Genomic DNA, 57671 nt, shown 5'->3' with positions numbered 1-57671 from the left:
CCGAGGCCGACGCGCGGCGTGCGGAGGAGGGCGTCGAGGTCACCACGGCGTGGCGGACGAGGCTCGCCGGCATGCCCCAGGCCGAGCGCGAGCGCGTGCTGCACCAGCTCGTGCTCACCCACACCTCCGCCGTGCTGGGCCATGAGGACGAGGTCAGCGCCCAGCAGCTGTTCACCAAGCTGGGCGTCGACTCGCTCACCGCGGTCGAGCTGCGCGGCCGGCTCAACGCCGAGACCGGGCTCGCGCTGCCGCCCACCATCGTCTTCGACCACCCGAGCCCGGCCGCCCTCGTCACACACCTGCTCTCCGAGCTCGGCCCGCAGGAGCAGCCCTCGACGACGAAGGCCGCCGTGCGCCCGAACACCGGGCAGGGCCAGGAGATCGCCGTGGTCGGCATGTCCTGCCGCTTCGCCGGCGGCAGCGACACGGTCGACGACTACTGGCAGAACCTCATGCAGGGCAAGGACCTGGTCAGCCTGGCTCCGGAGAACCGGTGGAACGCCGCCGACTACCTCGACCCCGACCGCACCGCGCCGGGCAAGGCCTACACCCAGCACGGCGCGTTCGTCACCGACATCGCGGGCTGGGACGCCGCGTTCTTCGGGCTCTCGCCGCAGGAGGCACGCCGCACCGATCCGAGCTTCCGGCTGCTCATGGAGCTCGTCTGGGAGGCGTTGGAGGACTCCTCGCTGACCGCGGAGGAGTTGCGCGGCAGCCGCACCGGCGTGTTCGCCGGGCTGATCGACACCATCCAGTACAGCATGCGCCAGCTGGAGGCCGACGGTGCCGAGGCCTCGGACGACCCGTACTTCGGCCTGGGCAGCTCGCTGTCCGCGGCGGCCGGCCGGATCGCGCACCAGCTCGACCTGCGCGGTCCCTGCTTGACCGTGGACACCGCATGCTCCTCCGCGCTCAGCGCCATGCACCTGGCCGTGCAGAGCCTGCGCCGCGGCGAGTGCGACATCGCGATCGTCGGCGCCTCCTCCACGATGATCAACCCGGAGGTGTTCGTCCAGTCCTGCAAGATGAGCATGCTCGCCGCCGACGGCCGCACCAAGACCTTCGACGAGTCCGCCGACGGCTACGTGATCGGCGAGGGCGGCGGCGTGGTCGTCCTGCGCCGCACCCAGGACGTCGCGCCGGGTCAGCGCACCCGTGCGCTGATCCGCGGCACGGCGACCAACCAGGACGGCCGCAGCAACGGTCTCACCGCGCCCAACCGGGCCGCGCAGATCGCGGTCATCCGTGCCGCTCACGCCGACGCGGGCGTGCGGACAGACGACATCGGCTACGTCGAGGCGCACGGCTCCGGCACGCAGCTCGGCGACGCCATCGAGTTCACCGCCCTGCAGGAGGTCTTCGGCGAGCGCTCCGCGCCGGAACCGCTGTACGTGGGCGCGGTCAAGTCCAACGTCGGCCACACCCTGGCCGCCGCCGGGATGGCCGGTCTGGTCAAGACCGTGCTGGCGCTGGAACACGGCGAGATCCCGGCCAACCTGCACATGACCACTCCCAACTCGGTCGTCACCCTGGACGGCCCCGTCCGGCCCGTGCAGACCGCGAGGTCCTTCCCCGCGGACGCCGGCGGCGTGCTGCGAGCGGGCGTCAGCTCGTTCGGCTGGTCGGGCTCGAACGTCCACTTCGTACTGGAGCGGGCGCCGCAGGGCCCGGTGCCGCGATCGGGACCGCCGTGGCAGCTGCTCACGGTGTCCGGGCACAACGAGTCCAGCCTGCGCGCGAACGCCGTGGCGCTGGCCGATCACCTGGAAGCTCACCCGGAGCTGGAACTGGCCGACGTCGCGCACACCACGCAGTCCGGACGCAGCGCGCTGCCGGTGCGAGCCGCGCTGCCGGTGCGCGACACCGCGGACGCCATCGCGTCCCTGCGGGCGGGCGTGACCGGTTCGGTGGTCGAGGACAAGCGCCGCTTCGGACTGTTCCTCCCTGCGGCCCTTGGTTCCTGGCGTGGCGCCACGGAGGAGCTGTACCGCACCGAACCGGCGTTCAGCGCCGCGATCGACGAGTGCGCCGGCCTGCTGGGCGGGCGGGTGGACCTGCTGGGCGCGCTGTACGGCGAGGCCGATGCCGACGAGCGGGCCGCTGTGTTCGCGGTCGAGTACGGCCTGGTCCGGTTGCTCGGCTCGTGGAATCTGGTTCCCGCCGTTGTGCTGGGTGCCGGGGTGGGGGAGCGTGTCGCCGCGGTCGTCGGCGGGATGCTGTCGCTGGCCGACGGTCTGGCGCTGGCTCTGGAGGGAACGGTTCCCGGTACGGCCGCGGAGCCCACGATCACCGTCGTGTCACCGCGCACCGGCGCCGCGCTGACCACGGCCGAGGTGACGGACACCGCCTACTGGGCCGGCGAGTCCGATCGGATCGCGGACGGCATGGAGGTTCTGGGCCGGCACGCCGAAGTGCTCGTCGAGGTCGGTCCGGCCGCAGCCGCGAGCGGATCGCTCACGCGGACGGTCAGCCTGCCGCTGGAGCAGGGGCGCCGGTCGTGGCTCGCCGCGCTCGGTGCGCTGTGGGAACACGGCGTGCCCGTCGACTGGGCGAGTGGTGCAGGTGCGGAACGCGTGTTCGTCCCGCTGCCCGCGTACCGCTTCCAGCGCACCCGCTACTGGCCGGAGTTCCCGGCGAAAGGCACCACCGCTTCGGCGGCGCCCGCGCTCACGGCCAACGCCGGGATGCCGTCGTACGACGGCTTGAAGGCCCACGTGCCCACCTGGCGGCGCGACAACAGCCGCCCACTGCCCGCCACCGCGGGACCGCTGGTGCTCCTCGCCGAACCGGGCGCGTTCGCCGACAGGTTCGCCGCGCTGGCAAGGGAAGCCGGGCACGACGTGGTCCACGCGCACACCCGGCCGCAGGACCAGGAGGACTATCGCGCTCTGCTGGCGGGCACCGCCGGGGAGCCGGTGCGGATCGTGCACGCCTACGGTCTCACCGACACCGGCCAGGAGAGCGGCTTCTACAGCCTGATGCGGCTCGGCAAGGCCATCGGCACGGAATGTGCCGGCAGGAGGGTCGAGCTGGTCAGCCTCGCCGCGAACGGGTTCGAGGTCCTCGACGGCGACGCGAAGGACCCGCACGCCGCGACCATCGCGGGCATCACGAGCGCCATCGCCGCGGAGTACCCCCTGGTCCGGTCGCAGTACGCCGACTTCGGAACGGACGGCGACCACGCCCGCCAGGCGCTGCGCGAACTCGACGGCCTGGCAGCGTCCACTTCGGACACCGTGGACGGTGTCGGTGTGGTCGCGTGGCGGCACGGCCGTCGCTGGGTGCGCGACTTCGAGGTGGTCGGGCTACCGGAGGTCGCCGACAGCGATGCCTGGCGTCCCGGTGGCGTCTACCTCATCACCGGCGGTCTGGGCGAGCTCGGCCTGGCACTGGCGCGGCGGCTGGCCCCGCTCGGCACCAGGCTCGCGCTGGCCGGCCGGAAGGGTCTGCCGCCGGAGGAGACCTGGGACTCCTGGATCGCGGAGAAGGGCGTCAACGACAAGATCAGCGGCGTGCTCATGGCCGTCGCGGAACTGCGTGCCCTGGGCGCCGAGGTGTTCGTCGCCCAGGCCGACGTCAGCGATCCCGCACAGGTCGTCTCGCTGGTGCGGGAGGTCCGGGCGCACTTCGGTGAGCTGCACGGCGTCGTGCACGCGGCCGGCGTCGCGGGTGGCGGCCTGCTGCAGACTAAGACCGAGGAGCAGGCGGCCGCGGTGCTCGCCCCGAAGGTGGCGGGCACGCTCGCCCTGGCCGACGCGCTGCGAGACGACCCGGTGGAACTGCTGGTGCTCTACTCGTCGGTCGCCAGCCTGACCGTTGGCGTCGGCGCGACCGACTACGCGGCGGCGAACGCGTTCCTCGACTCCTTCGCGGTCGTGGAGGCCAACACGGGCGGGGTCGCCAAGCGCGTCGTCTCGGTGGCGTGGGGACCGTGGCAGCTCGACCCCTGGACGTCGGCGGGCCTCGCCGGCTCGGCCGAGATGCAGGAGGGCTCCAAGCGGTTCCGCGAGGAGTTCGGCATCCCGACCGAGGAGGGGACGGAACTGCTGTCCCGCATCGTGGCCTCCGGAGAGACGCAGGTGGCCGTGCTGTCGCTGGAGCTCTCCGACGCCCTGGCCGCCCTGGCCCAGCTCGACTCCTTCGACGCCCTGGTGGGCGGCGCGGCGGTCGACCTGACCGACGGCAAGCGCTATCCACGTCCGGAGCTGCGCACTCCCTACGTTGCCCCGAGCACACCGGCCCAGCAGCAGGTGGCCGAGATCTGGCAGGCCTGCCTGGGGCTGGAGCAGGTGGGCGTCGACGACCGGTTCTTCGACCTCGGCGGCACCTCGCTGATCGGCCTGGTGGTGATCGGCCGCATCGGCAAGGAGCTCGGCGTCGAGCTGGCGCCGGCGATGTTGTTCGAGAAGCCGACCATCGCCGAGTTCGCGACCCTGCTCGCACGGCCGGAGGCGGCGGCGGGGCCGGACCTCGCCGACGTGGCCGAGGACGCCTCCGCCCGCGGTGAACGCCGCCGGGCGCGCGCCGGAAACCTGCGCCGGCGCCAGACCGGAACCCGAAGGTGAGGAACAGATGACCACGCAGGAACGCGACAACAGCCACGACATCGCGATCGTGGGCATGGCCGGGAACTTCCCCGGCGCTCCTGACATCGGCAGGTTCTGGGCCGACCTGTGCGCGGGGCGGGACGGGATCACGAGGATGAGCCCGGTCGAGCTGCTGGCGGCCGGCGTGCCGCCGCGGCTGGTGGACGATCCCGCCTTCGTCGCCGCGTCGGGCGTGCTGTCCGATGTGGACCGCTTCGACGCGGACTTCTTCGGCTTCAGCAGGTCCGACGCCGAGCTGGCCGACCCGCAGCACCGCCTGTTCCTCGAGTGCTCGTGGCACGCGCTCGAGGACGCGGGTGTCGACCCTGGCCGCTTCGACGGCCTGGTCGGGGTGTTCGCGGGCGGTGCGCCGAGCACCTACCTGCTGTCCAACCTGCTGCAGAACGACGACGCCGTGCTCACCTACGGGCCCGACCACCTCGTCCTGCAGAACGAGAAGGACCTGCTCGCGTCGCGGGTGTCCTACGCGCTCGACCTCACCGGGCCCTCGGTGAGCGTCCAGAGCTGCAGCTCGACCGCGCTCGCCGCGGTCACCGCGGGCTGTGGCAGCCTGCTGTCCGGCGAGTCGGACCTGGTCGTCGCGGGAGCGGTCTCGGTGATCGTCCCGCAGCACCCCGGTTACCTCTACCGCCAGGGCGGCGAGTTCTCCCCGGACGGCGTCAGCCGCGTTCTCGACGCCGGTGCCAACGGCAAGATCCCCGGCGACGGCGTCGGCGTGGTCGTGTTGCGCAGGCTCGAGGACGCGCAGGCCGACGGGGACCGGATCTACGCGGTCATCCGCGGCTGGGCCGCGCTGCACGAGGGCAGGAAAGGCCGCCAGGGGTTCGGCGTGCCCGGCGTGCCGGGACAGACCGCCGTGATGGCCGAGGCGATGGCCGTCGCGGGAGTCGGCCCCGCCGAGATCGACCACGTCGAGGTGACCGCGATGGGCACGCCCTTCGGTGACGCCGTGGAGATCATGGCGTTGCAAGAGGTCTTCGGCGTGGACGGCGTCGAGCGGGTCACCCTCGGCTCGACCGACGGCAACCTCGGCCACATCAACCAGGCCGGCGGGATCGCCCGCCTGATCAAGGCGGCTCTCGCGCTGCACCACGAGAAGGTGCCGCCCGCCGTGAACTTCTCCGCACCCAACCCGCGGCTGGCCGCTTCCGGTGACCGGCTCGCGGTGGTGACGGAGCTGACCGAGTGGCCGCGGGGCGAACGCCCACGGCTGGCCGGCGTCAACGCGCACGGTTACGGCGGCGCGGACGTCCACGTCGTCATCGAGGAAGCCCCGGCCGAGGACGACGTGCGACCGCCGGCGCGTCCGCACCAGCTGCTGGTCTGGTCGGCCCGCACGGCCGAAGCGGCCGACGCCGCGACGGCGAAGCTGGCCGCGGACGCCGCGCGGTGGGCGAACCTGGCGGATGCCGCCTACACGCTGCAGGTCGGGCGTGGGGCGTTCGAGCACCGGCGGATGGCCGTGGTCTCGTCGAGCACCGATGCCGTGCAGGCGCTGACCTCGCAGGCCCGTGTGCTCGCCGAAACGGGTGTGAGCGCGCGGCGTGCGGGGTTCCTGCTGGCCGGCGTAGGGGAGCAGTACGACGGCATGGCCGGTGGGCTGTACGCCTCCGAACCGGTGTTCCGCGCGGCGGTCGACGAGTGCGCCGAGCTGTTCCGCGAGCACCTCGGCTTCGACCCGGTCGCCCGCCTGGTCGGTGCGAGGAAAGCGGGTGGCGGAGGTCTGGCCGCCCTGCTCGGCCGCTCACCGGACGTCGAACCTGGCGGGCCCGCGGACACGGTCGTCGTCCAGCCCGGCGTCTTCGCGGTCGACTACGCGCTGGGCAGGCTGATGACGGCCTGGGGCGTGCAGCCCTCGATTCTCGCGGGATACAGCGTCGGAGAGTTCGCCGCCGCGGCTCTCGCGGGCAGCCTGACCCTCCAGGAGGCGACCGCCCTGGTCGCCACGAGGGCCAAGCTGATCTCGGGGCTGCCGGCCGGAGCGATGGCCGCCGTGCCGCTCTCGGAGAGCGAGCTGACCGGCCTGGTGGGCGACCTCGCGGTCTTCTCCCTCGACGTCGCCGCGGTCAACGGTCCGCGCATGATCGTCGTCTCGGGTACCGCCGAGGGCGTCGTCCAGCTCACCGAGAAGCTCGCCGCCGAGGGGGTGCCCGCCAGGCCGCTGCGGACCACCCACGCGTTCCACTCCCGCTCCCTGCGGCCGGCGGCGGCGGAACTCACCGCCTGGGCCAGGCTGAACCTCAGCCCTCGCGCCCCCGAAACGCCGTACCTGTCCAACGTCACCGGGCTGCCGATCACCGAGAGGCAGCTGAAGGACCCCGGCTACTGGGCCGAGCACATGTGCCGCCCGGTGCAGTTCGCCACCATGATCGCCCACCTGGCAGCGGAACGGCCGGACACCGCGTTCGTCGAGCTCGGTGCGGGACAGTCGATGGGGTCGATGTTCCGGGGACACCCGGACTTCCCCCAGAAGTCCTGGGCGCACCTCGTGCCCACCCTTCCCGGTGAAGCAGATCCCAGGCAGGACACCGAGTCCACGGCCGACGCGCTCGGCAGGCTCTGGCTGTCCGGTGTGGACGTCGATTGGCAGTCCTACCAAGACGGTCGCGGGGCCAGGAAGACGACCCTGCCCGGATACGCCTTCCAGCGCGACCGCCACTGGCTCGAGCCCACTGCGGCCGACCCGTTTTCTTCCCCCATGAGCAGTGCAGTCGAGGAGCAGCGATGACGAACGTTGGAGTTGTCGGAGCCGGAGTGATGGGCATCGGCGTCGCACAGGACCTGGCCCAGAAAGGGCACAGCGTGGTCCTGGTCGACAACAACCCGGAGGCGCTGGACGAGGCGCTCGCCAAGATCGAGCTGGACTGCCGGCTGAGCCGGATGCTCGGCGGCCCGGCGGTGGACTCCGAGGCGGTGCTGGCGTCGATCACCGCCGGCACCTCGCTCGAACTGCTCGCCGAGACCGAGGTGGTGATCGAGAACATCACCGAGGACTGGGAGCTCAAGAGCGCGCTGTACGCGCAGCTCGACGTCGTCTGCAAGGCGGACACCGTGTTCGTGGCGAACACGTCGGCGATCCCGATCACCAAGCTCGCCGCCCTGACCTCGCGCCCGGACAAGGTGATGGGCGTGCACTTCATGAACCCGGTGCCGATGAAGGCCGCGTGCGAGTTCATCCCCGGGTACCACACGAGTGAGCAGACCAAGGACACCGTGCGCGCGCTGCTGGACTCGATGGGCAAGAAGTCCATCCCGGTCAACGACTCGCCGGGGTTCGTGTCCAACCGCGTGCTCATGCTGACGGTCAACGAAGCGGCCTTCCTGGTCCACGAGGGCGTCGCCGACGCGAAGACCGTCGACGAGGTGTTCCGCAGCTGCTTCGGTCACCCGATGGGACCGCTGGAAACGGCCGACCTCATCGGGGTCGACACCATCCTGTACAGCGTCGAGGTGCTCTACGAGCAGTTCAACGACAGCAAGTACCGCCCCTGCCCGCTGCTCAAGAAGATGACCGACGCCGGTCTGCACGGGCGCAAGAGCGGCGAGGGTTTCTACGTCTACCAGAGCATGGGCTGATCTCGCCCCCCCGGTTCCAGCGTTCCAGTCGAGAAAGGTCCAGTCATGTCGAACGACGCCCGCACTCAGATCCGCACCTTCATCACGACCAAGTTCCCGGACGTGACGTTCTCCGACGAGGAGGACATCTTCGCGCTCGGTTTCGTGAACTCCCTGTTCGCGATGGAGCTGGTCATGTTCATCGAGAAGGCGTTCGGTACCCGCATCCCGAACGAGGAGCTCCACCTGGGCAACTTCCGGTCCGTCGCGCTGATGGCCGACCTGGTGGCGCGGCAGACGTCCGCCGCCGTGGGCTGAGCGGAGCGGTGATGAAAGCGGAGACGCGGAGCGCACCGGCCGGCCTCGCCGAGGTCCGGCGGTTCGTCGATCTGGAGATCGCGCCGCACGCCAACACCTTCGAGAGGGCGGAGCGGATCCCGCGGGAAGTCCTGTCGCGCGTGGCCGAGCTGGGTCTGTGGGCACCGTTCCTGCCCTCGGAGTTCGGCGGCGAGGCCATGGACATGGTCACGCTCGGGCGCGTGCACGAGGAGGTCGGCCGGGGCTGTTCCTCCCTGCGCAGCCTCCTGACCGTGCACACGATGATCAGCGCGTCGGTGCACCGCTGGGGAGACCAGGCCCAGCAGGAGAAGTGGCTGCAGGCGCTCGCCCGTGGTGAGAAGCTCGGCGCGTTCTGCCTGACCGAACCCGACCGCAGTGGCAGCGACGCCACCGCGGAGGGCACCACGGCGGTGCGGGACCAGGACGGCTGGATCCTCAACGGCACGAAGAAGTGGATCACCGGCGGGCAGGTCGCGGACCTCTTCATGGTGTTCGCGTCGACCGGCGGTGGCATGTCCACCTTCCTGGTCGAGGCGGATCAGCCGGGCGTCCGGGTCGTTCCGCTGCCGCACGTGTCGGGCACCACGGCGAGCATGCTCGCCCAGATCGAGTTCACCGGCGTGCGCCTGGAGCCGTCCGCACTGCTCGGCCCGCAGGGCTGGGCCGCGGGAACGGTCATGACCAACGCCCTGGGCCTGGGCCGCTACAGCGTGGCGTGCGGTGCAGTCGGCATCATCCAGGCCGCGATCGAGGCGTGCGCCGCGTACACGACGGCCCGGTCCGCCGGCGGCGTTCCGCTGAGGGACCTGCCGCACGTGCGGCAGATGATGAGCGGCATGGTGACGGCCCGCGACGCGGGACGGCTGTTGTGCGAGAGGGCGGGCGCGCTCAACGACGCGGGCGACCCGGCGACGATCATGGCCACGTGGGTGGCCAAGTACCACGCCTCCAAGTCGGCCGTGCAGGCCGCGGGCGACGCCGTCCAGATCCACGGCGCCAACGGGTTCAGCCCCGACTACCCGGTCGCGCGGTTGTACCGCGACAGCAAGGTCACCGAGGTCATCGAAGGCAGCACCCAGGTGCAGGAGCTGACGATCGCGGCCGAGGCATATCGAGAGGTGGCGCAGTGACGCAGACGGACATCGCCGCTCCGGCCAAGCCGAAGCGCGGCCGCATCAAATGTGTGGTGTGGGACCTGGACAACACCCTGTGGGACGGCACCCTGCTCGAGGACGGCGCGGTGCGCGTGCGTCCCGAGGTCGTGGAGGAGATCAAACGCCTCGACGCCCTGGGCGTCCTGCATTCGGTGGCCAGCCGCAACGACCACGACGCCGCCATGGCGCGGTTGAAGGCGGAAGGCCTCGACGAGTACTTCCTGTACCCGCAGATCAACTGGAACCCCAAGTCCCAGTCGGTCGAGCGGATCGCCAAGGAGCTCAACATCGGGCTGGACGCCGTCGCGTTCGTCGACGACCAGCCGTTCGAGCTGGAAGAGGTCTCGCACGCGCTGCCGGCGGTGAAGACGGTCGACACCGCGCGGATCGCTCTGGAGCTGGCCTCGGAGGAGTTCCAGCCGAGGTTCGTCACCGACGAGTCCCGTGTGCGCCGCGACCTCTACCGCGCTGCCGTGGTGCGTGACCAGGCCGAGCTCGACTACGAGGGCACCAACGAGGCGTTCCTGTCCACATTGGACATGGTCTTCACGATCAGCCGGGCCAGGCAGGAGGACCTGCAGCGCGCGGAGGAGCTGACCGTCCGCACCAACCAGCTGAACTCGACCGGCCGGACGTACTCCTACGACGAGCTCGACGCGTTGCGCACCTCGCCCGACCACCTGCTGCTGGTCGCGTCGCTGACCGACAAGTACGGCAGCTACGGCAAGATCGGTCTCGCACTCGTGGAGCGCGGGCAGCCCGCGTGGCACCTCCGGATGATGCTGATGTCGTGCCGCGTGATGGCCCGCGGTGTCGGCACGGTGCTGCTCAACCACGTGATGCGGCTGGCGAAGGCGGACGGCGCCAGGTTGCGGGCGGACTTCGTCGAGACCGGGCGGAACCGGGTGATGTACGTGACCTACGCGTTCGCGGGCTTCAGCGAGATCGCCCGTGACGACAACCGCCTGGTGCTGGAGTCCGGCCTCGACCAGATCCAGCCGCCTCCCGCGTACCTGGAGGTGAACGTCGAATGACCACGGCGAGCATCACCCGGCATTGGCTGCCCTACGGCAGCACCGGCACCGGGACCCGGTTGTTCTGCTTCCCGCACGCGGGTGCCAGTGCGGCGGTGTACGCCGGCTGGCGTGCCGCCGGGCAGGGCGACCTGGCGATCTGCCCGGTGCAGCTCCCCGGTCGCGCGGCCCGCGGGCGGGAAACCCCGCACCGGGACGCCGAAGCACTGGCCGACGACGTGCTCAGCGGGCTGGGCAGCGAGTTCACCGGCGACTACGCCCTGTTCGGGCACAGCGTCGGAGCCCTCGTCGCCTACCTGGTCGCCCGGCGGATCGTCGGGCAGGGCGGTCCGCCACCCCGGCACCTGTTCGTGTCGGGCCGGCCGGCGCCGCAACTGCCCAACACCCGCAGGGAACTGCGCGCGCTGCCCACCGACGACCTCGTCAAGGAACTGCGGGCGCTCGGCGGCCTCCCGGACGTCCTGCTGAAGGAGCGCTCGCTGCTGGAGCTGTTCCTGCCGCTGCTGCGCGCGGACCTGACGGTGAACGAGACCTACCAGCACGCCCCCGGACCGCCGTTGCCGATCCCGCTGACGGTGCTCGGCGGGATCGAAGACCCCCGCGCCGAGCACGCCGAACTGGCCGCGTGGCAGGAGCTGTCCACGGACTCGGCGCTGTTCACCTACCCCGGTGGCCATTTCTACCTCGACGATCGAGTGCCGGAGGTCCTGGAAGTCGTCCGCAGGAGGATGGCCGCCTGAGCGGCCGGCCCTCGTCACCGGAGCAGTGAGGACGTCGCAGGCGAAGTCCACGACCCGTAGCGAAGGGACCCAGCATGACCAAGGGTGTGCAGACCAACAGCGTGAGCAGCACTGCTGTCGTCGTCGACGGCAGTTCCGGCCACCTCGTCGACGCGGTGCTCCACGGCGGCCCCGCCGACCTGCCGCAGGAGACGCGAGCACAGCGGGTGCGCCGCGAGGAGAAGAAGGTCAAGATCCCGCACTACGGCGGGCACGAGCACTTCGAACGGGACGGCGCCACGCTCGACGGGTGCACCGAGGTGGTGTTCCGCTGGATCGGACGCACTCGCGTCGCCGAGTGAGGCGGAACGCCTCGTCGCCGCCGATGCCGCAGGCCGTGAAGCCTGCGGCATCGGCGGCTCAGTCCATGGTCGCCGTGCGGGACGGGTCTAGAAACCTGTCAATTCCCTGGCGTTCCACGAGTGCGGTACCGCCGCGTCCTCCAGCGGGGGACGAGCGATGTTGGTGACGTAGTTCGACATCGCCGAGATGGCCACCGCGGTGATCACCTCCAGCACCTGCTCGCCGGTGAATCCCGCCGCCTGGAAGGCCGCCACCTCCGCTTCGTCCACCTTTCCGCGCAGTTCGATCAGTGACTGGGTGAACGAGGACAGCGCCGCCATACGCCGATTCCTCGGCAGCACGCCCCGGCGGATCGCGTCCACCGCGGCCGGCTCGACACCCTCCGCGAGAGCCTCCATCGTGTGGAACGCGACCGCCCACTCGCTGCGGTTCGCGACCGCGTTGGACAGCAACAGGACCTGCTGCTCGTCCGGGGTGAAAGTCCCGTCGCCGCGGAAGTATCCGCAGGCGGAGAAGAACGTGTTGATCAGCGCCGGCGCGTTCGCCATCAGGCCGACGTCCGCTGGTACGAACCCGCCCGCACTGCGGAGAACCTCGAACTGTTCTTCTGCCGATTCGGCGACGTCGCCTGCGTTCCGCGTGTGGTGACTGATCATGTTGGATTCTCCGAGTTCCGTGGGCAGGGGACTGCGCGCAACTTCGACTCAGGCGGTCCGGAAGTTGCCGGTTCGGCTCACGGTCCGATGAAACACCCATGAAACGAGACTGCTGTTACCGCACGCTTGTGAGAATTCGCCCGGGTTGTGCCCGGTTCACGAGCACAGGTCGATCAGAGACTGTCCGGACAAAGCCCGAAACCCAGCGGCATCGTCCAGTGCCGCTGGGCTCGAAGACATCAGTGCCACGTGCTACGAAGATTTCGCGAGTGCGAGCTGCTCCAGCTCCTTGCGGTTCGGCTTCCCGTTCCGGTTCAGCGGAAACCGCTCGAGCACGCTCACCCGGTTCGGCTGTTCGTACTTCGGCAGGACGGTGTTGATCAGCTCACGCCAGTGGGCCGGGTCGCGCTGCTGCTCGTCCTCCACGTAGAACACGAGCGTCGAGCCACGCCGGTCACACGGCAACGCCACGATCATCGCGACGCAGCCGTGCGCGGCCAGCGTGTGCTCGATGATCTCGGGGTGCAACGTGTACCCGTTGCGGTGCACGGCCGTCTTGCGGCCGGCCACGAACAGGTTCCCGTCGGTGTCGAGGTAGCCGAAGTCGTTGGTGGCGTACCACCCTCGCGCTACCGGCGCCACCGTGCCCTCCGGTCCGAGGTACCCCTCCATGAGGTCTGGGTCGAGCACCTCGATCTCACCGATCTGGCCTGCGGGGAGCTCCGCGCCGTCCTCTCCGCGGATCCGCACCGAGATACCGTCGACCGGCCGTCCCGTGCCGACCGGGTTGTCCGGCGTCGCGAACGCGACGTTGCCCATCTCGGTGCTGCCGTAGGAATCCAGCAACGGCAGGCCGTACACCTCGAACGCCTGCCGGGACAGGGCCGGGTCGAGTGGTGCGGCACCGCTGCACAGCATGCGGACGTCGCTGAAGGTGTCGGCGAACGCACCGCGCCTGTCCACGATGTTCAGGATGCTCTTGTAGGTGGCCGGTGTCGCGTCGACCACGGTCGCGCCCACCATCCCGGCGAGCCGCAGTGCGCGGTCGAGCCGGCGGTACGGGGCGATGACCAGTGAGCACCGCACGAGCCAGGCGATGAGGATCATCGAGATGCCGTATTGGTGGTTGAACGGCAACAGCGGGAGCAGGACGTCGTCGGAACGGTGCCCGACGAGATCCGCGTTCCGCCGCAGGTTCTTCAGGAACCGGGCGCCGTTCTTCACGACTCCCTTGGGCTCGCCGGTCGAGCCGGACGACCACATGATGATGCTGTCCGGCAGCTCGCACCACGCCGAGAAGTCGAGCACCGCGTCGGCCGGTTCACGGCCACAGGCACCGACCGCGAGCTCGTAGCAGTGGACGATCTCCTGATGATCCGAAATGGGGGCGTCGTCGTCGACGATGACCATCTTCACCGATGAACGAATGCAGGCCTGCGCGGTGTCATCGGCCTTCTGCTGGTGATCGACGAGCACCACCGACGCGCCCACGTGCATCAGCGCCAAAAGCGTGCTGAGGTAGGAAACGGAATTGTCGACCTTCAGCAACACGCGGTCGCCCAGGCCGAGTCCTCGGCCGCGCAGCACGTCTGCCGCGCAGAGAGCGCGCTCTTCGAGCTCGTCGAAAGTAAGGGTGACGTCCGGGGCGAACAATTTTGCCGACATTCGGATCAAACTCCTCCCAAACGACTAATGCAAAACAGGGTATTGCATGAAACCCCACCTCCCGCCCACTGCGCGGTAATCGCAGAACTGATTAGTCTTTCCTGGGACGCTGTTGCGGAAAATCGAGCGACCTCCGGCGACCTACGCCGTGCCACCGTTCGACGCACCCGCGGCAGACAGCGAGTTCTCCGCCGTGATCTTCTGCAGCACGGCCAGCGCCTTGCTCTCCCACAACGCGAGCCGCAGTTCCTGGAACGTCGTCATCGCCTGCTCCACGATGGCGGTCGCGTAGAACGTGTCCCCGCGCTCGGACACCAGCTGGGCGAGGTCGAGCTGGATCCGCGCGGCCCCGAACCGGTCGAGGTTCTCCTCGCACAGCCGGATCGCGCGCCGCAGCAGTCGCCCGGCCTCCGCGAACATGCGCATGCGGCCGTGGATCAGGCCGAGTGAGTGCAGCGCGTAGGTCTCGCCCACGGTGTCGCCGGAGCGCTGCACCATCGTGAGCACCGACGTGAGGAGCTGCTGCGCCTGCTCGTACCGCCCCTGCGCGAGCATCGCGCCGCCGAGCCGGTACAGCACCTGGGCTTCCACTCGCGGACTGGAGACCTCCCGGCACATGCCGAGGGCGTCGCCCAGCTGGCTGAACGCCAGTTCGTGCTCGCCGCGGTCGAGCGACAGCTGTGCCAGGTGCGACACGACGTGGGCCTGGCCGATGACGTCGCCCACCCGCTTGAAACCGGCCAGCGACTGCTCGAAGATCTGCCGCGAGACCTCGGGGCGGCCTTCGTTGTACTCCAGCAGCCCGAGGTTGCGGCGCGTCAACGCCAACCCGTGGGTGTCGTCGAGCTCGGTGAACAGTTCCAGCGCGGGCTCCAGGGCGGCGCGGGAGGCCTCCATGCGCCGCTGGCTGTGGTGCAGTGAACCGAGCGAGCACAGCAGGGCCGCGGTGCCACGCGTGTTGCCGGCCCTGCGCACGGCGTCCAAGGCGCGTTCGTGGGTGTGCTGCCAGTCGTCGAAGCAACTGCGGGTCTCGAACAACGTCACGAGCGTCATCGCCAGGTCCCAGCAGAGCTCGTCCAGGCCGGCGTCCGCGGCCTGCAGAACAGCGGCGCAGAGGTTCGCCCGCTCGCTCTCCAGCCAGCCCATCGGATCCTGCAGCACCTGGTCGACGTACTGCGCGTGTGGCTGCCAGCGCCTGCCTTGGCCGTGTAGCAGGGTGAAGTCGCCGCCGTAGAGGCGTTGGTGTGCTTGTTCGGCCATCGCGAGCCAGCCCCCGGCGACCCGCTCCACGGACGCCAGTTGCGTGGCAGGGGCCTCGTGCTCGGCGAGCTGTTCCTTGGCGTACAGGCGGATCAGGTCGTGGAAGCGGTACCGCGGCAGGCCTGTGACGTCGTTGCCCACCACGTCCAGCAGCTGTGCGTCGACGAGGCGCTCGACGAGGTCGAAACCGTGGTGTGGGTCGTCGGTGAGAGCCGTGGCCGTCCAGACGGGCAGGCTTTCGGTTTCGAGCAACGACATCAGCCGCATCACCCGGCGCGCGTCAGGTTCGAGGCCGTCATAGGTGAGCGACAGGCTGGCGCGCACGACCATGTCGCCGTGCGCGAGTTCGTCGAGGCGATGGCGTTCGTCAGCGAGACGACCGACCATCGAGGCGAGGGACCAGTGCGGACGAGCAGCGAGGCGCGCGCCGATGATGCGCAGCGCCAGTGGGAGCCCTCCCACGACCTCTATCAACGCTTCTACGGCGGCCGGTTCCCTTTCCAGGCGTTGTCTGCCGATGATGCGCCCCAGCAGCTCCCGCGCGTCGTCGGAGTTCATGAAGTCGACCTCGACCAAATGAGATCCGGCGAGACCGGTCAGGCGGGCCCTGCTCGTGACCATGACGCCGCACGTCGGCGAGCCCGGAAGTAGCTGGTGCACCTGCGACTCGCTGCCCGCGTCGTCCAGAACGACCAGCACGCGCCGGTTCGCGAGCATGCTGCGGTACATGTCCGCCCGTTCGTCGACGCCGTCGGGCAATGCCGAGCCCGCGGCACCCAGGGCGGAGAGGAAGCGGCCGAGAACTTCGGCCGGCGTGGCCGGTTGGGCCTGGGTACCGCGCAGGTCGCAGTAGAGCTGACCGTCCGGGTAGGTGTCGGCGGCGACGCGATGGGCCACGTGGACGGCGAGAGCGCTCTTACCGATGCCCGCCTTGCCGGAGATGTTCACCACGTGCATCGTCATGTGGTCGCCGGACAGCACGTTCTCGGCGCGCGCCACCACGTCCTGACGGCCGATGAAGTCCGAGGTCGTGGCCGGGAGCTGGTGCGGTGACACGACGTTGTGCGCGGCGACCAGAGCCGGTTCGTCCTGGTCGAGTCGCAGCACCTTGTCATCGGTGAGGATCGCCGTCTCGAGCCTGCGCAGGTGGTCGCTCGGTTCGAGGCCGAGACGTTCGATGAACAGGTCCCGGCCCGCCCGGTAGACCTCGAGAGCCTCGGACTGCCGGCCGGAGCGGTAGAGCGCGAGCATCAAGTGCCCCCGCGGGCGCTCTCTCAGCGGGTTTTCGGTCACCATGCTCTGCAATTCATCGACGAGTGCGTGGTGGCGGCCGAGCGACAATTCGATTTCGACGCAGTTCTCCAGCGCCGAAAGGCGTTTCTCGTCGAGTCGCAGTGCCTTGTTCTGCAACGTGGCACCGGCCCCGCTGAGCGCCGGCCCGCGCCACAGGGCCAATGCCGAGCGCAGAACCGTCGAAGCCTCTTCAGGGCGGCCCTGGCGCACGGCGAGGTCGGAGATGGCGACGCGGCGTTCGAACAGGAAGACGTCGATCTTGTCTGCGGCGACCCGCAGCAGGTAGCCCGGTTGACGGGTCTCGATCTGGGCGTCGACACCGGCACTCTTGAACTCCCGCCGGAGCGCGGACACGCAGATCTGGATCTGCGCTCGCGCGGTCGACGGCGGGCTGTGCTCCCACACGGCGTCGATCAACTGGTCCATGCCGACGACGCGATTGGCTTCGAGCAGCAATGCACTCAGGACGGTCCTCTGACGTCGCGGTGGCATCGATATCTGCTCTTTTGACCCGACTACCTCGATCGTTCCCAGTAGTTTGAAGATCAGTCCCTCGTCAGGGGCGAGGCTCATGGTCGGCGACCCCTCGTGCCTTCATCCACAATGCGTCGGTCGCTTTGCCTTCTTCTGGTCAGGACAGCCGATGTCGCGCAAGTATTTCCGCGAGGGTCCTCCAGGGGGTGAACCTGTTGTGAGTGACCCTCGCATCTAGCATGTGACCTGTACGAAGTTAACCGCGGCGACGAAAGCTGTCAAGATCTTCTTGTGTATCAATACGCGATCCACCACAATGCGCCGGCTCTCGGCGCGCATCTCACTTGGACATGATCATCTTCTGCATGTCACCTCATATTAACTTGTGCGCACGTATCTAAAACTCGTCACCGCGGAGACCGGCTTCGTGGTAATTGTGCGGCGTGCCGATGAGTAGTCTGAACGTCTCATCGTCGCTGGATCGCACGGCGCGAGCTGCTCGTTCGAATCGCTGAACGTTTCCGGTCGTTGCATGTGCTGCAACACATTCTCAGGATTGAGGCCGACGACGTGGTATCGGTAGCGCATTGACTGGCGAGTCAGTTATTCGGATGTCTCATCGGCTCGCTGACCACTGCTATCACTGCCAATTGATACGGGTGAGGATGCGCGATAGAACGACGATGGGCGGCACTTCTAACTTCGTTCCCAGGCGCCGCCAGGAGGTGCTGCACCACAACTCGGGCCGAAACCCGATCAGCTAATAGGAGACCGACATGTTCCGCAAAGCGACCGCAGTCGCCCTGGTTCTCTCCGCCGTTCCGGCGGTGCTGACGATGACCTTCCTCGCCGGCATCGCGCAGGCCGACGACGCCCGGCGGGGTGATGGCGTCGGGTGCACCGCCCGGTGGACTCAGATCGCCGCCGACGGAGACACGCCCTGGGCATCGGTCACATCCACCGACACCCCGTGGGGACGGTCCATCCCGGCTTCTGGCCATTCGTTCGGCGGAGACGCTTCGCAGTGCGGCGACACCCCCTGGGGCTGACCTGTCCTCCGCGTCCGGACAACCACGATGGAGACCAGAACCATGCGATTCCACCTGTTGGGCTCACTGGAAGTTCTCGACGGCGACTTACCCGTGCCTCTGGGCGGCGTCAAGCAGCGCGCGGCTCTGGGGTTCCTGCTGTTGCAGGCCAACCGAGTGGTGGCGACGAGCAAGTTGCTGCACGCGTTGTGGCCGCGGGACGTCCCGCCCACGGCGCGCAAGATGCTCCAGAACGCCGTTTCGGGGCTGCGGGGCGTTCTCGCGTCGCACGGCGGCAACCCCGACGGTGCGCCGATGCTGCTGACCCACGCGCCGGGATACCTGCTGCGCGTGGACCAGAACTCCCTCGACCTGTCGCGCTTCCAGCAGCTGGCCGAACAGGGGAGGGGTGAACTCGCCGCGGGCAACTGGCCCGCTGCCGCGAAGGTGCTCCGCGGCGCACTGGGTCTGTGGCGCGGACCGGTGCTCGCGGACCTCGCCGAGACCGGGATCAACTGGCCGGAGCTGACCGCCATCAAGGACTGGAGGCTGGCGGTGCAGGAGGACTGCTTCGAGGCGGAGCTCGCCTGCGGCAGGCACGGGGAGATCATCGGCGAGCTCGAGTCGCTGATCGAGCTGGAGCCGTACCGCGAACGGCTGGGCGGCCAGCTGATGCTCGCGCTGTACCGGTGTGGCCGCCAGGTGGACGCGCTGAGCGTCTACCGCCGCACGCGGGCGGCACTGGTGGCGGAACTCGGCCTCGAACCAGGTCGCGAGCTGCAGGAACTCGAGCGCGCGATCCTCGACCACACGCCCACACTGGACCTTCCGTCGTCGGTGCGACGCAGGCACCTGCTCGCCGTCGGCCAGGACCCCGCTCCCGTGCGTGCACCGGTCGCGATCACGCGGCCCGCCGCCGTGGAGCCCGTCGCTCCGGCGGTCGTCGTGGACGCGCCGGACCTGGCGACCGCGGAGCGGAAGCTCGTGAGCGTCGTGATGGTGTCCGCCCAGCTCGGTCTCGCGGCCGGTGACGGTGACCCGGAGGACGTCGACGCGGTGCACCAGGAGGTCGCTTCCGTCGTCTCCGCCGAGGTGTCCCGGCTGGGCGGTGTCGTCGGCGGAAGCGTCGGCTCCGTGTTCCTGGCCCTGTTCGGTGCGCCCAGGACCGCCGAGGACGACGCCGATCGCGCCGTACGTGCCTCCGTCGCCATCCGCGACCGGCTGGACGCCGTCGCCGAGGTGCAGATCGGCGTGGCGACGGGCAACGCTCTCGTCCGCCTGCCTTCGTCGGGCATCCCCACCGCCAGTGGCGTCCTGCTCGACCAGTGCCGTCAGCTGATGGCGTCGGCACCACTGGGTGCGGTGCGTGCGTGCGACTCGACCCGTGACGCCGCCGATTCCGTGATCTGGGAGGACGACAGCGCCCCGGCGGGAGGCTGGCAGGCGATCTCGTGCGTGTCACCGCGTGGTGCGACCCGCCGCCCTCAGGCCGCCGTACCGTTCGTGGAACGCGAGCGCGAGCTGATGGTGCTGCAAGGGCTTCTCGAAGAGGTCCGCACGCGTCGCCGCCCGCACTTCGTGACCGTGCTCGGCGAGGCCGGCATGGGCAAGACGCGGCTCGTCAACGAACTCGCCACCTCGAGCACGACAGCTTTTCGTGGCACCGCGACGGCTTTCGGCGACGACCACGGCTACGGGCCGCTGGCCGACGTCGTGAGCGGGTTCTCCTCCTTCCCGACCCTGCACGCCGACCTCGTGAGGCTGGTCGGCGTCGGTGAGCTCGCCGACCGGCTGCACGCGAGCCTGGCCTGGCTGGACGATCCCGGCACGGAGGTGCGGCCGGACTTCCCGGCGTGGCGGCGGTTCCTGGAGGAGGTCGCGGAATCCGAACCGCTGATCGTGCTGCTGGAGGACGTGCACTGGGCGAACGACGTGGTCCTCGACTTCGTGGAGGAGTTGAGCGAGAACGCCGGTTCCGTGCCGTTGCTGGTGATCGCGACCGCGCGACCGGAGCTGCTGCAGCGCCGGCCCTCGTGGTTCGGCGGCAAGCGCAACGCCACCACGATCAGCCTGGAACCGCTGTCCCACAACGGGACTCGTCAACTGCTGGACTCGCTGCTGCAGGCACGGGAGTTGCCGTCCGAACTGTGGCAGGTACTCGTGTCGTGCGCCAGCGGCAACCCGCTGTTCGCCACCGAGTACGCCGGCATGGTGGCAGACGCGCCCACGCCGTTGCTGCAGAACGAGATCTCGCTGCCGGTGCCGTCCTCGGTGCGCGGGGTGCTGACCACCCAGCTCGACTCGCTGCCGATCGAGGTGAAGGCGGTTCTGCAGGACGCCGCACTCTCCGGTGATCTCGTGTCACCCAGTTCGGTGGCCGCGACGGGTCAGCGCGACGCCTTCGAGGTCGCCAAGGCGCTGGAGTTGCTGGAACAGCGGGACTTCCTGCGCCGTCAGGGCCGCAACAGCGAGACCGGCGAGATCGAGTACGGGTTCCGGCACCTGCTCGTGCGCGACGTCGTCACCGAGCAGATCCCGCGTGCCGAGCGGGCGTCGAAGCACGAACGGGCGCGCGTGTGGTTCGACCAGCTGGCGCTCGACCTCACCGACCGCCGGGCTGGATGACCCGCCGGAACGCTGAACGCCGGGCCGCGTCCCACCCCAGCGCGGCCCGGCGTTCAGCTCCGTCTTCGCCGTTGACCACCTGAAGCAGGTGGTCAACGGCTTTCGTTCGTGGGGGGCCGGCTGGTTCAAGCGCTGGTTTGCTCAGCCAGCGAGTGCACGTTCCGCCGCAGAACGTCCATCAGGACGTCCGGCGTTGTGCGCTGCGGGTGCAGGACCGCCTGCATGGTGAGTCCGTCCAGCAGTGCGCTCAGCCGGAGGCACTCGATGCCGAGGTCCAGCCCCGCGGGCAATGCACCCCGGCCGATGGCCTGCTCGAGGATTTCGGTGATCAAGCTGCGCGTGTGCTCGTGGTGTTCGTCCGCGACCACGTGGAGCGCCGGCTGTGTCCGCGCGGCACCGGCGAAGGCCAGCCAGGCGCCCAGGTCCTCCCTGCGCGCCCGGTCGAGTGGAAGGAGCTCGGCCAGCAGTTCCGCGGCCAGAGCAGTGCTGCTGAGACCGCCGGCGGGCAGTCGGTCGAGGCGGGCGGCCACTCGCTGCCTGATGCGCCGGCCGAGCTCGCGCATGCTGAAGGCCACCAGTTCGGCGTGACTGTCGAAATAGTGCCGGATCGCTCCGACGGAGAGTCCGGTCTCGTCCGCGAGGTTGCGCAGGGAGGCGCCTTCGACACCCGTTCGGATCATGATCCGAACGACGGCGTCGCCGACGGCCTTCCTCCGCTCTCCTGGGATCACTACCTTCGGCATGGTTTCCTTCGTGGCCCGTTGCTGTTGGTTCTCGAAGAACTGCTCAGGTGCCGAGTGCGGAGTCCGGTTCGCGCACCGGTTCTGGCTCGATGACCTTGGGAACTCCGCGCAGGTACCTCGAAACGACGAGGGCGAGGAGGACCGTGATGGCGGCGCTGAAGATCATGCTCGTCCGGATGCCGCTGAGGTACGCCTCGTTGGCGGCGGTCTGGACGGCGGTGGCGGCCGGCTCCGGCAGGCCGGTGGCGACGGCCGCGCTGAACGACTCGTGGACCCGCTCGGCGACCTCCCGCGGAACACCCTGGGGTACGACGAGCTGCGCTCGGTAGATCCCGGAGAGAACGCTGCCGACGATGGCGATTCCGAGCGAACCGCCCAGCTCGTACGCGGTCACCGAGATCGCGGCGGCGGCGCCGGCGCGATCCCGGGGAACAGTGCCGAGGATCGTGTCACCGGTGACCGTCAGGGTGAGCCCCGCGCCCGCGCCGACCGCGATCTGCGCGACGACGACCAAGCCGTACGGCGAATACACCTGGACGGTGCCGAGCATGCCGAAACCGATCGCGATGAGAACCAGACCCAGCGCCACCGCGTTCCCGCGGCCGAGTCTGTTGATCGCCGTCGCGGCGAGCACGCCGCCCGCCACCACGGCTGCCAGCGCTCCCGGCACGTACGCGAATCCTGCCTTCAGCGGCGTCCATTCGAGGATCAGCTGGAAGTACTGGCTGATGATGAAACCGAACGCCGACAGGGTGAACACTGCGATCAGGTTGGACCCCACGGAAGCGGTGAACTCCCGGCTCTGGAACAGCCGCAGGTCGATCAGCGGAACGGGCAGCCGCAGCTGGCGCCGTGCGAACAGTCCCAGTGCGAGAACCCCCAGGACCAGAGCGCTCAGCACGTCCGGGTGCCACAGACCCACGTGGAAGACGGACTTGATCGTGTAGACCACCGCGACCACGCCGACCACGGACAGCAGCACGCTGGCGAGGTCCAGCGGCAGTCGTCGCGGCGCGCGCGACTCCGGTATGAACCTGGCCGCGGCGAGGATCAACAGGGCGATCGGGACGTTCACCAGGAACACCGAACCCCACCAGAACTGGTTCAGCAGGAGCCCGCCGAGGATGGGGCCGACCGCGAAACCCGCTGCGGAAACGCCCGCGCTGGCGCCCACCGCGGCCGTGCGAGCCCGTTGCGTGGTGAACACGACACGCAACAAGGACGTTGTTGCGGGCAATATCGCCGCTCCTGCCACGCCCAGCAAGGCCCGCGCGGCGATCAGCAGTTCGGCGGTCGGCGCATACGCCGTCAGCACGGAGGCCACCGCGAACGCGATGACACCGCACACCAGCATCCTCCGCCGCCCCACCCGGTCGCCCAGGTTGCCCATGGTGACCAGAAGGCCCGCCATCGTGAACCCGTAGATGTCGACGATCCACAGCATCGACACGTTGGAAGCGCCGAGCTCAACGGTCAGCTCGGGCACCGCCAGGTACAGCACGGTCATGTCCACCGTGACGATCAGCTGCGCGAGGCACGACGCGAAGATCGTCGCGTAGCCCGCCGCCCGGCTGTTCATGCGACGACCGCCGCGACACGGCGGCGGCGAGAAGTTCGAACACACACGTGGTGCCCGTGCGATCCTTTGCGTCGCTCGGCTCGGCACATCTGCAACTCCGGAGTTGTCTAGGTCCAGGGCACGCGATCGCGCCGAGGATTCGCTGGTCTTTCTTGAGGCGCGGGCAGAACGCGTTTATCCCGGTCTCGAACCCGTCGGATCTCAGAACCTCACACGACGGAACTCAGCCGAAGATGTCGTCGAGGAATCCCCACTTGTCCTTTTTCTTCTTCTTTCCGCGAGAGTCCCTGCTCTCGCCGAAGAAGTCGTCGTCGTCGCCCCAGAAGTCGTCCTTCTTCTTGTGGGACGGCGGCGCCGGGTGGTGCGGTGCCGACATCGGCGCAGGCTGGTAGGGCGGCGGGGCCGCCTGGGAAGAGGAAGCCTGACGAGACTCGGCAGACTGCAGATGGGCGCGGTAGGACAGCAGGATCTGCTCCAACTCGCCGTTGTCGAGGTAGATGCCCCGGCAGTTCTCGCACTGCTCGAGGTGAATACCGTCCCGGTCGAAGGTGTGCATGGCGTGTTGACATTTCGGGCAGATCATGGGGCGAGGATAGGGCGATTCACCCACGGGGTCCCCACTCGTCCTCCTGTGGTGGTAACCGTCCGGTAATCGCGCACCCATCCGACGCACATGACGGGAGTCGGCTCTGGGGCAGTGGGTCCGGGTCCGCGCATCGCGGCGAGCGGAACGTCTGTCGAAAGGCAGACGCGCCGGCGTGCTCCGGGTGGTCGAATCGGTGCATGAAAGCACTGATGACACTCTTGGCCGCGGTCGGTGTGCTCGCAGGAGGCGCAGCGCCTGCCACCGCTGCCGAGGGCGTGACGTGGCGGGAGTGCCACGACGGGCTGCGGTGCGGCGAAGTCCTGGTCCCCGCCGACTGGACCCGTCCGGCCGGCGGCACCAGGATCGCCGTGCCGCTGCTGAAGATCCCGGCTCGGGAGCGGAAGGCCGGTGTTCTTCTGCTCAACCCCGGTGGCCCAGGGGCGGCCATCGCCAACTTCGCGTTTCCGGGCTACCGCGACCAGTTCGCCGACCTCGCGGCGCGGTTCGACGTCGTGGTGTTCGACCCGCGGGGCATGGGCGTCGCCTGTCCGAGCCCGAACCCTGCTCCGCTGTCCTCGCCGGTGACCGAGTCCGCCCACCGCGAGTACGCCGCCGCCAACGGCCGGTTCGCGGCGGACTGCGCGGAGACGATGGACGCGTACCGGGGGCGTCTCAACGCTCGTCAGGTCGCGCACGACATGGACGCCGTCCGGCGTGCGCTGGGTGAGCGCCGGCTCGACTACTTCGGCAACTCGTACGGCACGGTGTACGGGCAGTTGTACGCGGAGCTGTTCGGCCACCGGGTCGGGCGGATGTACCTGGACAGCGTGCTGGACCACACCCGGCGGGACCCGGCTGAGTGGGCTCGGGCCGGTGCCGTCGCGGCGGAGGGCAACCTCCACCGGATGGCGCGGTGGTGCGCGGCCGACGCCGGTTGCGCACTGCACGGCAAGGACGTGATCACCGTGTGGGACCGCGTCCTGTCCACGCCCGGCATGGAGGTGTCCGCGGTCCTCAGATGGGCTGCGGCACGGATCGGCAACGACAGGGGCTGGCCCGCGTTGACCACCGGACTCGCGCAGCTGGAGGCCGGCGACACGACGGCGATCACACCGCGACCCGGCCCGTCCGACGTCGGTCTCGCGCGGACGGCGTTCTGCGCGGACTTCCCCTTCCCGCGCGACTTCCCGGCCGTGCAAGGGGTGCAGGACCGGTTGCGCGCGGCCGCGCCCCGGCTGGGGTGGGCGGCGGCACCGTGGCGGGTCTCCGGGCACTGCGCGGGTGTGCCCGGGGAAGGGCTCAACCCGCCGGCCGCGTTGTCCGCGATGCCGAACGTGCTGGTGGCGAACGGCGAGCACGATCCGTTGACCCCCGCCGAGCACGGTCGCAGGGTCGCCGCTCAGCTGGGAGGCGCGTACCTGCCCGTGGAGGGCAACCACGGGCTCTACCTCAACGGCAACGCCTGCGTCCGCGACCACGTGCACCGCTATTTCCTGACAGGGGAGCTGCCCGCGCCGGACGCGCGGTGCGGCTCACCCGTCTGACCTGGCCGTGTACAACTGGATGATGGATGACCGCCGGGTGCCCGGTTCCACCGGCCGCCCGGCGGGACCGTGCTCGTTCCCGCGGCCGTTCCCGGAGCGGCTGCGCGACACCATCGGAGGCGACGCGTTGCTCGCCGGTGCGGCCGCGGTCGTCGTGTCGGTGCTCGGGCTGGTCGAACACCGCTCCGCGAGCCCGGCCGTCATGCTCGCCGCATCGGTCGCGGTGGCGGTCCCTTTGCTGCTGCGGCGCCGTTTTCCCTTGGTCACGGCCTTCGCATGCGCCGTGATCGTGGTCGTCATCGCCGTGCCGGACTGGTCCGGGCGCCTGGTCGCCATGGCCGCGTTCGGTTCCGCCGCGTACCACCGTCCGCGGCCGGCGGTGTTCGTTCTGGCCGTGGGGTGGTTCCTCGTCCTGTCCGTGGCCGGAGTTCGCTCACCGGCGGCCGCGACCTGGACGGACCTGCTCCTCCTCGGCATCGCGCCGATCGCCGTCGGCTACGCCCTGCGCATGCACCGCGACCGCGCCGACCACGCCGAAAGCCTCTACCGGGAGGAGACCCGCAGCGTGATCGCCGAGGAGCACGCCCGCATCGCCCGCGAGGTGCACGACGCGGTCGGCCACCACCTCACCGTGATCCGGATGCAGGCCAACGCCGTCCGGCACGTCGTCCGCTCCCTGCCGCCGGTCGCCGACCGGGCGCTGGCCACGATCGCCGAGATCTCGGCCACCGCGCTCACCGAGGTCCGCGACGTTCTGGCCGCACTGCCCACGCACGGCACCACGCTGACCGACCTGGACGCCCTCGTGAACCACGTGACCGGCCCGAACCGCACCGTGACCCTCACCAGGGACGGCCCGCCGCCGGACGGCCTGCCGCCACTGGTCGACCACGCCGGTTACCGGCTGGCCCAGGAGGCGCTCACCAACGCGATGCGCCACTCCGACGCGACGAGGGTCGACCTGCACCTCCACCACACACCGGACGCCGTCGTGATCACCGTGGCGGACAACGGTTCCACCACGCCCGGCCCGACGGCCGACGGCTCCGGCCTGCGAGGCGTCCGGGAACGGACCCGGCTGCTCGGCGGAACCCTGCGGATAGAGCCGAACCGGCCCAGCGGCTGGCTCGTCGAAGCCCGGCTCCCGCTGGGGGAGGAGCGGTGATCCGCACACTGATCGCCGACGACCAGGAGCCCGCGCGATGGGCACTGCGCCTGGTCCTCGACGCCGAACCGGACATCGAAGTGGTCGACGAGGCCGCGGACGGCGCCGAAGCCGTCGACAAGGCCCGGTTGCTGTGCGTGGACGTGGTGGTGCTCGACCTGCGGATGCCGCGGATGGACGGTGTGGCGGCCATCCGCCGGATCACCGAGTCGGTCAACCCCGCGCCCGCCTTGGTCGCGCTGACCACGTTCGACGTCGACGAGTACCTGTTCGGCGCGCTGCAGGCAGGCGCGGCGGGCTTCGTGCTCAAGGACAGCGAACCGGCGCTGCTCGTCGAGGCGGTCCGCGCGGCGTCGAAGGGGCAGGGCCTGATCGACCCGCAGGTCACCCGCCGTGCCATCCGGCGGTTCGCGCAGACCGCGCCCCGGCCCGCACCGGCCGGGCTGAACCTGCTCACCCCACGCGAACTGGAGGTGCTGAGGCACGTGGCGCGCGGGCTCAGCAACGCCGAGATCGCCCGTGCCCTGACCGTCGGCGAAGGCACGGTCAAGACCCACGTGGCGCGTGCGCTCGCCAAACTCGGCCTGCGCACCCGCGTGCACCTGGTGATCTACGCCTACGAGCACGCCATCGTGAGCACCACCTGATCCTGATCGGCAGCAGGCGCCACGTGACGTGGAACTCGTGAGCTAGATGCAAATGATTGTCATAAGCTAGCGTCGCCGTGTTAACGCTCTCATGACGACAGGAAGCTCACATGCACCTCCGCGCGCCGCTGGCCGCCGTCGGACTGTCCGCCGTCTCGGTCCTCCTCGCCGGGTGCTTCGCCGCCGGGGGCGGGCAGACAGCCGGGTCCTCCGGAGGGGACCGGATCAAGCTGGCCATGATGCAGCCGCCGCGGTCCGGCCTGTCGCCGTTCAGCGACGACGCCTTCAAGCTGTCCCGCTGGTCCACCGCGGAGACGCTGGTGACGCTGGACGGCAACGGTGACGCCCGCCCAGGGCTCGCCACCGAGTGGCGGCGCACCTCGGACACCGCCTGGGAGTTCACCGTCCGGCCGGGGGTGAGCTTTCACGACGGCAGCGCGCTGACGGCCGCTGTCGCCGCGAACACCCTCACCAGGTCGTCGAAGGCGGTGCCGAAGCCTCGCATCCTCGACGGCGTCGCGCTGACCGCGGCCGAGCAGGGTGAGAAACTGGTCGTCACCACGGGCTCGCCGGATCCCTTGCTGCCGCAGCGTTTGTCGTCGCCTCAACTGTCCATTCTGGCTGAGAGCGCGTACGCGGCGGACGGCAAGGCCACTCCGGTGGGCACCGGCAGCGGGCCGTTCCGGCTCGTGCGGGTCAACGGCACCACCAGCGCGACCCTCGACCGTTACGACGGCTACTGGGGTGACAAGGCGAAGGCCGCGGGCATCGACGTGTCGTTCGTGCCGGACGGCACTGCGCGCGCGGCGGCTATCCGCAGCGGTGAGGCGCACATCGCCGAAGCGGTTCCGGTGTCGCAGGCCGCGATGCTCGACGCGCAGACCATCAGCGAGGTGCCGATGCCGCGCACCAACACGCTGTACCTCAACACCAAGTCCGGGCCGTTCGCAGATCATGCGCTGCGCGCCGCGGTCCGGGAGACGATCAACCGCGGCCAGATCGTCAGCACCGTCTACGAGAACCGCGCCGACGTCGCCAAGGGACTGCTCGGGCCGGCGCTGCCGTGGACGGTCGAGGCCAGGAAGGAGCTGACCGGCGCCGTCGCCGCCGGCCGGGCGAACGGTGCCACCATCACGCTGGCGACCTTCACCGACCGCGCCGAACTGCCCGAGGTCGCTTCTCTTGTGCAGCAGCAACTCCAGGACGCCGGGTTCAAGGTGAACCAGGTCGTGCGCGAGTACGCCCACATCGAGCAGGACATGCTGGCCGGCCTGTTCGACGCGTTCATCCTGTCCAGGGCGACCGTGCTCGACTCCGGTGACCCCGTCGCCTACCTGAAGTCGGACTTCACCTGCGGCGGTTCGTTCAACATCGCGCGGCTGTGCGATGACGACGTCGAGCAGGCCGTGCGCAAGGCCGAGGCCGCCGAAGCCGGCGACCAGCGTCGTGCGGCGATCCTCGAGGCCGAGGCGGCCGTGCTGCGCACCGACGCCGCCATCCCGATGCTGCACGAGCGGGTGATCCAGGGCGACGCCACGTCGGTCGCCGACTCGGTGAAGGACCCGCGCGAACGCGCGCTCATCACCTCCGCCACGCACGTGAAGTGATGACGGAGTCGTTGCGCGTCCTGGCTTCCCGGTTCGCCGCGCTCGCGCTGATCACCGCCGTGGTGGGTCTCCTGCCCTGGCTGTCCGGGCGTGATCCGGCGTTGTCGGTCCTGCGAGCGTTGTCGGCCGAGCAGGAGCCGACGCGGGAGGCCCTGGACGCGGTCCGGCGGCAACTCGGCCTCGACGCCGGTCCTGTCACCATGCTCACGCACTGGATGTCCGGACTGCTGCGAGGTGACCTCGGCCGGTCGTGGATCAACGGCGCCGAGGTGCTGCCCAGCGTCGTGTCCGGTCTCGGGGTCTCACTGACGCTGATGAGCGCGGCGCTGGTCGTCGTCCTCGTGGTGTCCTCGGCCCTGTGCCTGCCGACCCTGATGCGAGGCGCCCGTGGCGACGCGTCCGCGTCGACCGGAGGTGCGGGCGCCGCACTGGCCGCGCTGCCCGAGTTCCTGCTCGCCGCGGTGCTGCTGGTGTGCCTGTCGGTGTGGCTGGGCTGGTTCCCACCGTACGGCTGGGACGGTCCACTCCACCTGGTGCTGCCCGCGCTCGCACTCGGCATTCCCGGGGGCGCCGTGCTGGGCACGCTGCTCAACGACGCGCTTCCGGCGGTCTTCCGGGAACCGTGGGTGGCGGTGTGGAGGTCGTGGGGGTGCAACCGCTCGGTTCTCGTCCGAGGAGCCCTTCGTCGTGCTCTGCCGCCGTTGCTGCCTCAAGCAGGCCTGGCGGTGGTCGGTCTGACCGGCGGTGCCGTGGCGGTGGAAGCGGTCTTCGCGGTGCCCGGCATCGGGCGCGCGGCGTTGGGAGCGGCCCGGGCGCAGGACGTGCCGATGCTGCAGGGGTGCGTGCTCGCACTGCTCTTACTGGGCCTGCTGGCCGGCTCGGTCGTCGCCGCGGTCCGCCGGCGCATGCTGGGCCCCGCGTTGCGGGACGCCGCGTTGTCGTTGCCCCCGCACTCGCGGTGGGTGCCGAACAGACTGCACGTCGTCATTCCACTGGCGGCTACCGCTCTGATGGCGCTGGTGATCGGATGGGGTCTGCTGCGGGACCCCCTGCGGATCGATGCCGCGGCCAGGCTGGCGTCACCCACCTGGGCACATCCGCTGGGCACGGACGGACTCGGCCGTGACGTACTGGCGCGGATAGCACACGGCGCACCATCGACGATCGGCGTGGCCGCCGCGGTCTGCGCCTGTTCGTACGTGGTCGCCCTGGCCATCGGCTTCCTGCCGAACATCGCCCGCGGGGTCGCGGAGGCGGCGAACGCGGTGCCACCCGTGATCGCCGGCATCCTCGTCGCCGCGGTGCTGGGCCCCGGCACGTTCGGCGCCTCGCTGGCCGTCGCCCTGGTCTCATGGCCCGCCCTCGCCGCACACGCCGCCGCACTGGTGGAACAGACGCGCGCGGCCACCTACGTGAACGCCCATCGCGCGCTCGGCGCGTCACCGTCCCGCATCGAGCTCCGCCACGTGCTCCCGGCCGTCGCCGGTCCGGTAGCCCGCAACGCCGTCCTCCGGTTGCCCGGCATCGCACTGGCGTTGGCCTCACTGGGCTTCCTCGGCCTCGGAGCCCAGCCACCTGCCCCGGAGTGGGGGCTGATGCTCGCGGAGTCATTGCCCTACATCGAACGGGCACCCTTGGCGGCGCTGAGCCCTGCGGTGATGCTGCTGCTCGTCGCCGTCCTCGCGATGTCGTTGTCCGTTCTGGCTTCCTGGAAGCACGTGTTTCGTTCCCAGCGCGGGCAACCGGCCTGAATCAGCCTAATTGAAGATGACCACGAAGAGGGTCACGACGACGACGAGGTAGACCGGATAGGCGATACGCGCCGCCCTGGCGAGGGTCTGCTCCACGCTGTCGCGGTTCGTCGTGACGAGACGTTTGCGCAGCATGGCGATCAGCACGCAGGTGACGGCCAGCAGGATGAACGCGTAGTAGCCCCATTCCAGGGCCACGATGTAGCTGATCTTCGGTAGCTGGGCGGTCACGTTGTTGAGCAGGACGGCGGTGCTCAGGATCGCGGTGACACCCATTGACACCGGTGGGCCGCCGTCGGACGGCTTGAAGAACAGGGACAGGTACGTCACACAGATCAGCAGCACCAGCGGAAGCAGGTTCTTGACCAAGAACGGCAGGGTGTCCCGATCGAGGGCGATCTCGGCCGCGTACTGGCTGTAGTAGATGCCGTTGGCGGCGCCCGCGGTCCGGCCATCGCCCAGCGCGTCGCTGCTGCCGACCGTCTGCCGGAAGAAGCGCACCGACGAGGCGAGCCAGTTCGGGACCTGGTTGATGTCGGCGTCGGCGTCGGCACCGCTGCGCAGGTAGTCGCGCGGGTCCTGGTCGAGGATCTCCTTGTCGGTCACGTAGGACACCTGGTCCGCGGTGCGCGTCCTGTTCTGCAGCAGGACGGTGAGCTGTTGGTGGTCGAACGGGAAGTCGTGGAACTGCAGGCCGGTCTTGAAGCGGTCGGCCACCCGGTAGAGCCGGTAGGTCTGCCCGTTCTCGGTCACGTCGCGCAGCGGCTCGCCGAGCTTGAGGTCCGGCTTGACCGCGTTGACGAACTGCACGTCGGCCGCCGCGTTGTCGCCGGCGTACTTCAGCCACACGAAGAAGTCGACGAAGTACGTGCCGTCGGTGGTGTCGAGGTCGCGTACTTCGTTGATGTTGATCCCGGTCGCCACCACCTGCCTGAGGCTGAGATACCGGTCCTTGACCGCGATGACCCGCCCCTGCGCCAGATCGGCTTTCACCGCGTCGTCGCCGAGCGGGTCGTGGATCGTGAACTGCGTCGGCGCCGAGACGAACCTCGAGCCGTCACTGGTCACCACCGACACCGGCATCTGCGCCGACCCGTTCGCGTTGAAGTACAACGGTCCCAGCAAGGCGGCGAAGGAGTTCTTGCGGTCCTTCAACGACGCCCACGAGTCACGCACCCGCCGGCGGTCCTCCGCCCGGTTCGCCTCGTCGAAGCCGAGCCCGCCGGTCTCCATCGCGTGCAGCCCCACGTTCACGGCCTGGCGGGCCGTCGCGGCTTGCCACCACGGACGTTCGTGGTACCGCTGGGCGTAGTCGTCCGCCCAGACCTGCGCGGGACCGGTCAGCGAGTCCTGGGCCAGCGGCGTGCCCATGAACAGGTTGCCGGTGAGCGACCCCGGCCGGCCCTTCGCGACCTCCCGTTCCACGAGGGCCTCGTGGAACGCCTGCGAGCTGAGCGACGAGGTGCCGACAATGGGCGCCGTGACGCCGGCGGACCGGAGTCCGTCGATCAGGTCGAGGCCGTTCTTCTCCTTCATGGCAAGCACAACGGGTGCGCCGTCGGCGCGTGCCTTCAACTCCGCGACGGCGGCCTCGACCGACTCCTCCCTGCGGTCCGCCGCGGCGGAGATCGCCACACCGGCGGTCACCCTGCCGAACTCGCTGAAGGACTCCACGAAGGTCTCGTGACCCGATCGGCCGTCCTCGTCGTCGTCGTAGACCACGGCCGCGGTCTTCGAGCCGAGCACGCGCGAGACGTATGCGGACAGGAAGTCGCTCTGCGTGCGGTTGCCGAACATGCTGCGGAAGTACCACTCGCTGCCGTCGGTGATCCGGGGCGAGCTGGCGGAGGGGGTGATGGCCGGGATCCTGGCCCGCTGGTAGATCGGAGCCGCCGCGAGCGCGGTATCGCTGCTGCCGTGTCCCACGACGTACAGCGCCTTGTTCTCGCGAACGATCTGCTCCGCGATGGCGACGGCTTCGTCCACCCTGTCCGAGTCGTCGTAGACGAGCAGCTCCACGGGATGCCCGTGCACACCGCCCGCGGCGTTGACGGTGTCGAGGTGCATGCGCACGGCACGTTCCATGTGTGCGGACGCCATCGCGTTGTCGCCGGTCATCCCGGCCACCAGCGCGACGTGGACGGGCTCGCCCCGCCTGTCTCCCGATGCTGTCCACACGCCCAACGACGAAAGCAGGACCATCGCCGCGGCCCCCGCGGCGATCCACGACCACCGGCGCCTTCCGCTGGTTCCGCCGGTGACCTCTGCCGCCGGGGGAGGCGGATCGACCAGGCCGGAGACCTCGGCAGGTGGCGTCGGAGACGCCGCCCTCAGCGCCTTGCGCGCACGGCCGGTCGCCGGGTCTGCTTTGAGCGCGTACGCCTGGTTCAGGCAGAACAGCCGCTCACCGTCATCGTCGACCACTTCGGCGAGCCAGCGCCAGGCGGGCTCGTACTCGTCGTTCTTCGCCAAGGCGGCACCCAGCAACGCACGGGCATGGCTCCGGTCGGAGTGACGCGACTCGATCGCCCGTCGGGTGAGGGCGACCGCGGTTTCGGGCGTTTCGGGCACGGACAGGACCTCCGGATCTCAGTTGAGCCGACGGTATTTGGGTCCGAATTTCCCGATAGATGAACCCCTCGCCCCCCGAACAGGGGAACGACAGGTCACATGATCTCGAGCATCGACTCCGCGCCGAGCGAGAGGCGGCTCGGAGGTCGGCATTGCTTTGTCGGCCGATCGACTGCGCACCCCGCGCGAGCACTCGGTGTCCTACCTTTGCGATAAGCGAGGCAAATACCTGCTCTCCTGCATCGAACTGGTCGGCGCAAGTGTTCTTCGAGGCCGGCCAACGCATTGGCGACTACCGTGGTTCCGGCGTGGCCGGCGCGCCATCCGCATGGCTGCCTGTCAAGAAGCGCAAGAGGTTGATGCGAGGCCGAGGACCGCGAGGGTGCAGGCAGAGCCCAAGCACGCCGTAATGTCGCGTCGCGTCAATCGCTGGATCAGATGGACTGTGGTGATCCTCTGGTCAGCGGAACATGCCGGAACCATGGCCGCGAGACGCAGAGACTCCACCCGATCGGCTGGGATGTTGCAACCTCCGCCTGAACTTCGGACAGCTTTGCCTATAGCCCAGGTGTGCGGAATTTTCATGCCGATACACTCCACCAAGCCGTCTGGCGTACAGATGTGCCCGCGGAAGCATGCGCAGCCGTTTTCCTGAAGTGGGAGGCATAGTAAGTGACAGCAGTGAGCTCGCCGGCCGAGCTGCCTTCGGTGATGCTCGACCTCGTTCCGCTGTCCTTGGCCGAACTGCGAACTCATCCAAGTCCGCTGTTGCGCGAGGCGGTGCAGGCGATCATCGCCGGTGCCGCGGCAGGTCAGTTCGGGGACAGCATTCAGGGTCAGCGTGACTGACCTGGCCCCGCTGAGCTGGGTCCGCACGCCGAGTCTCGTCTTCTGGCAGACCTGCGACGGACCGGTGTCGTCCTTGGAAGCCACCGCGCTGCGCCATGGCCAGCACAGCCATCGCAAGCTGTTGCTGCGCACGTTCGCTGAAGCCGTCGGAGCAGTGGGGGATGAGCTCGGGCCTTTCCGGACGGACCGGGCCTGGGAGCTGCTCGACGCCGCTGAACAGGAGTCGCCCGAGGCCGTCGCCGAGGTGGTGATGTACCCCTCCGTGGGAATCTGGCTCAGCCGGGTGCTGCGCCAGGTGCTCGGGAGGCGGCTCGACGACACGCCGCTCTGGTCGGAGGTCGGCGGGTTCCACGCCCTGGCCGCTGCTGTGGCAGTCCGAAGTGGACTCGAGTTCGAGATCGACGTACCGGTGGTGCACGGCGTGGTCTGGCTGCCGTCCGTCGGTGTCCTCCGGACGGACCGTCCTACGGGGCACGCCGTGCTGCGCGGTGGTTCCGGCGGATTCGAGCTCACGATCGACGGTGAGGTGCAGCGACCGCGCCTGGAAGCGGTCCGGCACCACGTGGCGAAGGCGGGTGGACGCGCGCTTCGGATCGTGCTCGACGACGTCGACCCGTACCGCGAGTTCAGTGCGCCGCTCCCGCCTCGTCCCTTGGCAGAGCAGGAACGCGCTGAGTGGTTCCGGCAGATGGACGGTGCCTGGGAACTTCTCATGGCACGTCACCCGGGGTTCGCCGACGAGTTGTCGGCTTGCCTCGCGAGCATCGTGCCGTTGGCGGGGCGTGACATGTTCGCCGTGTCGTCGAGTGCCGCGTTCGGCAGCGTCGCGATGTCGCCCAAGGCGTCGGCGGTCGAGTTCGCCGAAGCGCTGACGCACGAGATCCAGCACTCGAAGGTCAACGCGTTGCTCGACCTCGCGGTGCTGTGCCGGGACGGCGACGACTGTCGATTTCACGTGCCGTGGCTGGACCATCCTCGTGGTGTCACAGGCCTTCTCCACGGCGTCTACGCTTTCTGCAGCGTGGTGGAGTACTGGTTCGTGGAGCGGAACTTCGTCGCTCCCGAGCTGGCGCGGCGAGCGAGGTTCAACTTCTCCTACCGCCGCCACCAGGTGGCGGAGGTGCTTTCCTACCTCGGTGACCTGCCCGAGCTCACCGACCTGGGCCGCGAGTTCGTCATGGGCGTTTCCGCGCGGCTGGATGCCTGCCCGGCGACCGATCTGCCGGGCGACCTCGCTCAGGACGTCGAGTGGGTCAACACCGATCACCACGTCCTGTGGCGGTTGCGGCACGTCCAGCCGGACAAACAGGTGGCCGAGGCGTTGGCGGAAGCATGGCTCGCCGGCGAAGCCTGCGACCAGGACTTCGGGCCCGACGTCGTGGCGGTGTCACCGGAATCGGGACGTTCCCCGTTGGGAACTCTGCTGAAAGCACGGGCGCTTGAAGGGCGGGCGTCCGCGGGAACCGATGCGGAAGGCGCTTTCCTCCACGGCGATCTGGACCACGCCGCGAAGTTGTTCGCGGCACGGTTGGAGGCCTCGCCGAAGGATCTCACCGCGTGGTCGGGCCTCGCGCTCGCGTCGGGCTCGGCGACCTTGCTGCGCCGGCCGGAAGTGGTGCACGCGGTGTACCACGCCCTGGCTCTCCGGGGTGGGACGAAACCGGATCCTTTCGCGCTCACGGCTTGGTTCGACCAGACCGCGAGCTGATCACAACTGCATGGTGTCCGTGTCGCAGTTCATCCTCGCGTAAGACATGGCCGCGAGGACTGCCAGGTGCTCCTGGCCGAGGGTTCTCTGGAAGCTGATCAACGTGGCGCGGTGCAACGTCGCCGCGGCCGTCGACTCGCCGAGGGAGTCGAGGTCGATGGCGAGGTTGATGGCGAGCGCCAGCGTCGACGGGTGCTCTTGGCCGAGCATCCGTCGCGACCGCTCGAGTGTCGCCTCGTCCATGGACCTCGCCTGGTCCAGGTGGCCGAGAGCGGCCAGGTCGCTCGCCAGGTTGGTCGCGGCCACCAGGGCCGACGGGTGGTCCGCGTCGAAGATCTCGAGCAGGACCGCGTGCGTGTCGCGGTCGATGTCCAGCGCTCGGTCGACGTCACCGCGCAGGCGGTGGATGATCGCCAGGTTGAGCGCCGCGACCAGCGTGTACGGGTGGCGGTCGCCCCGAAGCGCGCGGAACCGCTCGTAGCTCTGCTGGGCGTGGGTGACGGCGTCGTCCATGTTGCCGTTGTGCCGCAGTTCGGTGGAGAAGTTCATCAGTGCGGTGATGGTGTCGATGTGGTTGTCGCCGTGCCTTCGCTTGTACCGCGTCAGGCAGTCCTCGGTGAGCTCGAGAGCGCGGGCGTGGTCGCCGGCTCTGCTCAGCGCGACCGCCAGGTTTCGCGTCGCGCCGATCACCCTGGGGTGGTTCGGGTTGAGCACCTCTCTCTGGTAGTCGAGGACGTCCTGCTGGTCCTGGACCGCCCGCAGGTAGTGGCCGGTTTCGCGCAGGTCGACGCACAACGCGACGCGGGAGCCGAGCGTGTACGGGTTGTCGAGGCCGAGCACGGTGGTCCGGCGCTGCAGGTTGTCGGTGTCCAGCACGAGTGCTTCGCCGAACCTGCCCATCTGGCGCAGGCACCCCGCCAGGTTGTGGGCGTACCTCATGGTGGTCGGATCGTCGACGCCGAGCAGGTCGCGCGAGCGGGCGTACACGGTCTGCTGGAGCTCCAGCTCCTCCCGGAACCGTCCTTCCTGCCTGCGGTCCGCCGCGATGATGTCGAGCATCTCCAGCATGCTCTCGTGGTTCTCGCCCAGCGCTTCCACCATCTTGCGCCGGGTCTGCTCGTTGAGGCGGATCGCGTTGTCGATCTCACCGAGCCTGCGCATCGACACCGCCAGTCTCTGGGACATCTCCAGGGTTTCGGAGTCGCTCTCTCCCAGCGTTTCCGACCACACCTTCACCGCCTGTGCGGCCAGATCACGTGCGCCGCCGATGTCGCCCGAGTTGAGCAGGTAGTCGACCAGGTTGGTGACCAGGTCGCGGACCCACTCGTCCTCGCAGTCGACGGCGAAGGACATGTGCGCGTGGGGCAGCAACTCCGCGAACTGGCGCCAGTTCCTCGTCAGGTCCGGTCCGTCCGGGGCACCGTTGGCGAGGAGGACGTGCACCGCGTGGCGCCGCTCTTCCTGTTCCTCCGCGGAAAGGCTGTTCCGCAGCACCGTCTGCACCAGGCGGTGGAGCTGGATGGTGTTGTTGCGGTGGTCCAGCTTGGCGAGGCTGTACTGGCTGATCTGCCGGACGGCCCGGCCCAGCTTGATCGGGTCGCGGAGCGCCGTGCGCAGCTCCTTGGGCACCGGTGCGTTCCGGCCGCCGCGGAACAACTTCTGAGGGATCGGATCGGGCCCGAAGAACGCACAGACCTGCAGCAGTTGCAACGCGTCGGGGTGGCTTTCCCGCAGCCGTTCCAGCGGGACGTTCCACACGGCGGCCACCATCGGGACCTGGTCGTCGTCGGATGCGCCCGCTGCCAGCAGTTCCGCCCGGTTCTGCTCCAGCAGTTCCAGGTACTCGGCGACCGGCATGCCCGTGCTGGCACGCCACGCGGCCGCCTGCTCTACGGCGAGGGGCAGGTCGCCGAGGGCCTCGGCCAACGCGTCCGCCTCGATGTCGTCCATCTCGCCACCGCGGCGCATCAGCAGCTCGATGCTCTCCGCGCGGGTGAACAGGTCCACCTCGACGGGACGGGCGACGCGACGCCAGTCGGAGTTGCGGGACGTGACGATGATGTGGCCCGTCCCGGCAGGGAAGAACGTCGTCACGTCCTGGGGGTTGTCCGCGTTGTCGAAGACCAGCAACCAGCGCCTGTCGGGGTCGTACAGGCGCAGTGCCTCCAGTGCCGCGGGCACCGCGGTCTCCGCTGACCCGGCGGTCGCGACACCCAGGCGCTTCGCCAGTTCCACGAGGCTGGCCCTTATCTGAGCCTGCTGCTCCGCGGGAATCCACCAGACGACGTCGTATTCGCCGGCATGCCGGTGGATGTACTCCACGACGGTCTGCGACTTGCCCACTCCGCCCATGCCGTGCAGGGCTTCGGGAAGCACGGCTGTCGTGCCGGGCTCCGCGAGCCGCCGGCGGAGTTGCTCCAGCAGTTCGATCCGGCCCACGAAGTCCGGGTTGCGCAACGGTACGGCGCCCCAGATCTGCGGCTGGGTGGCGGGGCGGCGCTCCTCTGGCGTGGACTGCACGGAGATTGTCACGTGATCAGCTCCTGGCACGACTCGGGTTTCGGTGCCGGTTGGGCCCTGCTCCACTCCGGCGGTTCGCGCCTCGGAGTGCGAGATGTCGATGTTCTCGTGGACGAGTGCTGCTCGGAGTTTCTTGGCGTGCCTGGCGTACGGTCCGGAGAGCGCTCTCAACACGGCTGCCTGGACCTCGAGGTAGGGACGGTTCTCCGGTGCGAGATCCGGCTCCGCGTCGTGGCTCGGGTCGTCCAGGGTGGCTCGGAGGATGCGCAGTGCGGGTATGCGATCGCCTGCCTGCTCGTCGAGGACCCTGGCGATGTGCGCGGTGTCGGTCCGCTGGAGGGTGCCGAGCAGCTCCTCGCGAACGCCTTCAGGGAACTCGAACGTCACGGCGTCGGTGGCTGGCCCGGCGTCCGGACGCCGGCGGATGAGGCCGCCCAGCAGGACTTCGGCCAGCGCGGAGAGGTCCGACTGCGGGAACAGCACGCGCTGCACGAGGTTCATCAACGACGGGCTCAGCGGTGTCGCCGCCAGCAGACCGGCGAGGTGGAACCCGTCGACGGACGCATAGGTGCGGAACTGCAGCACGCGTTCCCTGGCGGTCAGGTTGTCGTCGCCGTCCTCTCCCAGATCCGGCGGCAGCGGCGGCGGCAGCGCGCTCACCATCGTTGCCGTGGTCTCGAGCTGCTGGGCGCCCGGTGCGGCGATGAGCCTGGCCCAGCCGGACATCCACTCGGCCGACATTCCCAGCACAGGAACGGGTACGAGGTCTGAGCGGTGCCGGCCCACGACCCGCAGTTGCCGGTTGGGCACCCCCGGTGCGGGCGACCAGAGCTGTGCCCGGTTGGTGACGATGCCGCCCCACGACCACAGCCTCTGTGCCAGCGTGTGCACGATCGCCACCGGCATCCGCTGTGCCCACCCGTGCAGGATCCGGCCGACAGCACCGTTGTGCCACGCCTTGCCGATCGTGTCCGTCAGGACCAGGACGATCCGGTTGCCCGTCGGTTCGAGCAGGAAACCCCAGTCGTGGCTGGCTCCGCCCTCACTGCGCAGCGGCAGGGTGGACAGGTCCTGGCCGGTGCTGTCGACGAAGTACGTCCGGACGTCGCGGAACGCGCCCTGCTGAGCGAGCAACGCCCGGAACTCCGCAGCCATGTCCTGCCAGATCTCCACCATGAACGAGTGGTCGACCACGAGGGCGACGTCGAACCGTCGTGTCGGTGCGCCCTTCCACACGGGTATCCAGAGGTGGTCCTGCGCGGCGCGGGTCGCGGTCGCCACCTCGTCGATCTCCCGTGTCCACGGGGACGGCGCGAAGCGGGAGAGCGGACGCAACGCCTTGCTGATGCCACGGCGTTCCGCCATGGCAGGGCGGACCGGCCAGCCCGTGGTCGTGTGAGAGGTGGCGGCGGAGCCCGCCACATCGGAGAACACCGCGGTCTCCTGACCACGCGTCCACTGCTCGACCGACTCGGTCGTCGAGGCGCTCGGCGTCTCGGTGGTCGCAGGCGGCGGCTCGGCTCCGGCCCCCTTGTCGGCCGCTGTGTCCGGGATCGCGGGTTCCGCGGACGAGAAGGTCGTGTCCTCGTTGATCCGGTTCGCCAGCCACAGGGCATCGCGGATCTCGTGGTAGGCGAGATCCCCGGTGGTCAGCCGCTCGAGTTCGGAGGTCATCGCGGCTCTGTCAGCGGATGCCAGATGGCGGTCAGCAGGTCTTTCCACTCCTCGTCCGGTGTGTAGGCGCCCGAGGTCGCGAGATGGGTGGCGAGGTGCACGGCGTTGAGGAGCTGGTCGGCGGCCAAACCGCCCACCTGACCGCTCCGGTCCAGGAACTCACTGATGAGGCGGCTGGTATCGATGAGGTCCTTCCCGCCGAAGTGCGCGGTGACCATGACGCCGAGCTGCTGGGGGTTCGGGTTCTCGATGCGCAGGCGCAGACAACGACGCAGGAACGCCGGTGGGAACTCGCGCTCGCCGTTGCTGGTGATGATGACGATCGGGAACTCCCGGCACCGCACGATTCCGTTGCGGACGGTCGCCTGGTGGCCTTTGTCCTCGGTGAGGACGGTGACCTCGGACTGCCTTTTGGCATAACGGACCAGTTCGGGAATCTCGTACTCGCCCTCCTCGAAGACGTTGAGCAGGTCGTTGGGCAGGTCTATGTCGCCCTTGTCCAGCTCGTCGATCAACAGCACTCTGGGCAGGTCCGCCGGCAGCAACGCGGTTCCGAGGGGTCCTAAGTGGATGAAGTCGCCGATGTCGGAGTCGCCGTCGTGGGCAGCCGACTGCACTCTCGCGATCGCGTCGTAGAGGAAAAGCCCCTGCGTCATGGTCATGCGGCTGGTGATCGGCCACCGGAGCACCGGCCCCAGGCCGAGCTCACGTGCTATCAGGTAGGCGAGCGAGGACTTGCCGGTGCCGGGCTGCCCGGTCAGGAGCAACGGACGCCTCAGGTGGATCGCCGCGTTGACGAGCGACACCTCCGCCGGATCCGGCACGCGGGGCCGGGACGGGGCGGCACCGACCCGTCGTCTGCCCTCCCCGCCATCGTCCGAGGGCCTGGTCGTGCTGCCTTCTCCCGCGAACGTTCGCCACGGCGGTGGTGCCGGTAGCTCCGAGATCGGGGTGTCCGCGACCGAACCGTCACCCCGGTAGACGTGCCAGGTGCTCACTTCGCTGCCTCCACTTCCAGCGGCGGGCTGGGCTGGTGCGGGAGGACGAGCCGGGTCGGGTCGTCGTACAGCACCATCAATGCGGAACCGATGTGCGTCTCGTGCGGTTCGGTGGCGAAGGCCATCACCCTGGTCTGCCGGACCCGTTCGAGCAGGTGGTCCGGGTTGTCGTCGCCGGCGTGCAACAGCTTTTTGATCCCGCCCGCGAACTCGGGCGATCCGCAGTCGTCCCGGTGCCAGAGGATCAGGGGGACACCGGCCTTGAGGCTGATCGAGATCTCGTCCTGGCCGGCCAGTTCTGGTTGCGGCGGAGCGCTCAGCACCACCGAGACCGCGTCGCGCTCGAGGCTGAGCGCTCCCATCAGCCTGCGCCGGCCTGCTTCGTCATCGCCGCCGCCGCGCACGACGTGGTGAGGGGCGATCCGCTGGTCGCGATCGAGCTGCCGGGTCAGTTCGTCCCAGCGCCGCCGCCAATCCCTGTGGTACCTGTGCGTCCGCATGCGTTCCGCGCTGCGCAGGACCGCGGGGTAGCGGCACCCGATCGGTTCCGACTGCGGGTCGGTCTCCCACGGCCACTGCTCGACCGCCAGGCCGAGGTCCGGGGTGTCGAGCACGAACTCGATGCGGATGTCCGGCTGGCTCGGGCCCCAGTCGCGTTCGATCTCGTCGATGAGCGAAGCCACTGTCGCTTTCGTCGCCTCCAATGAGCCGACTTTGTCTTCGCTGCGGCTGGGCGCCCACTGCGACGGCTCTCCGAGCTGGCGCCAGTCCGACAGGCGGATCCGGTCACCCGACGGACCTTCGCGCTGTATCTGGAGCACGAGGTACGCGACTGGTTTCCCCGTGGACGCCGGCGCGCTGTACCCGCGGGCCTCCTTGCGCACCTCCTCCAGCTCGCTGCCCAAGTTCATCTCGGCCGCCCTGGCCGCCGCCCACTGCCGAACTCTGATCTTGAAGGCCGGACGGAGCCGGGCAGCGACGTACTCGGCGAACACCAGCGTGCGGGGCAACCCGTCGGGACGCGCGTTGAGAGCCTCCAGCGATTCCAGGATCTCGGCGAGGCCCGGCTCTGCCCCCGGCGGAATGGTCGCCGGACTGGCCACCTTGCGGTAGACGTCCGCGAGGTCCGGGGTCTCGGCCTCGGCCAGAATGCCCAGCAACTCGTTGCCCGCGGAGTTCGAACGCATGGCCATCAGCTGTACGACCGACGCCGAATCGCCTTCCTGGCGCCGAATCGCCTCGATGAGGTGCTCCAACGCGTGCGGGTCGGTGGCGCAGAGGTCGGCCAGGGCGTGAGCCAGCGGCCAGAGACCGGCGTCGCGCGGAAGGGCTGACGACATCCAGTCCGGCAACCGGTCCAGCACCTCGCTTCGAGGCGAACGCTGTTGCAACGACTCGATGTTCACCAGCGCGTTGGTCAGCGCGTGCACGCCGATCTCGATCTCGGGAGTCGGTGCTGTCGACCGGATCCACGCGTACGCGTGCACTTCCTTGACGTCGATGCGGACACGGCGGTACGTCTCGGGCTCGGCGGCCGGCTCGTGCTGGACGGTGTCGAGGTAGAAGCTGTCCGACACGATGATCGTGATGAGGTCCTCGGAGGCTCGCTGAGCCTCGCGGGCCTCCTCCGAGTCGACCAGGCGGCAGGCGAAGATGACGGGCGTGTTGGTGCTGCCGTTCGGTACCACGTCGACCGGCCCTGAGTGCAGTGCGAGCCGTACGCGCATACGACCCCCTTCTGCGGACGTGACGTTGTGGCGCCGCAGCCCCGCCGCCAGCCGAGGCGGAAGCCTGTCCGCCAGCTGGTTCTCGGGGTAGCGAGCGGGTACGAAGATCAGCGCGCCGTCACCCCGGCCCTCGACCGTGCACGCCGACCAGTCGATTTCGGCTTCGGTGAACGCGCGTTCCAGTGCCGCCAAAAGCCCCGTTTGCATCATTGATCGATGCAAATCGCCCCGCTTTGAGTCGCCGAACCTCTCGACATCCACGACAACGATGGCGTGGTGCAGCGGCTGGGGCAACAAGAACCATCACCTCGCTCTCGCCGAACCGCGCGGCGTACCGACACCGTACGCAGGACGACGGCTCGTTCGGCAGAACCCAAAAGAGCGGAAATGCATTCCAAGTGGCGCAAGGTATGCGTTCATTCGGCCATCGTGCTCGAGTTGGCATTGATTTGACCGCTAATACCGCGGCGCAGTGCCACGACCATCTTCTCGACCGAAGGCACATCTTGCCGCGCGCTCGCGTCTCCAGCGCGACACCTTTCTGGTCGCCGCAGCGTTCGGTGCGAACCCTGCAGCAGCCTGTCCGAAGTGGACCTGAACGCCTCCTGCCCGTACAGCACGGTCTGGTGGTCGTGACGTGCATGTGCGACCGGAAGTAGTGGTCACCGGGTGGTGCCGGGGAAGATGGGGGGATGAGCGCGTCGAGAAGAGGCAGGCCCGCGGGCCCCACCGGGCCGGTGATCGGCCGTGCGTTGCGGCTCCTCGACGCGTTCGACGCCGAGCGCCGCGAGCTGACGTTGAGCGATCTCGCCCGGCGTGCGGGCATGCCGTTGTCGACCACGCATCGGCTGATGCAGGAGCTCTGCGCGTGGGGCGCCGTCGAACGAGGCGCGGACGGGCTGTACCGGATCGGGCTGCGGCTGTGGGAACTCGGCTCGCTCGCGCCACGTGGTCCCGGGCTGCGCGAGGCCGCGTTGCCGTTCCTCGAGGACCTCTCCCGGATCACCAGGGAGAACGTGCAGCTCGCCGTCAGGGAGGGCACGGAGGTCGTCTTCGTCGAACGGATCGCGAGTTCCGACGCGGTGCCGGTGCTCACCCGCGTCGGCGACCGGTTCGCGCTCACCGTCACCGGTGTCGGCCTGGTCCTGCTCGCGCACGCCCCCGTCGAGGTGCAGGAGGAAGTGCTCAACGCACCGGTCGCCCGGTACACCGCCAAGACCGTCACCGATCCGGCGCGGTTGCGCCGGATGCTCGCCGACGTCCGGTCGAACGGCTTTTCGATCAGCGACCGCCAGGTGACGATGGACGCCCTGTCGGTCGGCGCGCCGATCCGCGACCGGCAGGGCGAGGTCGTCGCCGCGGTGTCGCTGGTCGTGCGGCACGGAAGCACCACTCCGCGGGCGCTGGCACGGCTAGTGCGCACCAGCGCCCAGGCGATCTCCCGCGCACTGTCGAATTAGGATCGACTTCCATTTTCCGGAAAGTGCTCTACGGCACGGGCTGTGGCCTCCGCCACTCTGTGGTCTCCCACCACGGATGAGGAGCGTCGATGACCGGCTTCCCGCGCGACCAGTGGTACGTCGCGGCTTACGGTTCCGAGATCGAGCACGACCTGTTCACCCGCACCATCTGCGGCGAGCCGATCCTGTTCTGGCGCACTCGCGACGGCGCGGTGACGGCCATGCCGGACCGCTGTGTGCACCGCCGTTTCCCGTTGTCGCAGAAGCCCTCCCGGCTCGTCGACGACCAGGTCGTCTGCGGGTACCACGGCTTCACCTACGACGCGGGCGGCAGGTGCGTCGCCGTGCCCGGCCAGACCCGCATTCCGCGCACCGCACGGCTTCTGCCCTATCCCGTCGTCGAGCAGGACTCGTTCGTGTGGGTCTTCATCGGCGACCCGGCGAACGCCGACGCGTCGCGGATCCCGCGCGCGCCGTGGCTCGTCTCGCCGGACTACACGACCGTCGCCGGCATGGAACCGTTGAACGCCCGGTACGAGCTGCTCGTCGACAACCTGCTGGACCTCTCGCACGAGACCTACCTGCACGGCGGCTACATCGGCACACCGGAGGTCGCCTCCACCCCGGTCACGACCGAGGTCGACGAGGACGCCGGCATCGTCTACGTGTCGCGGCACATGGACGATGCGGAATGCCCGCCGTTCTACGCCAAGTCCACCGGCCTGGAGGGCAGGATCGCGCGGTGGCAGGACATCGAGTACACGCCACCGTGCCTGTACAAACTGCACAGTCGCATCGCGCCGGTCGGCTCCGTGCCCAACGCGGACGGCACGGACCCGGACGCGTTCCACGTCGAGGTCGTGTACGCGATCACGCCGGAGACCGAGTCCTCGACGCACGACTTCTGGTGCGTGGCAAGGGATTTCGCACTCGAGGACGAGGAGGTCTCCGCGTTCCTCGCCGAGAACAACCGCACCGTCGTCATGCAGGACGTCGTGGCGTTGAACGTGCTGGAGCAGGTCATCGCGAAGGAGCCGGACGGCTACCAGGAGCTGTCGATCAACATCGACACCGGTGGGCTCGCCGCACGGCGGATGCTCAAGCGCCTGTGTGAGAAGGCATGAACGCGCTCACCGGCGACCGCGTGTTCCGCGTCCACTGGGTGCTGGGCACGGACCGGCTCCGCGCGGTGTGCCATTGCTCCGCCGAGCGCGAGTTCGAAGACCCCGTCGAGCTGTGGGCGTGGCTGCTCGACCATCCCAACGGGCACACGTCATGAAGCTCCTGCTGGACAACAAGGAACCGGTCGCCGACGGTGTGGTGCTCCTGACGCTGCGGCATCCGGACGGCGACCCGCTGCCAGGCTGGACGCCGGGCGCCCACGTCGACCTCGTACTCGCCGAGGGCCTGGTGCGCCAGTACTCGCTGTGCGGCCACCCGGACGACACCTCGATCATGCAGGTCGCTGTCCTTCGTGAACCAGACGGGCGCGGCGGCTCACGGCATGCGCATGACGTTCTCGCCGTGGGCCAGCAAATCGAGGTGCGAGGGCCGCGCAACCACTTCGAGCTCGTCGAGGCGAAGCGCTACCTGTTCATCGCCGGCGGCATCGGCATCACCCCGATCCTGCCGATGATCGCCGAGGCCGAGAAGGCAGGTCACGACTGGCGGTTGCTCTACGGTGGCAGAACGCGGTCCTCCATGGCGTTCCGCGACGAGCTCGAGCACCTCGGCCAGGTCGAGATCCGCCCAGAGGACGAGCACGGCCTGTTGGACCTGGTGTCGGTGCTCGGCGAGCCGGACGAGGACACCGCCGTGTACTGCTGCGGTCCGGAAGGCCTGCTGACCGCCGTCGAGCAGCATTGTGCGGACTGGCGGGAAGGCGCACTCCACATCGAACGGTTCACGCCGAGGACCGTTGCGACACAGGAGTCTCGGCACGACTTCGAGATCGAGCTGTCGCAGACCGGTGCGGTGCTGCGGGTGCCGGCCGGGCAGTCCGTCCTCGAGGTCGTCGAACGAGCGGGTGTGGCCGTGCTGTCGTCCTGTCAGGAAGGCACCTGCGGCACCTGCGAGACGACCGTGCTCGCCGGGACGCCCGATCACCGCGACTCCGTGCTCACCGACCAGGAACGGGCGGTGGGCGACGCGATGATGATCTGCGTGTCCCGGTCCTGTTCACCCCGCCTGGTGCTGGATCTCTGAGGTGGGGGTGAACGCGCCCTGTCGTGCGAGGCGGCTTGGAATCAGTGCCGATTCACCGAAGCTCCTTGAAACGGGTGAACGCCACTTCTCGATGAGCGTTTCGATTGTTCGAGTCGAATTGATCGAACATGCCGGCACGGCTTGACTCGTGTCGACCCTCTCGCCAGTGTCAGCGGTGAACAAATGTGATCGCTGGATCTGGGGAGGCCCTCGTGGTAGCTGATCGGCGATTGCGGAAACCGCGATCGATCGTTGCCGCGGGTGCGGCGGCGTCCCTGGTCGCGGCGACGTTCACCGTCCAGACGGCCACGAGTGCCGCGGCGGTCACCGCCGGGCCCGCGCTGTCGGTGGACGTGTCCGCCTCCCGGCATGCGATCAGTCCCGACATCTACGGCCTGAACGGCGGCGATCCGGCGTTCAACGCCGAGATCGGCCAGTCGGTGGCGCGCTGGGGCGGCAACGCGTCGAGCCGCTACAACTTCAAGAACCGCACGTACAACACCGGCAGCGACTGGTTCTTCGAGAACATCGTCGCCGACGAGCAGCACACCCTCGAGTGGATGGTCGGGTCGAACCTCGACCGCGGCATCAAGCCGGTCGTCACCGTGCCCATGTCCGGCTGGGTGGCCAAGGACTCACCGTCGTCACATCCGTTCCACTGCGGGTTCCCGGCCTCGCGGTTCCCGGAGCAGGACAGCTTCGACGAGTGGGACCCCCACTGCGGCAACGGTCAGCTCGACGGCAAGAACCTCGCCGGCGTGCCGGAGGACACCTCGGTGAGGGCGGACGCGGCGTTCGCCGGCGAGATGGTGTCGCACCTGGTGGACAGGTTCGGGACGGCGGCGCGGGGTGGCGTACCGATCTACGAGCTCGACAACGAGCCCGTGCTGTGGGCCCACACTCATCGCGACGTGCATCCCGAGCTGGTCACGTACGACGAACTGGGCGGCAAGGGCACGGCGACCGCCGCGGCGATCAAGGCCGCGGACCCGAGCGCCCAGGTCCTCGGCCCGTCCGGCTGGGGGTACTGCGAGTGGGTCGCGTCCGGGCTGGACGGCTGCGGGCCGGGCGCCGACTCGGCCGCGCACGGCGGGCTCAACCTCTCCCAGTGGTACCTGAAGAACATGAAGGACTTCAGCGACGCCCACGGGGGCACGCGCTACCTCGACTACTTCGACCAGCACTTCTACCCGCAGATCAGCGGTGGCAAGGATCCCGCGACCAACGCTTTGCGGCTGCGGTCGACCCGGTCGCTGTGGGATCCGACGTACGTGGAGGAGTCCTGGATCGGACCCGGCGGGGTCAACGCGCCGCCGCTGCAGTTCATCCGCACGATGAAGTCGTGGATCGCCCAGTACAACCCCGGCACCAAGACCGCCGTCACCGAGTACAACTGGGGCGCGCTGGACGACATCAACGGCGCGCTGGCACAGGCCGACGTCCTGGGCATCTTCGGACGTGAAGGCCTCGACCTCGCCACGATGTGGGGTGAGCCCAAGCCGGCCGATCCGGGTGCGTTCGCGTTCCGGATGTACCGGAACTACGACGGCGCGGGCAGCCGGTTCGGCGACGTGAGCGTGTCGGCGGCCTCCGCCGACCAGGACCGGCTGGCGGTGTACGCGGCGCAGCGCTCGTCCGACAGCGCGGTGACCGTCATGGTCGTCAACAAGACCGGCGACGACCTGACCTCGCCGCTGTCGGTGGCCGGGTTCGACGGCACCGGTGCGGCGCAGCGGTTCACCTACAGCCCGGCCGACCTGAGCACCATCACGCGCGGCGACCTTCCGGTGAGCGACGGCCGCGTCGACGCCACGTACCCGGCGAACTCCATCACGCTGCTGGTCCTGCCGCCGGCCGGGTGCTCGGCGACCCTGCACGTCAACGGCGACTGGGGCACGGCGCACGTCGCGACGGTGACGGTCACCAACGAACGCCGCACGGCGACGACCGGGTGGCGGGTCAGCTGGACGTGGCCGGCCGGCCAGCAGGTCACCAACTCGTGGAACACCGCCCTGGAGCAGGACGCCACCCGCGTGGTCGCGGCGGACGCCGGGTGGAACGGCTCGATCGATGCGGGCGGCAGCAGGACCTTCGGGTTCCAGGCCACCGGCAGAGCGGCGACGCCGACGTTGACCTGCACCCCCAGCTGAGCAGACCCGAGCACGAGGCGCCGGACCGACATGGGCCGGCGCTTTGTGCTGTGAACCGTGGAAACGCACCGAGTAGATCCGACCACGAATTTTCGAAAGCACGCGTGTGCCATTTCTGGCAATGGGCAACGCAGACCCGCGCCTGCTTGAGGAAGATCTCCCAACTATCTGCGACTCATGCGGCCGAGAAGAGGCTGTTCTCGGCTATGCGATTACTGAGTGATGGGCGGTCAGTGGTGCTTCGTGCAATAGCGTCTGTTTCATCAGTCGTGCGGGAATTCCAGCGGAGCAACGAACCAGGAGTGTTCGGCCATGGGCGAAACTGGCATCATCGGAGGCACCTCGAGCCTCGTTCGTGAACCCGTTGTGGACGCTTTCGCCGATCTGCGGGCCCCGCGTCGCGCAGACCAGGCACGTGCTTTGGGCCTGTACCCGTTCTTCAAGGCCATGGGCCGGCACAGCGGCGGCACCGTGGTCGTGGACGGCGAGCAGTACGTCCTCACCGGTTCCAACGACTACCTGGGACTGACCCAGGACGAACGGGTGCGCGATGCCGCGCGTGCCGCCGTGGACGACTTCGGCATGTCGTGTTCGGGATCGCGGTTCCTGACCGGCACCCTCGAGCTCCACGAGACCCTCGAGGCCGAACTGGCGGACTTCCTCGGAAAGGAGTCGGCGCTGGTCTTCAGCGCCGGCTTCCTCTCGACCGCCTCGGCCGTCTCGACGCTGGGCGGACGCCGCAACGTCCTGTACTTCGACCGTGAGAACCACGCGAGTCTGATCGACGGCTCGCGGCTGATGGCGAACCGCCCGCGACGCTTCGAGCACAACGACGCCGGCGATCTCGAGCGGCTTCTCAAAGAGGACGAAGGCCTGCCGGGCGGACGCGTCGTCTACACCGAAGGCGTCTTCTCGATGTCCGGCCACATCGGCGCGATCCCCGAAGTCGTGGAGGTCGCCAAGCGGTACGGCGCGCGGGTGGTGTGCGACGACGCGCACGCGACCGGCGTGCTCGGGCCGCGCGGCGAAGGGTCGCACGTCCACTTCGACCTGACTGACGACGTCGACGTCGTGGCGGGCACGTTCTCGAAGGCGTTCGCGTCTGTCGGCGGGTTCCTGGCGGGCACGGCCGACGTCATCGACCACGTCAAGCACACCGCACGGCTGCTCATCTTCAGCACCGCTCTGCCCGCTCCGAACATCGCCGCCAGTCTCGCGGCGCTGCGCATCATCCGCTCCGAGCCCGAGCACCGCGAGCAGATGTGGTCCAAGGTCGACTTCATGCGCCAGAACCTCCTGGGTCTGGGCTTCGACCTGCTCGGCTCCAACAGCCCGATCATCCCCGTGCTGGTCGGGGACGAGAGCACCGCTTTCCAGTTCTGGCGCGGGTTGTGGGACGAGAAGGTCTTCGCCACACCGGCCATCCCTCCGGCCGTACCCGACGGACGGAGCCTCATCCGCACCAGTTTCAACAGCGCGCACACGCCCGAGAACCTGGAGCGCACGCTGGAGGCGTTCGAGAAGGTGGGCCGTGCGTTGCGGGTGATCTCTTGACGCGCCGCTTGTCGATCAGCACGGTGCCGGTGCCGCGCTGGCTGGAGTCGCGGGTACTGAGCGGCGCAGCCGCGCGGACCAGGCACCTGGCCGAGCCGCCGCCGGGCTCTGGCCTGCGGGCGGTGCCCGGTGACCCCGGCCTTCCCGTGGTCGGTCACGGGCTCGAGTGGATGCGGTACGGCCCGCGGTTCGAACGCGCCAGGGTGACGCGGTACGGACCGGTGTCGTGGATGAAGGCGTTCGGCATCAGGATGGCGGTGGTGGGGGGCGCCGACGCCACCCAGGCCGTGCTCACCAACAAGGACAAGGCGTTCTCGCAGTCCGGGTGGAACCTGTTCTTCGACCCGTTCTTCCGGCGTGGCCTGCTGTTGCTCGACGACGAACACCTGCAGCACCGGCGGATCATGCAGCAGGCCTTCACCCGGCCCCGGCTCGCCGCCTACGCGGAGGTCGCCGGTCAGGTCGCCCGTGCGGGACTCGCCGGCCTGCCGGCCCGCTTCGCCGTCCACCCGCTGATGGGCCGGCTCACCTTGGAGATCGGGTCGCAGGTGTTCATGGGAAGCGCCCCCGGCACGAACGAGCCGGTGCTGCGGGCGTTCAAGGCCGCGGTCGACGGCACCACCGCACTGGCGCGGTTTCCCGTGCCGGGCGGCAAGTGGCAGGCGGGACTGCGCGGCAGGAGGATGCTCGAGGAGCACTTCAGGGCCGGCCTGCCCGGTAAGCGGAACAGCGCCGGCAGCGATCTGTTCTCGGTGCTGGCCTCCGCGCGGGACGAGGACGGCCAGCGGTTCACCGACACCGAGGTCGTCGACCACATGATCTTCCTGATGGTGGCCGCGCTCGACACCTCGGCCACCACGGTGACGGCGGCGATGTACCACCTGGCTCGCCGGCCGGAGTGGCAGGAACGGGCCCGTGCCGAGTCCGTCGCCCTGGGACCGGCACCGGACATCGACGGTCTCGACCGGCTGACCACGCTCGACCTGGTGGTGAAGGAGTCGCTGCGCCTGGTCGCGCCGGTGCCCACCTTCGTGCGCAGGACGGTCCGCGACGTCGACCTCACGGGCTACCACCTGCCGGCCGGCACGACCACGGTCGTCATGCCCGCCGCCAACCACTACGACCCGGCGTACTGGCGCGAACCCGACGCGTTCGACCCGGACCGGTTCGCCGAACCGCGCCGCGAGGACCAGGCACACCGGTTCGCGTTCGTGCCCTTCGGCGGTGGTGCGCACAAATGCATCGGGATGGTGCTGGGCTTCCTGGAGGTCAAGACGATCCTGCACGAGTTGTTGCTGCGCCACCGGTGGCGGCTGCCGGAGGGCTACCGGATGCGGTGGGACTGGTCGAACACCCCGTTCCCGGCCGGCGGTCTCCCCGTCCACCTCGACCCCATCACCTGACGCGTCCGGTGTGGACCGAAGGAGGTTCCAATGAGAGTGGCGGTACTCGCGCACGGTTCGCGGGGAGACATCCAGCCGATGGTGGCGCTCGGCGACGAATTGCGGCGCCGGGGGCACTCGGTGGTGATGACGGTGAACGAGAACCTCGCGGCGTGGGTCGCGCGCGCCGGCATCGACGTCGTCCCGATGAAGCCGGACATGAACGCGCTTCTGACCTCCGACGCGGCGCGGAAGAACATGGCACGCGGAAAGGTCCTCGCGTTCCTCAGGGCGATGACCCTGGAGGAACGCGAGGCGAACCGGTCGATCATCGACGCGTGCGTCACCGCGGCCGAAGGCGCGGACCTGGTGATCTCGACGATCACGACCGTGTACCGCGGCGAGTGCCTCGCGAAGGCGCTCGGTGTGCCGCACCGCACGTCCTCCGTGTATCCGGTCCTCGATGCGGGAAATCACGCGAGCTTCCTCTCACCTGTCCGAGACCTGCGACTGCGCTGGCTGAACCTGGCCAGCTGGCGCTTGCTGGACGTCGGCTTCTGGCAGGAGAGCAAGCCGAACATCGACGAGATGTGCGACGTGCTCGGCATCGCGAGGTTCAAGCGCCGCCCGAGCGTGGAGCTGATCCCGTCGGTGGCGATGTTCAGCGGGGACGTCGCGTCGAGGCCGGCGGAATGGCACCAGCGGCACGAGGTCGTCGGGTGGCAGGCGCTGTCCGCCGACCTGAGGGCCCGTCTCGGCGAACAGGTGCCGGCCGGTCTGGACGCCTGGCTGGACGCCGGTAGCGCACCCGTTTTCTTCGGCTTCGGCTCAACGCCGGTGGCCGACCCCGCGGCCATGTTGCGCGACATCGCCCGGTTGACGCGAGAGCGGGGCTTGCGGGGGCTGATCTGCGCCGGATGGAGCGATTTCGGTACCGACGGCGCTGAGCTGCCGGACCACCTGCACCTCGCGAACAACGTCGACTTCGACGCGGTGCTGCCACGGTGCCGGGCCGCGGTGCACCACGGCGGGTCGGGCACGACCGCGTCCGTCCTGCGCGCGGGTCTGCCTTCCGTCATCGCCGGAGTGCTCGCCGACCAGGCCTACTGGGCGTGGCGCGTCGAGAAGCTCGGTGCCGGCGTGCGCCTGCCATTCCACCAGATCACGGGGGACCGGCTCGGCGCTGCTGTGGACGCGGCGCTGGCACGTACCGCCCAGGCGAAAGAACTCGGCGCACGGGTCTCGGCGAACACCGTGCAGACGGCCGCCGCGGACGTCGTCGAGCGCTGGGCCGCAGAGCTGGGCATCCAGCCGGTCGTGCACAACTGACGGTGCGCTGGCCGACAACGCGTTCGTGTGCCGCCCGCACCGCTGCGGGCGGCCACGCACGTCCGGCCCGATATCCGGATCGCCTCCTGACTCACCCTCGTCCGGTTCCACGCGAACGGCTCCGAGGTCCTGCGGCGTCCGGCATCTGCGCGCTGCCGAGACGGTGGCGGCCAACGGCCTGAACAACCTCCGCCGGTCGTTGGGCACCTCCACCGCCGCTTCGCGAGCTGAGGTGAACTCCGTCGTCGGCGAAGGCGTATCCCTCTGCAGGGCGTCGCGCGCACCGTGGCGCTGGCGCCTTCGGGCCATCGAAGGAGGAGCACGGATGAACCCCGCGGCTCACATCGCCTTCCGCGTCGCCGCCGCGTTCGTGGCGCTCGGACTGGGCGGAGCGTTGATCGCCGCGCTCGTCGGCCTGGTCCTGTCGAACGTGGGACCCGCGGCGGGCGCGAGCCTCTCCCTGTGTGCCAGGGACGGCGTCGCTCCGGCCGGCGGAACGGACTACCTCGCCCAGAACAACGTGTGGAACGCCGAAACGCCCCAATGCATCACCGTGGGGGACCAGTCGTTGCGGATCGACAGCGCCGGGCACGACGTGTCGCCGGAAGGCGCACCCGCCGCCACCCCGTCGTTGATCAAAGGTTGTCACTGGCACGAGTGCACCGATGTCGGCGGCCTGCCGGTGCAGGTGTCGGAGATGCCTCGCGTCACCAGCGACTGGGTCAGCAGCCAGGTCGACGCCGGGGTCTTCAACGCCGCCTACGTGGTGTGGTTCCACAGCGGACCCGTCGCCGACGGCACGCCGGACGGTGCCGAGGTGGTGATCTGGCTCCGCGGCGTCGGCGGTGTCCGGCCGGGTGGGGTGCTGCTGGCCCGTGACGTGCCGATCTCGGACGCCCGGTGGAACGTGTGGCTGGCCCGTGACCAGGGCCGTGTGCGGATCACCTACGAGCGCGTCGGTGAGACCACCGCCGTCAAGGACCTCGACATCAGCGCGTTCACGGGCGACTCCGTCGGACGAGGTCTGGTCTCACCGGACTGGTACCTGATCGCGGTCGAGGCCGGGTTCAACCTGTGGCGTGGAGGCGCGGGCAACGCCATCGAGAACTTCTCCGTCTCCGTGGACGACCAGAAGCCCAGAAGGGCACTGAGGTGACCAACGTGGGGGACTCGCCGGTCCGTGTGGTCGGCGCCGCGCGCGAAGGCGTGCTCGAACCGGGCAAGTCCACCAGCTTCGACGTCGTCGGCAGTGGCGTCTCGCCCGGCATCGTGTCGATCACCTGCGCGCCTGCCTGAGTTTCCGGCGGATCGCGAGTGCGGCTCCGACCGCGCCGAGCAGAACCATCCGTGCGGTGTCTCGGCGGCCGACGGTTCAGTCAGGCTGGGCCGGCTCGGTCCACCTCGACGACGGCCGGCTCGCCGGGAGACGTGACGATCTCACCGAGCAGCCCGGCTCCGGTCCGCAGTCCTCGGAAGGTCGTCCGGATCTGGTCGGTGAGGACGTCCGGCTGCTCCAGGGCGGCGAAGTGGCCTCCGCGCTCGAGCTGGTCGTAGTGCACCACCGTCTCGTAGCGCCGCTCGACCCAGCGCCGGGAGGCCTGCACGGCCTCGCCGGGGAAGATGCTGAACCCGGCGGGGACGGGGTTCGGTCGCTCCTCGCTCCCGGGCGCGGTGCCGGCCCGGGCCTCCTCCCAGTACAGGCGGGCGGAGGACGCCGCGGCGTTGGGGAGCCAGTAGAGCATGACGTCGTCGAGGATCTCGTCGCGGTCGATGACGTCTTCGGGGTTGCCGCCGCTGTCGGTGACGTCCTGGAAGAGCGTGTAGATCCAGGCGGCGAGTCCGGCGGGTGAGTCCGAGAGCGAGTAGCCGATCGTCTGCGGCCGGGTGGCCTGTTCCCGCGCGTACGCGCTCAGTTCGTCCTGGTAGCGCTGAGCGCGCGCGATCATCCGTTGTTCCTCCGCGGTCGCGGCGCTCACCTCCTGCTCGGTGGGGAACACCAGCGGCAGGTTGAAGTGCACGCCCAGGCACCGCTCGGGTGCCTTGCGGGCGATCTGCTCGACGACGGCCGAGCCCCAGTCGCCGCCCTGGACGAACCAGGTGTCATGGCCCAGGCGCCGCATGAGGGTGATCCACGCGTCGGCGACTCGGGACGTGTTCCAGCCGGTCGTCGTGGGCTTGCCGGAGAACCCGAAGCCCGGCATGGACGGGATCACCACGTGGAACGCGTCGCGGGCGTCGCCGCCGTGCGCCACCGGATCGGTCAGCGGGCCCACCAGGTGCCGGAACTCCAGGATCGAACCGGGCCAGCCGTGGCACAGGAGCAGCGGGACGGCGTCCGGCTCGGCCGACCGGACGTGCAGGAAGTGGACGTCGATCCCGTCGATGACGGTGCGGGACGAGCCGAGGTCGTTGATGACCTTCTCAGTACGCCGCCAGTCGTAACCGGTGGCCCAGTGGTCGCACAGAGCGCGGACGCGGTCCAGCTGCGGACCCTGGCTCCCGTCCGGAACCGTCTCGCGGTCCGGCCACCGGGTGGCGGCCAGGCGGCTGCGCAGGTCCAGCAGCTCGGAGTCGGGGACGGCGATCGTGAACGGTTCGACCACGTCGTGGGCAGAAGGGGATGTCACCGGTGGCTCCTGGGTGTGTCGGAGGGGGAACGGTGCGAGCGTAGCCCACAAGTGGAAGAACTCTTCAACTTGGAATTTCCCTTCCACTTGTCTACGCTCGGCCTGTGACCGAAGCGCTTCCTCCTCTGCGTCGTGACGCCGAGCGCAATCGCCAGTTGTTGTTGCGCACGGCCTACGACCTCATGGCCTCGCAAGGGCTGGACGTCTCGTACGAGGACATCGCGCGAGCCGCCGGCACCGGGATGGGCACGATCTACCGGCGCTTCCCGCAGCGGCAGGACCTGCTGGACGCCCTGTTCAGCGAGCACATCGACACGGTGATCGACTTGGCGGAGCAGGCTTCGCGCCACGACGACGCCTGGGCGGGGCTCACCTGGTTCCTCGAGCGGCAACTGGAGATCGAGGCGCAGAGCCGGGGGCTGGGGGAGCTGCTGCGCAGCCGCAACCAGGCCACCGCGCTGGTGCAACGCGCGCATGAGCGGATGACCCCGCTGGTGGCCGGCCTCGTCGAACGGGCCGTGCGCGCGGGTCAGCTGCCCGACGGGGCGACTCCCGCCGACTTCGCCGCGGTGCACGTGATGGTGGGCAGCGTCATGGACGCCTCCCGCGCTCACACCCCGGGGCTGTGGCGGCGCGCTCTGCGGATCGCGCTGGCGGGAGTGCGTCACGCCGACCTGTCCGGCGACCGGCCGGACGAGGCGGTCATCGACCGCTTCTACAACGACCAGACGTGAAGGCCAAGAACATGACAGCTCTGCCCGACGACCTGATCGCGGTCCTCAACGCCAAGTCCATCTGCTTCGTGACCACGCTCATGCCCGACGGGTCGCCGCAGATCTCCCAGACCTGGGCGGGCACCGACGGCGAACACGTGCTCATCAACACCGTGGACACCCACCAGAAGACCCGCAACCTCCAGCGCGATCCCCGCATCGCCATCGGCATCGCCGACCCGGCGGCGCCCTCGCGTTACTGGGCTCTGCGCGGCAGCGTGGTGGCCATGACGACCGAGGGCGCCCGTGAGCACATCGACGAGCTGTCCCAGAAGTACATCGGCCGGCCGTACCCCGGTTTCGGCGGCGGTCCGCAGCAGCGCGTCCTGCTCACCGTCGAGGTCGACCGGGTGCACACGCCCTGACCGGCAGCGCGGGCTCGCTTCGTGGCGCGGGTGCAGGACGGGCTTCACCGCGGCTCGTGTGACTTCGCGCCGGAGCTGTATCTCCGCCGGGGTGCCGATGACTTCTCAGGTGGAGGTCACGGCAGCTCCGGGGGGCGGACATGCCGCAGTTGCGCATCCACTTCACCGACAGGGACTTCGCGCGTACGCGGCTGAGGCTGAAACCCGACCTGATGTGGGAGATCGTCAGCAGCGCGCAGGTCCTGCAGCACAAGGACGGCGACCTGTCGTTCGGTGCGTGGCGCCGCAGCGTGCGCGAGCTCGCCGCACGTGATCCGGAGCTGCGAACGGCGCTGCACACCGTGGTGACGGTGGCCCCGCACGCGGCCTACTTCCCGGATCTGCTCACCCCACCGGAAGAGCTGTGCGGCATCGACCAGTGCGTTGACGCGGTCCTGTCGACGGAGCCGGACCGCCTGCGCGCGGAGATCGATCTGATCCGCCCCGCGTCGGGGCCGGAGTCGAGCTGGCTGGACGACCTCGCCAGGGGGAGGTCCCCAGCACTCCAGCAGTTGCGTGAGGCCTTGCGCGTGTACTTCAGGTCCGTGATCGCGCCGCACCTGCCGACGATCGAGGAAGGGCTGTGCTCCGACGTGGCGCCCTGGATCCAGCGGTACCTGCACGACGGCCCGGAGGGGCTGCTGGCCGCGCTGGGGCCCGGCACGCGGTGGGACCCGCCCGTGCTGTTCGTCGACTACCCCGTCGACCGGGACCTGCACCTGGACGGCAGAGGCCTGGTGCTGATCCCGTGCTACTTCGTCCTGTACCACCCGGTGGCCCTGGCGGATCCGCAGCTGCCTCCCACGCTGGCGTTCCCCATTCGCACCGAGTCACGGCTTCTGGCGGCCGGGCGGGCCGGCGGCGACCACCTGGCGGCGTTGCTGGGCTCCACCAGGGCGTCGATCCTGCGGTCGGTGGTCGGCGGGAGCACCACCACCAGGCTCGCGAAGCTGGTGGGCGTCGCCCCGGCCACCGTGAGCCACCACACCGGCGTCCTGCGCGAGGCCGGTCTCATCGCCACGGAGCGCGAGGAGAACTTCGCCCGCCATCTCATCACGCCGCTGGGGCTGAGGGTGCTCGCCGCCGGTCGCTGAGCGCGGCGGTCAGCCGAAGCACTCGTTCGCCTCTTCCGCCTACCGGAGGGCCACCCGGCCGCGTTGAGCGCACTCTGTCGGCGCGGCGGGGTGGCCCTCTGCAACGTCGGCTAGATGACTGATTCCAAGGGGTCAGTGGTCGTAGGCGGTCAATGACCGCATGACTGGCTGCCCGGTCTTGTCGTTGTGCCAGATCGCGGTGGTCAGCGCCAGAACCCGTTGCAGGACACGGACTATGACTCCGGCTGGAGT

The 57671-nt window shown here is 69.3% G+C and carries 41 protein-coding genes and 1 pseudogene (1 of these 42 running past the window's edge); 30 read left to right on the top strand and 12 right to left on the bottom strand.

Annotation, left to right across the window (positions count from 1 at the left end; translation table 11 throughout):
* The 8 genes from LX88_RS41380 to LX88_RS41345 all read left to right on the top strand — a co-directional run.
* Positions 1–4565, top strand: the 3' portion of a protein-coding gene (locus tag LX88_RS41380) for a type I polyketide synthase (protein ID WP_258953210.1). 4216 nt of this gene lie to the left of the window's left edge; the window shows 4565 of its 8781 coding nt (coding positions 4217–8781); the start codon falls outside the window, past its left edge; it ends in the stop codon at positions 4563–4565.
* A 7-nt stretch (positions 4566–4572) separates the two neighbouring features.
* Positions 4573–7335, top strand: a complete 2763-nt coding sequence (locus LX88_RS41375) for a type I polyketide synthase (RefSeq protein WP_258953209.1) — start codon at positions 4573–4575, stop codon at positions 7333–7335.
* The gene (locus LX88_RS41370; RefSeq protein WP_258953208.1) at positions 7332–8183 is read left to right on the top strand and encodes a 3-hydroxyacyl-CoA dehydrogenase family protein; all 852 of its coding nucleotides are present in this window, start codon (positions 7332–7334) and stop codon (positions 8181–8183) included. The genes LX88_RS41375 and LX88_RS41370 overlap by 4 nt, the downstream gene beginning before the upstream one ends.
* Before the next feature lie 45 nt (positions 8184–8228).
* Positions 8229–8480 (top strand): acyl carrier protein, encoded by a 252-nt coding sequence (locus LX88_RS41365; protein ID WP_090062986.1) that lies wholly within the window; start codon positions 8229–8231, stop codon positions 8478–8480.
* Positions 8481–8491: 11 nt separating this feature from the next.
* A complete protein-coding gene (locus LX88_RS41360; RefSeq protein WP_258953207.1) occupies positions 8492–9631 on the top strand; it encodes an acyl-CoA dehydrogenase family protein in 1140 nt (379 codons plus the stop codon).
* Positions 9628–10689 (top strand): HAD-IIIC family phosphatase, encoded by a 1062-nt coding sequence (locus tag LX88_RS41355; protein ID WP_258953206.1) that lies wholly within the window; start codon positions 9628–9630, stop codon positions 10687–10689. The genes LX88_RS41360 and LX88_RS41355 overlap by 4 nt, the downstream gene beginning before the upstream one ends.
* On the top strand, positions 10686–11429 hold the full coding sequence (locus tag LX88_RS41350; RefSeq protein WP_258953205.1) for a thioesterase II family protein: 744 nt from the start codon (positions 10686–10688) through the stop codon (positions 11427–11429). The genes LX88_RS41355 and LX88_RS41350 overlap by 4 nt, the downstream gene beginning before the upstream one ends.
* A gap of 74 nt (positions 11430–11503) precedes the next feature.
* On the top strand, positions 11504–11770 hold the full coding sequence (locus tag LX88_RS41345) for a DUF5988 family protein (RefSeq protein WP_258953204.1): 267 nt from the start codon (positions 11504–11506) through the stop codon (positions 11768–11770).
* 87 nt (positions 11771–11857) lie between these two features.
* On the opposite strand, the gene LX88_RS41340 is transcribed toward LX88_RS41345, so the two are convergent.
* The 3 genes from LX88_RS41340 to LX88_RS41330 form a co-directional block, all read right to left on the bottom strand.
* Complete coding sequence (locus LX88_RS41340) at positions 11858–12427, bottom strand: carboxymuconolactone decarboxylase family protein (RefSeq protein ID WP_258953203.1); 570 nt, start codon at positions 12425–12427, stop codon at positions 11858–11860.
* Positions 12428–12679: 252 nt separating this feature from the next.
* Positions 12680–14092, bottom strand: a complete 1413-nt coding sequence (locus LX88_RS41335) for a class I adenylate-forming enzyme family protein (protein WP_258953202.1) — start codon at positions 14090–14092, stop codon at positions 12680–12682.
* A 141-nt stretch (positions 14093–14233) separates the two neighbouring features.
* Positions 14234–17071, bottom strand: a complete 2838-nt coding sequence (locus LX88_RS41330; protein WP_372511530.1) for an AfsR/SARP family transcriptional regulator — start codon at positions 17069–17071, stop codon at positions 14234–14236.
* Positions 17072–17895: 824 nt separating this feature from the next.
* Here LX88_RS41330 and LX88_RS41325 point away from each other — a divergent pair.
* A complete protein-coding gene (locus tag LX88_RS41325) occupies positions 17896–18168 on the top strand; it encodes a hypothetical protein (protein WP_258953200.1) in 273 nt (90 codons plus the stop codon).
* A 42-nt stretch (positions 18169–18210) separates the two neighbouring features.
* Complete coding sequence (locus tag LX88_RS41320) at positions 18211–20772, top strand: ATP-binding protein (RefSeq protein WP_258953199.1); 2562 nt, start codon at positions 18211–18213, stop codon at positions 20770–20772.
* A 125-nt stretch (positions 20773–20897) separates the two neighbouring features.
* Here LX88_RS41320 and LX88_RS41315 read toward each other — a convergent pair whose 3' ends face one another.
* The 3 genes from LX88_RS41315 to LX88_RS41305 all read right to left on the bottom strand — a co-directional run bounded on the left by LX88_RS41315 (position 20898) and on the right by LX88_RS41305 (position 23677).
* A complete protein-coding gene (locus LX88_RS41315) occupies positions 20898–21515 on the bottom strand; it encodes a TetR/AcrR family transcriptional regulator (RefSeq protein ID WP_258953198.1) in 618 nt (205 codons plus the stop codon).
* A 43-nt stretch (positions 21516–21558) separates the two neighbouring features.
* Entirely contained in the window at positions 21559–23094 is a 1536-nt protein-coding gene (locus LX88_RS41310; RefSeq protein WP_258953197.1) for an MFS transporter, read from the bottom strand.
* Between the two features lie 223 nt (positions 23095–23317).
* On the bottom strand, positions 23318–23677 hold the full coding sequence (locus LX88_RS41305; RefSeq protein ID WP_258953196.1) for a TFIIB-type zinc ribbon-containing protein: 360 nt from the start codon (positions 23675–23677) through the stop codon (positions 23318–23320).
* Between the two features lie 212 nt (positions 23678–23889).
* Between LX88_RS41305 and LX88_RS41300 the strand changes: the two genes are divergently transcribed.
* The 5 genes from LX88_RS41300 to LX88_RS41280 all read left to right on the top strand — a co-directional run bounded on the left by LX88_RS41300 (position 23890) and on the right by LX88_RS41280 (position 30394).
* The gene (locus tag LX88_RS41300; protein ID WP_258953195.1) at positions 23890–25224 is read left to right on the top strand and encodes an alpha/beta fold hydrolase; all 1335 of its coding nucleotides are present in this window, start codon (positions 23890–23892) and stop codon (positions 25222–25224) included.
* 22 nt (positions 25225–25246) lie between these two features.
* Complete coding sequence (locus tag LX88_RS41295) at positions 25247–26389, top strand: sensor histidine kinase (RefSeq protein WP_258953194.1); 1143 nt, start codon at positions 25247–25249, stop codon at positions 26387–26389.
* Entirely contained in the window at positions 26386–27036 is a 651-nt protein-coding gene (locus tag LX88_RS41290; protein ID WP_258953193.1) for a response regulator, read from the top strand. Before LX88_RS41295 ends, LX88_RS41290 begins: the two co-directional genes overlap by 4 nt.
* A gap of 110 nt (positions 27037–27146) precedes the next feature.
* Positions 27147–28643 (top strand): ABC transporter substrate-binding protein, encoded by a 1497-nt coding sequence (locus LX88_RS41285; protein ID WP_258953192.1) that lies wholly within the window; start codon positions 27147–27149, stop codon positions 28641–28643.
* On the top strand, positions 28643–30394 hold the full coding sequence (locus tag LX88_RS41280; RefSeq protein ID WP_258953191.1) for an ABC transporter permease subunit: 1752 nt from the start codon (positions 28643–28645) through the stop codon (positions 30392–30394). Before LX88_RS41285 ends, LX88_RS41280 begins: the two co-directional genes overlap by 1 nt.
* Positions 30395–30400: 6 nt before the next feature.
* On the opposite strand, the gene LX88_RS41275 is transcribed toward LX88_RS41280, so the two are convergent.
* Complete coding sequence (locus LX88_RS41275; RefSeq protein WP_258953190.1) at positions 30401–32965, bottom strand: ABC transporter substrate-binding protein; 2565 nt, start codon at positions 32963–32965, stop codon at positions 30401–30403.
* A gap of 672 nt (positions 32966–33637) precedes the next feature.
* Here LX88_RS41275 and LX88_RS41270 point away from each other — a divergent pair.
* Positions 33638–33814 carry a hypothetical protein gene (locus tag LX88_RS41270; protein ID WP_258953189.1) on the top strand — a complete coding sequence of 59 codons (177 nt, stop codon included), beginning with the start codon at positions 33638–33640 and terminating at the stop codon, positions 33812–33814.
* Positions 33807–35522 (top strand): HEXXH motif domain-containing protein, encoded by a 1716-nt coding sequence (locus tag LX88_RS41265; RefSeq protein ID WP_258953188.1) that lies wholly within the window; start codon positions 33807–33809, stop codon positions 35520–35522. The genes LX88_RS41270 and LX88_RS41265 overlap by 8 nt, the downstream gene beginning before the upstream one ends.
* Here the strand turns inward: LX88_RS41265 and fxsT are convergent, their stop codons facing one another.
* The 3 genes from fxsT to LX88_RS41250 are packed head-to-tail and all read right to left on the bottom strand — an operon-like array spanning position 35523 to position 42651.
* A complete protein-coding gene (fxsT, locus tag LX88_RS41260) occupies positions 35523–39716 on the bottom strand; it encodes an FxSxx-COOH system tetratricopeptide repeat protein (protein ID WP_258953187.1) in 4194 nt (1397 codons plus the stop codon). It lies immediately after the preceding gene.
* Positions 39713–40714 carry an AAA family ATPase gene (locus LX88_RS41255; RefSeq protein WP_258953186.1) on the bottom strand — a complete coding sequence of 334 codons (1002 nt, stop codon included), beginning with the start codon at positions 40712–40714 and terminating at the stop codon, positions 39713–39715. The genes fxsT and LX88_RS41255 overlap by 4 nt, the downstream gene beginning before the upstream one ends.
* Positions 40711–42651, bottom strand: a complete 1941-nt coding sequence (locus tag LX88_RS41250) for a VMAP-C domain-containing protein (RefSeq protein ID WP_258953185.1) — start codon at positions 42649–42651, stop codon at positions 40711–40713. Before LX88_RS41250 ends, LX88_RS41255 begins: the two co-directional genes overlap by 4 nt.
* Before the next feature lie 482 nt (positions 42652–43133).
* Between LX88_RS41250 and LX88_RS41245 the strand changes: the two genes are divergently transcribed.
* The 10 genes from LX88_RS41245 (at position 43134) to LX88_RS41200 (ending at position 53817) form a co-directional block, all read left to right on the top strand.
* The gene (locus LX88_RS41245; RefSeq protein WP_258953184.1) at positions 43134–43901 is read left to right on the top strand and encodes an IclR family transcriptional regulator; all 768 of its coding nucleotides are present in this window, start codon (positions 43134–43136) and stop codon (positions 43899–43901) included.
* Between the two features lie 89 nt (positions 43902–43990).
* On the top strand, positions 43991–45025 hold the full coding sequence (locus LX88_RS41240; RefSeq protein ID WP_258953183.1) for a Rieske 2Fe-2S domain-containing protein: 1035 nt from the start codon (positions 43991–43993) through the stop codon (positions 45023–45025).
* Positions 45022–45180 (top strand): hypothetical protein, encoded by a 159-nt coding sequence (locus LX88_RS41235; RefSeq protein WP_258953182.1) that lies wholly within the window; start codon positions 45022–45024, stop codon positions 45178–45180. Before LX88_RS41240 ends, LX88_RS41235 begins: the two co-directional genes overlap by 4 nt.
* A complete protein-coding gene (locus LX88_RS41230; RefSeq protein WP_258953181.1) occupies positions 45177–46106 on the top strand; it encodes a PDR/VanB family oxidoreductase in 930 nt (309 codons plus the stop codon). Before LX88_RS41235 ends, LX88_RS41230 begins: the two co-directional genes overlap by 4 nt.
* Positions 46107–46336: 230 nt before the next feature.
* Positions 46337–48256, top strand: coding sequence for a glycoside hydrolase family 44 protein (locus LX88_RS41225; protein ID WP_258953180.1), 1920 nt, complete (start codon positions 46337–46339; stop codon positions 48254–48256).
* Positions 48257–48568: 312 nt separating this feature from the next.
* Positions 48569–49810, top strand: a complete 1242-nt coding sequence (locus LX88_RS41220; RefSeq protein ID WP_258953179.1) for an aminotransferase class I/II-fold pyridoxal phosphate-dependent enzyme — start codon at positions 48569–48571, stop codon at positions 49808–49810.
* Positions 49807–51213, top strand: coding sequence for a cytochrome P450 (locus tag LX88_RS41215; protein ID WP_258953178.1), 1407 nt, complete (start codon positions 49807–49809; stop codon positions 51211–51213). The genes LX88_RS41220 and LX88_RS41215 overlap by 4 nt, the downstream gene beginning before the upstream one ends.
* A gap of 30 nt (positions 51214–51243) precedes the next feature.
* Positions 51244–52521 carry a glycosyltransferase gene (locus LX88_RS41210; RefSeq protein WP_258953177.1) on the top strand — a complete coding sequence of 426 codons (1278 nt, stop codon included), beginning with the start codon at positions 51244–51246 and terminating at the stop codon, positions 52519–52521.
* A 325-nt stretch (positions 52522–52846) separates the two neighbouring features.
* Complete coding sequence (locus LX88_RS41205) at positions 52847–53677, top strand: GH12 family glycosyl hydrolase domain-containing protein (protein WP_258953176.1); 831 nt, start codon at positions 52847–52849, stop codon at positions 53675–53677.
* On the top strand, positions 53674–53817 hold the full coding sequence (locus tag LX88_RS41200; protein ID WP_258953175.1) for a hypothetical protein: 144 nt from the start codon (positions 53674–53676) through the stop codon (positions 53815–53817). Before LX88_RS41205 ends, LX88_RS41200 begins: the two co-directional genes overlap by 4 nt.
* An 80-nt stretch (positions 53818–53897) precedes the next feature.
* On the opposite strand, the gene LX88_RS41195 is transcribed toward LX88_RS41200, so the two are convergent.
* The gene (locus tag LX88_RS41195) at positions 53898–55148 is read right to left on the bottom strand and encodes an epoxide hydrolase family protein (RefSeq protein WP_258953174.1); all 1251 of its coding nucleotides are present in this window, start codon (positions 55146–55148) and stop codon (positions 53898–53900) included.
* Positions 55149–55252: 104 nt separating this feature from the next.
* Between LX88_RS41195 and LX88_RS41190 the strand changes: the two genes are divergently transcribed.
* From LX88_RS41190 to LX88_RS41180, 3 genes are all read left to right on the top strand, one after another.
* Complete coding sequence (locus LX88_RS41190; protein ID WP_258953173.1) at positions 55253–55882, top strand: TetR/AcrR family transcriptional regulator; 630 nt, start codon at positions 55253–55255, stop codon at positions 55880–55882.
* Entirely contained in the window at positions 55879–56286 is a 408-nt protein-coding gene (locus tag LX88_RS41185; RefSeq protein ID WP_258953172.1) for a PPOX class F420-dependent oxidoreductase, read from the top strand. The genes LX88_RS41190 and LX88_RS41185 overlap by 4 nt, the downstream gene beginning before the upstream one ends.
* Positions 56287–56426: 140 nt before the next feature.
* Entirely contained in the window at positions 56427–57419 is a 993-nt protein-coding gene (locus tag LX88_RS41180) for an ArsR/SmtB family transcription factor (RefSeq protein WP_258953171.1), read from the top strand.
* Between the two features lie 132 nt (positions 57420–57551).
* Here LX88_RS41180 and LX88_RS44795 read toward each other — a convergent pair.
* A pseudogene (locus LX88_RS44795) lies at positions 57552–57671 on the bottom strand (IS982 family transposase); the annotation flags it as partial.

This window comes from Lentzea californiensis, from assembly GCF_024648825.1.
GTDB lineage: Bacteria > Actinomycetota > Actinomycetes > Mycobacteriales > Pseudonocardiaceae > Lentzea > Lentzea californiensis.
The sequence above is the reverse complement of the archived record's forward strand: the minus strand, read 5'-3'. Positions and strand labels throughout refer to the sequence as shown.

What these genes read in the sequence shown, in the direction of transcription:
- LX88_RS41375 (WP_258953209.1), top strand. Translation starts at nt 4,573, where the DNA reads ATGACCACGCAGGAACGCGACAACAGCCACGACATCGCGATCGTGGGC.
- LX88_RS41370 (WP_258953208.1), top strand. Translation starts at nt 7,332, where the DNA reads ATGACGAACGTTGGAGTTGTCGGAGCCGGAGTGATGGGCATCGGCGTC.
- LX88_RS41365 (WP_090062986.1), top strand. Translation starts at nt 8,229, where the DNA reads ATGTCGAACGACGCCCGCACTCAGATCCGCACCTTCATCACGACCAAG.
- LX88_RS41360 (WP_258953207.1), top strand. Translation starts at nt 8,492, where the DNA reads ATGAAAGCGGAGACGCGGAGCGCACCGGCCGGCCTCGCCGAGGTCCGG.
- LX88_RS41350 (WP_258953205.1), top strand. Translation starts at nt 10,686, where the DNA reads ATGACCACGGCGAGCATCACCCGGCATTGGCTGCCCTACGGCAGCACC.
- LX88_RS41345 (WP_258953204.1), top strand. Translation starts at nt 11,504, where the DNA reads ATGACCAAGGGTGTGCAGACCAACAGCGTGAGCAGCACTGCTGTCGTC.
- LX88_RS41340 (WP_258953203.1), bottom strand. Translation starts at nt 12,427, where the DNA reads ATGATCAGTCACCACACGCGGAACGCAGGCGACGTCGCCGAATCGGCA.
- LX88_RS41335 (WP_258953202.1), bottom strand. Translation starts at nt 14,092, where the DNA reads ATGTCGGCAAAATTGTTCGCCCCGGACGTCACCCTTACTTTCGACGAG.
- LX88_RS41330 (WP_372511530.1), bottom strand. Translation starts at nt 17,071, where the DNA reads ATGGACCAGTTGATCGACGCCGTGTGGGAGCACAGCCCGCCGTCGACC.
- LX88_RS41325 (WP_258953200.1), top strand. Translation starts at nt 17,896, where the DNA reads ATGTTCCGCAAAGCGACCGCAGTCGCCCTGGTTCTCTCCGCCGTTCCG.
- LX88_RS41320 (WP_258953199.1), top strand. Translation starts at nt 18,211, where the DNA reads ATGCGATTCCACCTGTTGGGCTCACTGGAAGTTCTCGACGGCGACTTA.
- LX88_RS41315 (WP_258953198.1), bottom strand. Translation starts at nt 21,515, where the DNA reads ATGCCGAAGGTAGTGATCCCAGGAGAGCGGAGGAAGGCCGTCGGCGAC.
- LX88_RS41310 (WP_258953197.1), bottom strand. Translation starts at nt 23,094, where the DNA reads ATGAACAGCCGGGCGGCGGGCTACGCGACGATCTTCGCGTCGTGCCTC.
- LX88_RS41305 (WP_258953196.1), bottom strand. Translation starts at nt 23,677, where the DNA reads ATGATCTGCCCGAAATGTCAACACGCCATGCACACCTTCGACCGGGAC.
- LX88_RS41300 (WP_258953195.1), top strand. Translation starts at nt 23,890, where the DNA reads ATGACACTCTTGGCCGCGGTCGGTGTGCTCGCAGGAGGCGCAGCGCCT.
- LX88_RS41295 (WP_258953194.1), top strand. Translation starts at nt 25,247, where the DNA reads ATGGATGACCGCCGGGTGCCCGGTTCCACCGGCCGCCCGGCGGGACCG.
- LX88_RS41285 (WP_258953192.1), top strand. Translation starts at nt 27,147, where the DNA reads ATGCACCTCCGCGCGCCGCTGGCCGCCGTCGGACTGTCCGCCGTCTCG.
- LX88_RS41280 (WP_258953191.1), top strand. Translation starts at nt 28,643, where the DNA reads ATGACGGAGTCGTTGCGCGTCCTGGCTTCCCGGTTCGCCGCGCTCGCG.
- fxsT (WP_258953187.1), bottom strand. Translation starts at nt 39,716, where the DNA reads ATGACCTCCGAACTCGAGCGGCTGACCACCGGGGATCTCGCCTACCAC.
- LX88_RS41250 (WP_258953185.1), bottom strand. Translation starts at nt 42,651, where the DNA reads ATGATGCAAACGGGGCTTTTGGCGGCACTGGAACGCGCGTTCACCGAA.
- LX88_RS41245 (WP_258953184.1), top strand. Translation starts at nt 43,134, where the DNA reads ATGAGCGCGTCGAGAAGAGGCAGGCCCGCGGGCCCCACCGGGCCGGTG.
- LX88_RS41240 (WP_258953183.1), top strand. Translation starts at nt 43,991, where the DNA reads ATGACCGGCTTCCCGCGCGACCAGTGGTACGTCGCGGCTTACGGTTCC.
- LX88_RS41235 (WP_258953182.1), top strand. Translation starts at nt 45,022, where the DNA reads ATGAACGCGCTCACCGGCGACCGCGTGTTCCGCGTCCACTGGGTGCTG.
- LX88_RS41230 (WP_258953181.1), top strand. Translation starts at nt 45,177, where the DNA reads ATGAAGCTCCTGCTGGACAACAAGGAACCGGTCGCCGACGGTGTGGTG.
- LX88_RS41220 (WP_258953179.1), top strand. Translation starts at nt 48,569, where the DNA reads ATGGGCGAAACTGGCATCATCGGAGGCACCTCGAGCCTCGTTCGTGAA.
- LX88_RS41210 (WP_258953177.1), top strand. Translation starts at nt 51,244, where the DNA reads ATGAGAGTGGCGGTACTCGCGCACGGTTCGCGGGGAGACATCCAGCCG.
- LX88_RS41205 (WP_258953176.1), top strand. Translation starts at nt 52,847, where the DNA reads ATGAACCCCGCGGCTCACATCGCCTTCCGCGTCGCCGCCGCGTTCGTG.
- LX88_RS41180 (WP_258953171.1), top strand. Translation starts at nt 56,427, where the DNA reads ATGCCGCAGTTGCGCATCCACTTCACCGACAGGGACTTCGCGCGTACG.